The sequence below is a fragment of the Streptomyces lydicus genome, from assembly GCF_000717345.1.
GTDB lineage: Bacteria > Actinomycetota > Actinomycetes > Streptomycetales > Streptomycetaceae > Streptomyces > Streptomyces lydicus.
The window spans coordinates 115,344-173,014 of record NZ_JNZA01000003.1; the positions used below are offsets into that span (position 1 = coordinate 115,344).

Genomic DNA, 57,671 nt, shown 5'->3' on the forward strand with positions numbered 1-57,671 from the left:
GGCGCCCGGGGTGGCCTTGCCCGCGTGCCGGGCCGACGCGTCCTGCGAGGCGCCGGGGGCGGGCCGTACGGCGTAGACGAAGGTGTAGTCGGCGGTGACGTCGAGGGCGTCCGGGCTCAGCTCGGAGGCGGCCAGCACGCCGTCGACGCGGACGTTGCGGTCGGCGAGCTGCGTCAGCCGGGGGTCGAAGCGGACCAGCCAACCCGTTGCCGCGTACCGTCCGTTGTCGTCGGGGTGCGCCAGGCTGCGGTCGAACTGGTCGAGTTGGCCGGTGTCGAGCAGCAGCCGTACCGGCCGGACGGAACCGCCGGTGAGGGTGGCCGGGTCCACCGACGAGTGGACGAGGTACTCCTTGGCGATGGTCAGCGCGGAGTACACCTGGTCGTCCGAGAAGTGCTCGGTGCGGGTGACGGCGGGCAGGTTGACCCCCGCCGCGCCGACCCGGTAGTCGGCCGCGGGGCTGTGCGCGAAGAGGTCCTCGGGCGTCGCGCCCGGCACGGCACCGCTCGGCGCGAGCGGCACGACGGCGGACCGCAGCGGCTGCGCCCGGACCGGCTCCGGGGCCTTGTACGGGTGCCGTACGCCCATGTACACGGCGGTGCCGAAGGCGAGCACGATCAGCAGCACCAGCAGCACGGCCTGACGGGAACCGCCCAGCCGCCTCCAGGCGTGCCGGGCCCTCACGGCCGGTGTGTGATGCTCACCGAGCCGTTCGTCCGCGGAGAATTCCTGAAGGCGGGCAGCGCGCACGAACGATTCGTCGAACACGACGGATCGGTACTCGTCCTCACCGCCTCCCTGGGCGCCGTGGGGCGTCCCTTCGGGAGGGTCACCAGGCCCGGTCATACAACAAGAGTAGGTCTGACAGGGCAAACGTAAACGCGGGGACGCGGGGCAACTTCAGCGGAGAATTCCGTTTCGGGAGGCCCCATCGCGGGCAGTGCGGCACGCCGTCACTGGGGTCTGGGCACCGCGGTGAACGACGGGCGGACGGATTGCCCCGAGGGCACCGCCGGCAGCTCCGGACGGGCCGTGCGCACGCTGTCCGCGCCTCCCGTGGTCGGGGCGTCCACCCCGCTGGAGGTGGGCGCCGGCCCCGGGCTCTGGTTGCGCCCCGAGGCGCCCCGGTAAACGGCGCTGAAGGCCAGCGCGACCAGCCCGATGCCCATCACCACGGCCAGCACCCAGGCGACCGGGCGGTGCCAGCGGGTGCTGCTCCGGTAGGGCCGCAGCGACCCGCCGTAGGGCCCGTACGGACCGTACGGGCGGTACTCGCCGTACTCGTCGTCGTAGCCGTCGTCCTCGCCGTACGCGTCGTAGTCGTCGTCTCCCGACCCCGCGCGGCCACGGCGGTGGTGGGGCGCCATCTCGTCGGGATCGTCGCCGTCGGGGCCGAAGCCGGGCCCGGAGCGGGCCGCCTCGGCCTCGGCGCGCGCCTCGGCGGCGGCCAGCATCCGCTCGACCGCCGACGGCTCGTGGATCCGCGCGGCCCGGACGAATTCCTCGTCGAAGACCACGGAGGCGAATTCTTCGTCCGCTTTTCCGTGGCTCCCGTGGTGGTGCTCGTCGGGCTCTTCACCGTCCGGGAACGGCTTGCCCCCCACGTCGTCCGGCACCCGTCCAGGTTAGCCCCGACCGCTCGTTTTGGGCAGGGATCCGGCCTGAGAGAAGCACCCACCGCACCCCTCGACGCCTCCTGCCCCGGGGCCGCCACAACGGCTCCTGCCCCGGGCCGCGATGACGGAGGGTGTCAGCGGATGTGCCCGTCCCCGGTGACGATGTACTTCGTCGACGTGAGCTCCGGCAGACCCATGGGGCCGCGGGCGTGCAGCTTCTGCGTCGAAATGCCGATCTCCGCGCCGAAACCGAACTGCCCGCCGTCGGTGAAGCGCGTCGAGGCATTGACCGCGACGGTGGTGGAATCGACCAACTGGGTGAATCGGCGGGCCGCGGCCTGCGAAGTCGTGACGATGGCCTCGGTGTGACCGGAGGTCCAGCGCCGGATGTGCGCCACCGCCGCGTCCAGGTCGGGCACCACGGCGGCCGCGATGTCGTACGAGAGGTACTCCGTCGCCCAGTCCTCGTCGGTGGCGGGCGCCACCAGGCCGGGGCCGGCCTGCTGCCAGGCGGCGTCGCCGTGCACGACCACCCCGGCCTTGGTCAGCGCCTCCAGGGCACGCGGCAGGAACTTCTGCGCGATCCCGGCGTGCACCAGCACCGTCTCCGCGGCGTTGCAGACGCTGGGCCGCTGCGCCTTGGAGTTGATCAGGATGTCGATCGCCATGTCGAGGTCGGCGGCCTCGTCGACGTAGACGTGGCAGTTGCCGGTGCCGGTCTCGATCACCGGGACGGTGGACTCCTCGACGACCGTACGGATCAGCGAGGCGCCGCCGCGCGGGATCAGCACGTCGACCAGGCCGCGGGCGCGCATCAATTCGCGCACCGAGTCGCGGCTCTCACCGGGCACCAGCTGCACCGCGTCGGCGGGCAGCCCGGCACCCTCGACCGCGTCGCGCAGTACGTCCACCAGCGCGCTGTTGGACGCGTACGCGGAGGACGAGCCGCGCAGCAGCACGGCGTTGCCGGACTTCAGGCACAGGGCGGCGGCGTCCACCGTCACATTGGGCCGGGCCTCGTAGATGATCCCGATCACGCCGAGCGGGACCCGGACCTGCCGCAGGTCGAGACCGTTGGGCAGGGTCGAGCCGCGGACCACCTCGCCCACCGGGTCGGGCAGCGCCACGACCTGCCGGACGTCCGCGGCGATCGCCGCGATCCGCTCCGGGGTGAGGGTGAGCCGGTCCACGATCGACGCGGCGGTGCCGGCCTCCCGGGCCTTGGCGACGTCCCGGCCGTTGGCGGCCACGATCTCGTCGGTCCGCTCCACGAGGGCGTCGGCGATGGCGAGCAGCGCGGCGTCGCGGGCCGTCCGCGGCAGTGGCGCCAGGACGGCGGCCGCCTCCCGCGCGCGGCGGGCGGTGTCGAGGACGGGCGAGGACTGCGATGCGCTGCTGGTCATGGCCGCAGCCTAACGGGCGGGCGGGCCACAACCAGCGGGTATCTCACAGCGCGGGACGCCGCGCCCGACAGGCAGAACGGCGGTCAGTAGGGATGCACGCCGACCGGTGAGGCCGGTGGCGGGCCGTAGCCCTCGGCCACCCGCTGGTGGTAGGTCTCCCGGTCGATGACCTCCAGGCCGACGATCTCCCACGGCGGCAGCTTGGCCGTCGAGCGGTGCTCGCCCCACAGCCGCAGCGCGACCGCCGCGGCGTCGTGCAGGTCCCGCGCCTCCTCCCAGTAGCGGATCTCGGCGTGGTCGTTGGCGTAGCGGCTGGTCAGCAGGAAGGGATGGTCGTGGGCGAGCTGTTCCAGCGCGCGCCGGACCTCCTTCAGCGGCGCTTCGCGGCCCGAGACGCTGAGCGTGATGTGCCACAGCCGGGACACCTCGCGGCGCTCGCCCTGGGGTGCGGGCCGGGCCGCCCCGTTCCGCTCCGCGCCTTCCTCGTCGGCCGGCAGGCCGGCGTCCCGGCCGATTCCGACGCTGGTCAGTGTCCGCTCCGCCGTCCCTCGGGGCAGGGCCCCTGGGCGCCCTCGTCTCACCGGCGGCCTCCTGTGATGCGAATCGCTCCGCCTCGGGGTGCGGAGCCGATGGGTGCGGTCGTACTTCGGCGGGTGCGCTCGCGCGCTGCGGGCGCCGCTCCCCTGCGGCGCCCCCGCAACAAAGTTGACCAGCCCGCGGCCCGTCGCGGGGGCGTTTTTGCGAAGGTCTCGCGGGAAAGGCCGGTTGGCGCGCGGTTCCGCGGGCGGTGTGCGGGGCCGTTGACGGCCGTCGGCCGGACCGGGAGGCGTCAGGGGTGCAGCAGCACCAGATCGTCGCGGTGCACGACCTCACGCTCGTACGCCGGACCCAGCTCGCGGGCAAGCTCCCGGGTCGAACGCCCCATCAAACGAGGGATTTCCCGGGCGTCGAAATTGACGAGTCCGCGGGCGACCGCGCGGCCGGTGCCGTCCCGCAGCTCCACCGGGTCGCCGGCGGAGAACTCGCCCTCCACGGACGCGATGCCGGCCGGCAGCAGCGAGGAGTGCCGCTCGACGACCGCCCGCACCGCCCCGTCGTCCAGGACGAGCGCGCCCTGCGGCGTGGAGGCGTGCGCGAGCCACAGCAGCCGGTCGGCGGAGCGGCGGCCGGTGCGCAGGAAGTGGGTGCCGGTCGGGCCGCCGGCCAGCGCGTCCGCGGCGTGCACCGCGGACGTCAGCACGACCGGGATGCCGGCCGCGGCGGCGATCCGGGCCGCCTCGACCTTGGTGACCATGCCGCCGGTGCCGACGCCGGCCTTCCCGGCGCTGCCGATGGAGACGCCCGCCAGGTCGGCGGGCCCGCGGACCTCGGCTATCCGGGAGGTGCCGGGGGTGGCGGGGTCGCCGTCGTAGAGGCCGTCCACGTCGGAGAGCAGGATCAGCAGGTCGGCGCGCACGAGGTGGGCGACCAGGGCGGCCAGCCGGTCGTTGTCGCCGAAGCGGATCTCGTCGGTGGCGACCGTGTCGTTCTCGTTGACGATCGGTACGGCGCCCATGGCCAGCAGCTGGTCCAGGGTCCGGTAGGCGTTGCGGTAGTGGGCCCGGCGGCTGGTGTCGTCGGAGGTCAGCAGGACCTGGCCGACGCGGCGGCCGTAGCGCGCGAAGGACGCGGTGTAACGGGCGACCAGCAGCCCCTGGCCGACGCTGGCGGCGGCCTGCTGGCGGGCCAGGTCGCGCGGCCGCCGCTCCAGGCCGAGGGGCGCCAGGCCGGCCGCGATGGCACCGGAGGAGACCAGCACGATCTCCTTGTCCTGGTGCTTGGCCAGCACGTCCACCAGCGCGTCCACCCGGTCCGCGTCCAGTCCGCCGGCGGCCGTGGTCAACGACGACGAGCCGACCTTCACCACGATCCGGCGGGCGTCCGCCACTTCCTGCCGTGCGCCTGCCATGTGCCTGTACCCCTGTGTTCCTGTTCCCGCCGCCGTACGGGTATTCCTTGTCACTGTCACCCCGTACCACGTCCCTACGGGCGCAATCTACGGCAGTACGGGCCACGGCCGCGTGGCGATATCGCCTGGCGGACGCCCCGGCCGGGCCGGCGGACGGCTCGCTTCCCCGGTACTCCAGGGCCGGCGGCGGGTCCCCGGGCCCTCCGTGTGGCCCTTACCACTAGGGCCCACTCGGAATTCTTTAAGACGGAAGCCGAGGCCAAGAGGTTGCGTTCGATTGATCCGCTTTCGCGGTGATGAGAGCCACAGCAGATTGTCACCAAGGCCAACAAGGTCATACGGTCGGGTGTCCATCGGTCCCGTTTCGCCGCTCCGGCGGCGTCGCAGCGCGGGACCCGGCCGCCCCCCACGGCCTCCCCCCTGACCTTCTTGCTGCCAGGAGCCCTCCCCCGTGCCTTCCGCCGGAATCGTTCCCCGCCGAGCCGTACAGCTCGCGGCACTCCTCGCGATGATGATCGCGTTCACCGCCCAGCTCGTCGGTGCGTTGCTGCCCGTCATTCCGCTGTTCATCGCCGCATCCGTGGTCAACCTGGGTCTCGACCTGGTCCTCCAGCACAAGCAGCCCGGCCTGCTCGCGGTGCTGGGCCGGATCCGCTTCGACGTCACGGTGCGCCAGCTGCTGCGCGACATGCTGATACTGGTCGGCCTGCTGCACATCGACGGCATCAACCCGCTCGAGGAACAGGCGCCGCTGACCATCACGCTGCTCCTCTTCTACGGCACCCACTTCGTGTGCCAGGCGGTCGCGGTGCTGGTCCGCCGGACCCGCAGCCTGCCGTTCGTGACCCGCAACATCGACGCGAGCGCGCTGCGGCTGTGCGACGCCCCGCCGCGGATCCTCTCCCGTCAGACGGGCCGGCGGCTGCTGCGCTTCTCGGTGCCCACCACGACGGGCATGATGATCACCGCGATCACCACGGACGCGTTCTGGGGCGGCGTCGGCCTGGCCGTCTCGCTGGCCCTCTCCGCCGGCGGCACGCTCTACCTGGGCACCTGGCTGCTGCCGAAGAAGCGGGTGGCCGGCGAGAAGCAGGCACTGGAGTGGCTGGACAACTGGCTGGCCGCGTACCGGCCGACGGTCGGCATGTACTTCTCCGGCGGCTCCTCCTCCGCCTACCAGGCCAACATGTGGCTGAGCACCCTGGCCGCCCTGGACGGCAACCCGATCATCGTGCTGCGCGAGCGCTTCATGGTGCAGAAGATCGAGGCCACTGACGTCCCGATCGTCTGCATCCCGAAGGTCGCCAACCTGATGCGCCTGGAGCACTCCACGCTCAAGGTGCTGCTGCACCCGGCGAACTCCGGCAAGACCTCGCAGATCCTGCGCATCCCGTCGATCAAGCACGCCTTCACCAACCACGGCGAGAGCGACAAGCTGTCCTCCTGCAACCCCTACGCCAAGGCGTACGACGAGGTCTGGGTGGCGGGCCCGGCGGCCCGTGACCGCTACCAGCTCGCCGACATCGGCATCGAGGACAAGGACGTCATCGAGGTCGGCCGTCCCCAGCTGGCGCCGATCCGGCCGTACGCGGGCCCCCCGGCGGGCCGGCTGACCACCGTGCTGTACGCCCCGACCTGGGAGGGCTGGGACGGCAACCCGGGCAACACCTCGGTGATCCTGGCCGGCGAGAACATCGTCCGCGAGCTGCTCGCCGACGAGAACGTGCGGCTGCTGTACAAGCCGCACCCGATGACCGGCTCCGTCGACCCCCGCGCGGGCGCCGCCAACGCCCGCATCCAGGCGATGATCACGGAGGCCAACGGCCGCCGCAGCGGTGCGCGGCCCGGCCCCGAGGCCGCCGCCGAGCTGGCCCGCCGCGACGAGGAGCTGGCCGCGCTGACCACCACCGCCTTCCGCAAGAGCGCGGACGAGCTGGAGCGGATGCGGCTGCAGGGCACCCCGGAGGAGGGCCGCGCGGCCGCCGTCGTGGCCGCCATCACCGCCTGGGAGAAGGCGTACTGGAACTCCTTCCCCGAGTGGGAGCACCAGATCATCACCGCCGCCCGCCCCGGCATCTTCAGCTGCTTCAACCAGGCGGACGTGCTGATCAGCGACGTCTCCAGCGTGGTCTCGGACTACCTGACCAGCGAGAAGCCGTACGCGGTCGCCAACACCTCGGGCATGAGCGAGGACGACTTCCGGGCGAACTTCCCGACCGTACGGGCGGCGACGATCCTCACGCCCGCGGCGGACGAGGTGGCCGGTCTGCTCGACGCGGTCCGCAACCCCGAGAAGGACACCCTCGCCGCGGAGCGCGCCGAGCTCAAGGAGCACCTGCTGGGCCCGTCGGACCCGCCGTCGTCGGTGCGCTTCAACCAGGCCGCGCTGGACCTGTGCGCCAAGGCCGACGAGCGCCGCGTCCGCATGGAGAGCCGGCTGTCCGGCATTCCCGGGCAGCGCTCGCAGGAGGACGTGGACGCCTCCGAGACGGCCGAACACACCGGCAACGACGCCTCGGACGCCACGGCCGCCGTCTAGCCCGCAGCGAGCCGCTCACGGCTTCGCCGGACCGCGGGGCAGCACAAGGCGGCGGCAGCCGCAACGGGGAAGGCCCCCGGGAGGAGAACTCCCGGGGGCCTTCCCCGTTGGCGTGCGTGCCCGGACCGCCGGGCGGGCGAACCGTCAGAAGGGCCGGAAGCCGTCGTACTCCTGGTCGGCCTCGTCCCGTGCCACGTCCCGGTCCCTGCGGCGCTGCGCGGCCGGCCGGGGCGCCTCCAGGCGGTGGTCCTCGCCACGCCGTCCCAGCATCTCCGCACCGGCTGCCATCATTGGCTCCCAGTCGAAGACGACCGCGTTGTCCTCGGGGCCGATGGCGATGCCGTCGCCGGCGTGCGCGCCCGCCTTGCGCAGCCCGTCCTCGACGCCGAGACGGTTGAGGCGGTCGGCGAGGTAGCCGACGGCCTCATCGTTGTTGAAGTCGGTCTGGCGGACCCAGCGTTCGGGCTTCTCGCCGCGCACGCGGAAGAAGTTCTCGCCCTCTTCCGTGATCGTGAAGCCGGTGTCGTCGACGGCCTTGGGCCGGATGACGATCCGGGTGGCTTCCTGCACCGGCTTGGCGGCGCGGGCCTTGGAGACGACGTCGGCGAGCGCGAAGGACAGCTCCTTCAGGCCCATGTGGGCGACCGCGGAGACCTCGAACACGCGGTAGCCGCGCTCCTCCAGGTCCGGGCGGATCATGTCGGCGAGGTCCTTGCCGTCCGGGACGTCGACCTTGTTGAGGACGACCATGCGGGGCCGGTTCTCGAGGCCGCCGTACTGCTTGAGCTCCTCCTCGATGGTGTCGAGGTCGGACACCGGGTCACGGTCGGCTTCCAGGGTCGCGGTGTCCAGGACGTGCACGAGCACCTCGCAGCGCTCGACGTGGCGCAGGAACTCCAGGCCCAGGCCCTTGCCCTGGCTCGCGCCCGGGATCAGACCCGGTACGTCCGCGATGGTGTAGACCGTCGAACCGGCCGTCACCACACCGAGGTTGGGCACCAGCGTCGTGAACGGATAGTCGGCGATCTTGGGCTTGGCGGCGGAGAGCACCGAGATCAGCGAGGACTTGCCGGCGCTCGGGTAGCCGACCAGCGCGACGTCCGCGACGGTCTTGAGCTCCAGCACGATGTCGCGGGCCTCACCGGGCTCCCCGAGCAGCGCGAAACCGGGGGCCTTGCGTCGGGCGGAGGCCAGCGCCGCGTTGCCGAGGCCACCGCGGCCGCCCTGGCCGGCGACGAACGTGGTGCCCTGGCCGACGAGGTCGGCGAGCACATTGCCCGCCCGGTCCAGGACGACGGTGCCGTCGGGGACCGGCAGGACCAGGTCCTGGCCGTTCTTGCCGGAACGGTTGTCGCCCGCGCCCGGCTGGCCGTTGGTGGCCTTGCGGTGCGGGTGGTGGTGATAGTCGAGAAGGGTGGTGACGTCCTGGTCGACGACCAGGATCACGTCGCCGCCACGGCCGCCGTTGCCGCCGTCCGGGCCGCCCAGCGGCTTGAACTTCTCCCGCATCACGGAGGCCACGCCGTGGCCTCCGTTACCCGCGGCGACGTGCAGCTCGACGCGGTCCACGAAGGTGGTCATGGTGGGGGTGCCTCCAGATAAACGGGGTGTTTTGGTACTGCGGTATGTCTCTGTCGTAACACGCCAAGGGCGGACCAGCCTTCCCGCTTCCGCGAGAAAAGGCGGTCCGCCCCTGATGACTGCGCCGACTCCGGGGGATGCCCCCGGAATCCCAGCCGAGTTACTACGTCCGGGCCCGTATTACTGGGCGGCCGGGACGATGTTCACGACCTTGCGGCCACGGTGGGTGCCGAACTGCACCGCACCGGCCTCAAGGGCGAACAGGGTGTCGTCGCCGCCGCGGCCGACGCCCGTGCCCGGGTGGAAGTGGGTGCCGCGCTGGCGGACCAGGATCTCACCGGCGAGGACGGCCTGACCGCCGAAGCGCTTCACGCCGAGCCGCTGAGCATTGGAGTCGCGACCGTTCCGAGTGGACGATGCGCCCTTCTTGTGTGCCATGTCTCCTCAGTCCCTTACTTCGCCGGAGCGTCGATGCCGGTGATCTTCAGCGCCGTGTGGAGCTGGCGGTGGCCGATCCGCTTCTTGTAACCGGTCTTGTTCTTGTACTTCTGGATCCGGATCTTGTTGCCCTTGTGGTGGTCCACGACCTCACCCTGGACCTTCACGCCGGCCAGGACCCACGGGTCGCTGGTGACTGCGTCACCATCGACGACCAGCAGCGTGGAGAGCTCGACGGTGTCGCCGACCTTGCTGGTGGAGATGCGGTCAATCTCGATGACGTCGCCGACAGCAACCTTCTGCTGGCGCCCGCCGGTGCGCACGATCGCGTACACGCGGAACTCTCTTTCGCTAGAAACGGATCCTCTGATGCCAGCCGCTCACACGGGCTCGGGATAGGGCCCGTGGAATCCGAGTGGACGAGCGGCCTCTCCCGGGCGGACCGGGAGGTAGTTGCTCAGGGGTTGCGGTGTCTCAGATGTTCTCAGACACCGACGGTCAAGGTTACGGGGCCTTGACCAGGGGGTCAAACCGGCCCCGGACACTGACGGTCCGGGGCACGGCCTGGTGACTCACACGACCTAGGACTGCTCGGCGGCCGCGGTCTTCTTGGCCGCCGCCTTCTTGGTCGTCGTCTTCTTCGTGGCGGTCTTCTTCGCGGTGGCCTTCTTGGCGGTGGTGGTCTTCTTCGCCGCCGCCTTCTTGGCCGGTGCCTTCTTCGCCGTGGCCTTCTTGGCGGTGGCCTTCTTCGCCGCCGCCTTCTTCGCGGTCTTCTTGGCAGCAGGCGCCGCCTCGGCCTCCGCCGCCTCGGCACCGACAGGCTCCGCGGCCTCGCCGGACACCGGCTCGGCGACGGGCTCCGCCGCGGGCGCCGAGATGACGACCGTCGCCGCCTCGTCGGCCTCCGGCGAACCCGCCGGGGCGGTCACCTTACGGGTCACCCGACGGCGCGGACGGGCCGGCGCGGGCTCCGCGACCGGCGCCTCGGGGGCCGCCTCGGCCACCGGCTGCGGCTCGGCAGCCGGCGCCGGCTCGGCCGGCACCACGATCGCGGCGGGCTCCTCGGCGGCCTTGGGGGCCCCCGCCGGAGCGGACACCTTCCGGCTCACCCGGCGGCGGCCACGGCTGCGCCCGGCGGCCGCCTCGGCCTCCGCGGGGCTGCTGAACCACTCGTCGGCCTCGGCCACCGCGGGCTGCAGCTCGGCCTCGGTCACCGGGGCGGGCTCCAGCTCGGGAGCGGCGCCGTCCGGCAGCGACGGGGCCGCCTCGACCTCGTGGACGTGCGGCTCGGCCTGCGCGGCCTTGCCCTTCTTCTTGCGCTTGCCGCCACCGCCGACCGTCGTCGGCTGTTCCATGTGGACGATCACGCCGCGGCCGTTGCAGTGCACGCACTGCTCCGAGAACGACTCCAGCAGACCCTGGCCGACCCGCTTGCGGGTCATCTGGACCAGGCCCAGCGAGGTGACCTCGGCCACCTGGTGCTTCGTACGGTCCCGGCCCAGGCACTCCAGCAGACGCCGCAGCACCAGGTCCCGGTTGGACTCCAGCACCATGTCGATGAAGTCGATCACGATGATGCCGCCGAGGTCGCGCAGCCGCAGCTGGCGCACGATCTCCTCGGCCGCCTCCAGGTTGTTCCTGGTGACCGTCTCCTCCAGGTTGCCGCCCTGGCCGGTGAACTTGCCGGTGTTGACGTCGACCACGACCATCGCCTCGGTCCGGTCGATCACCAGCGAGCCGCCGCTGGGCAGCCAGACCTTGCGGTCCAGCGCCTTCATCAGCTGCTCGTCGATCCGGTACGTCGCGAAGACATCGACGTCCGACGTCCACTTCTGCAGCCGGTCGACGAGGTCCGGGGCGACGTGGTTGACGTAGCCGTGGATGGTCTCCCACGCCTCGTCACCGCTGACGATGACCTTGGAGAAGTCCTCGTTGAAGATGTCGCGGACAACCCGGACGGTCATGTCCGGCTCGCCGTAGAGCAGCGTCGGGGCGTTCGCGGAGGACCCCTTCGCCTTCTTCTGGATCTCCTCCCACTGCGCCTGCAGACGCTGGACGTCGCGCGCCAGCTCCTCCTCGCTCGCGCCCTCCGCGGCCGTACGGACGATGACGCCCGCGTCCTCGGGGACGATCTTCTTGAGGATCTGCTTCAGGCGCGACCGCTCGGTGTCCGGGAGCTTGCGGCTGATACCCGTCATCGAGCCCTCGGGCACGTAGACCAGGTACCGGCCGGGCAGCGACACCTGGCTGGTCAGCCGGGCGCCCTTGTGACCGATCGGGTCCTTGGTGACCTGCACCAGCACCGACTGGCCGGACTTCAGCGCGGTCTCGATGCGGCGCGGCCCGTTGGCCATGCCCAGTGCCTCGAAGTTGACCTCACCGGCGTACAGCACGGCGTTGCGGCCCTTGCCGATGTCGACGAAGGCGGCCTCCATCGACGGCAGGACGTTCTGCACCTTGCCGAGGTAGACGTTGCCGACGTACGAGGTCGCCTGCTCCTTGTTGACGAAGTGCTCCACGAGCACGTTGTCCTCGAGGACGCCGATCTGGGTGCGCTCGCCGCTCTGGCGGACGACCATCACCCGCTCGACGGCCTCGCGACGGGCCAGGAACTCGGCCTCGGTGATGATCGGCACCCGGCGGCGGCCCTGCTCGCGGCCCTCGCGGCGCCGCTGCTTCTTGGCCTCCAGGCGCGTCGCCCCCTTGATCGACTGCACCTCGTCCGCGCTGGTGCCCTCTTCCTTCTTACGGGGCTCACGGACCTTGACGACCGTGCGCTCCGGGTCGTCGGCGTGGCCGGGCTCGGCATCCGCACCGTCCCCGCTGCGACGGCGGCGGCGACGGCGACGACGGCTGCTGCTGGAGCCGCCGCCCGCCTCCTCGGCCTCCTCGTGGGCCTCCGCCTCGTCGGCGGCGTGCTCCTCGTCCTCCTCGGACTCGGCCTCGTCCGCGGCTTCCTCGGCGGACTGCTCGTCGGCACCGTCGGCGGACTCACCGCGGCGACGGCGACGGCCACCACGGCGGCGGCGGCGCGAGGGACGCTCGGCGGACTCGTCCTCGGCCTGGCCGGACTCCTCCGGCTCGGTCTCCGGCTCGGCCTCCTCGGCGGCGGCCGGTGCGGCCTGGCCGGTCTCCGGCTCGACGACGGGCGTGACCTGCTCGGGCTCGGCCGGGGCGCCGCGACGGCGGCGACGGCGCGAGGCGGCGGGCTGCTCCTCGACGGCCTCGGTCGCCGCCTCTTCCTGGCGGGCCGCGGCGTGCGCGGCGGCCGCGGATTCCGGGGTCTGGAACATCGGCTCGGTGAAGACCGGCGCCTGGAAGACGGCGGTCGGCGGACGCTGCGCCCGGCGGCGGCCGCGGGCCGGCGCCTCCTGCGCGGGCTCCTCCGCGGCACGGGGCTCCTCGGCCCGCGGTGCCTCGGCGGCCGGCTCAGCGGCACGGCGGCGCGAACGGCGGCGGGGCGCCTCGGCGGGCTCAGCGGGCTCGCTCGCCGCGACGGCCTCGGCGGCCGGCGCCTCTTCGGCGGCCTCGGGCGCACCGGCGGGTGCGGTGGCCTTACGAGTGGCGCGGCGGCGCGCACGGGCCGGCCTGGCGTCCTCGGCGGGCGCGGGCGCCTCCTCCTCGGCGGCCGGGGCAGCCGGGGCGGCGCTCTCCACCGCTTCAGGTGCGGCCTCCTCGGCGGCGCTCACCTGAGGTGCGCCGGCCGGAGCGGTGGCCTTACGGGTGGCCCGGCGGCGCGCACGGGCGGGCTTGGCCTCCTCGGCGGCGGCCGGTGCGGCCTCCTCGGCGACGGGGGCGGCCTCTGTGGTGACCGCGGCGGGCGCGGGCGCCTCGGCGGCCGGCTCCACGGCGGTCTCGGTCTGCGGGGACCCGGCGGGCGCGGACACCTTGCGGGTGGCCCGGCGGCGGGTACGGCGCGGCGCGGCGTCCTCGGCCTGCGGCGCCTCGGCGGGCGCCTCCTCTGCGGCAGCGGGCTCCTCGACGGCGGCCGGAGCCTCGGCGGGCTCCTCGGCGGCCGGCTGCGGCGGCCCCGCCGGAGAGGTGGCCTTACGGGTCGCGCGGCGGCGCGTACGGGCGGGCTTGGCGTCGTCCCCGGTGGTGACCGACGCGGCGGCGGGCTCCCCGGCGGGGGCCGGGTCGTCCACGGGTGCCGCGGCGGTCTCGGTGCTCACCACGGCCGCCTCCGGTGCCTCTCCGGCCACCGGCGGACCGGCCGGCCGGGACGCCGCACGGCGCCTACGGCGCGGCGGAAGCGTGTCGCTGGGTGAGTGGTTGTCGTCGATTCCACGGTCCTTGGACGGCGTGGAGTCAGTGGGCTCAATGGGCTCGAGCATGCGGGCGGTTCTCCCGTCACGCTCCCGGGCGCCGGGCCTTGTTCCGGCCGCGGTCCGCGTGATGAGCGCGGGCCCGCTGTCCGGGGCGTGGGCGCCGCACGGGAGCTGTCGTCTCGCTCGCCGGGCCCCGTAGGGCGGGGACCGGCGAAAGTCTCCTGGTCAGTGCGTCTGCCGGACCGGGGTGGCTCCCTGGCTGATCGGCGACGCGACGACGGCAGTCCTACGCAGTACCTTCCCCGACTGACGGGGAGGTCCCACTCGGCGCCTTCGCGGCACTCAGCCCGGCGGCCGTGGGTGGGGCGGCCGTGGCAGCGTCGCGGTCGGGCGCTAGCGGGTCAGTCACCGCGCCGGTCTCCTCATCGAGCAGCCCCTGCGCCAGCCTGGTCACCGCAGCGGGGACCGGCGGCGCCAGGTCGGCCGTAGCTCGGAGGCCGGACAGGACGTCGTCGGGTCGAACGGCGGGTGTCACATGCCGAACAACCAGCCGCAGTATCGCACAGGCTTTGCCGTCGGGCCTATCGCCCTCGCGGCCGGAGGTCTCCAGACGCGCCACTGCGGCCCGCGCGTCGAAGCTCCGCATGCCGTTTTTCGTCCGGCGCTCGACCAGCACCTCGTCGGCGGCGAGGAACGCCTCGACGGCCCGCTGGGCCGTCTCTGCCTCGACGCCGTCGAGCCGGATCTCCCACACCGAAGCCTGCAGCCGGTCGGCCAGTCCGCTCGTGTGCGCCTGTACGGAGTCGATCACGTCGAGTCCGTCCGGCAGCGACTCGTTGAGCAGTTCGCGAAGCTTGTCCGGATCGCGGTGCTCGGCGAGCTGGATCTCCAGATACTCGGCCTCACTGCCCGTACCCGTCGGGGCGGCGTTGGCGTACGACACCTTGGGGTGCGGGGTGAACCCCGCTGAATAGGCCATGGGGACCTCGGCGCGGCGCAGCGCCCGCTCGAAAGCGCGCTGGAAGTCGCGGTGGCTGGTGAACCGGAGGCGGCCGCGCTTGGTGTAGCGCAGTCGGATGCGCTGCACCGCCGGTGCGGGCGGCGGGCCTTCGGGCTGTCGCTTGCCCAGTGTCGTTCAGTCCTTCGTGAGTGCGGTCGTACTGCTACCTAGAGTACGTGTCCCGCGGCCCCCAGGTTCCCGGTGGGGCGGTACCGCCGCGGAACGCCGCTCCGGAGCGGGCGTTCCGAACAGGGCTCGGCGGATCTCCCCGCGGGTCTGCCGCACCGTCTCGCGCACCCCGCGCAGCGCCCGCCGCACCGGCCGCCAGACACCGTCCCGGACGGCGTGACCGAGCGGGGTGAGCACGTGGCGGTACGCCCGGCGCAGCGGCTCGGCGACGAGCCGGCGCAGCACCGCCCCCAGGAACCGGCCCACCGCCCGCGAGATCGCCCCGGCGACCCGCCAGCAGTGCCCGAGCGCGTCCGCGACCTCACGGACGACCACCGTCAGCACGGTCGCCAGCGCCCCGAGGACCGGCCCGAGAACGTACCGCCACAGGGCGACGGCCGGGACCAGCACAATCCACCGGACGAGTGCGGCCAGTACCGTGACGACCCCCGTCAGCACCCAGCCGACCGCCCGCCCCACCGGCGCCAGCACCCACGTGTACAGCCACCGGGCCGGCACCACGACGAGCCGGTGCCCCAGCCGGCCGAGCGCCGCGCCCAGCCGCCGCGCCAGCCACCACAACCCGGCACCGATGCCCCGCACCACCCGGGCCAGCCCCCGGCCGAGGGGCGTCAGGACATGGCGCCACACCAGGGCCAGCGGCGCGACCACCAGCGTCCGCCAGACCCAGGCGAGCGGGAGCACCACGAGGGTGCGCCAGGTCCAGGCCACCGGTCGCAGGACGAGGGTGCGCCACAGCAGGGCCAGGCCACGCCCCAGGGGGCGGAGCACGGTGCGGTCGACGGCCCGGGCGGCGGTGGTCAGGGCGTCCCAGAGCAGACACACCGGCACCACGAGAATCAGCACCACCACCCGCACCGGGAAGCGGACCGCGGTGGTCAGACATCCCTCGCCGGGCTCACGGTGTGCGTACCGGGCCGGTTCCATACGGCTCCCCCTGTCGGTCGGTCCCTCAGACGTGCGCGTCGGCCTGCTGCCGCCGGGCGTGGATCCAGTAGCGCAGCTTCTCGCCCCGCTGGTCCTCGAAGACCCCGCCGCACGCCTCGATGACCCTGCGCGAACCGGCATTGGTGTCGTCGCAGGTCACCAACACCCGGTCGAGGCCCAGTTCCTGATGGGCATACGGGAGCGCGGCGCGCAGCATCGCGGTGGCGTGGCCGCGGCGGCGCGCGGAGGGGCGGACCGCGTAGCCGACGTGGCCGCCGTAGGCGAGGAGCGTGCCGGTCAGCCGGTGCCGGAGGGCGATCCGCCCCAGGTAGGTGTCGCCCTCGACCCACCACAGCGTGGTCGAGGGCACCACGCCGTCGGCCCGCTCGTCGTACGACGTGCCGCCGACCGTGCCGACGTACGCGGCGAACCCCTCGGCGGACGGCCAGCGGTCACGCCAAGTCCTCAGCTCACGGGCCAGGTTGGAGTGCGGGGACCGGTCCGCCCCCTCGGCGCGGAATTCCTCCATGGCGGCGAGGAACGAGGCGTGCACGTCGACGGTGGGGGCGATCAACTGCGGTGGCATCGCCCCATTGTCCGCGGACACGCCACGGCCCGGCGCCGCGGGGTGCGGGCGCCGGGCCGGAAACGCTGATGCGGAGCGCTACTTGACGACGGTCAGCGGCAGCAGCTTCTTGCCCGTCGGTCCGATCTGGATCTCGGTGTCCATCTGCGGGCACACGCCGCAGTCGAAGCACGGGGTCCAGCGGCAGTCCTCGACCTCGGTCTCGTCGAGGGCGTCCTGCCAGTCCTCCCAGAGCCAGTCCTTGTCCAGGCCGGAGTCCAGGTGGTCCCACGGGAGGACCTCCTCGTACTCACGCTCACGGGTGGTGTACCAGGCGACGTCCACGCCGAAGTCCGGCAGCGTCTTCTCCGCGGCGCGCATCCAGCGGTCGTAGGAGAAGTGCTCGCGCCAGCCGTCGAAGCGGCCGCCGTCGTCGTAGACCGCGCGGATCACCGCGCCCACCCGGCGGTCACCGCGCGAGAGCAGGCCCTCGACGATGCCGGGCTTGCCGTCGTGGTAACGGAAGCCGATGGAGCGGCCGTACTTCTTGTCGCCGCGGATCTTGTCGCGGAGCTTTTCGAGACGGGCGTCCGTCTCCTCCGCGGACAGCTGCGGCGCCCACTGGAACGGGGTGTGCGGCTTGGGGACGAAGCCGCCGATGGAGACCGTGCAGCGGATGTCGTTCTGCCCGGAGACCTTGCGGCCCTCGGCGATGACCTTGACCGCCATGTCGCCGATCTGGAGGACGTCCTCGTCGGTCTCGGTCGGCAGGCCGCACATGAAGTACAGCTTCACCTGCCGCCAGCCGTTGCCGTAGGCCGTGGAGACGGTCCTGATCAGGTCCTCTTCGGAGACCATCTTGTTGATGACCTTGCGGATCCGCTCCGAGCCGCCCTCGGGCGCGAAGGTCAGACCCGAGCGGCGGCCGTTGCGGGTCAGCTCGTTGGCGAGGTCGATGTTGAAGGCGTCGACGCGGGTCGACGGCAGCGACAGGCCGATCTTGTCTTCCTCGTACCGGTCGGCGAGCCCCTTGGCGATGTCACCGATCTCGGTGTGGTCCGCGGAGGACAGCGACAGCAGGCCGACCTCCTCGAATCCCGTGGCCTTCAGACCCTTGTCCACCATGTCGCCGATGCCGGTGATGCTTCGCTCCCGCACGGGGCGCGTGATCATGCCGGCCTGGCAGAAGCGGCAGCCGCGGGTGCAGCCACGGAAGATCTCGACGGACATCCGCTCGTGGACGGTCTCGGCCAGCGGGACGAGCGGCTGCTTGGGGTAGGGCCACTCGTCGAGGTCCATGACCGTGTGCTTGGAGACCCGCCACGGGACGCCGGAGCGGTTGGGCACGACGCGGGAGATCCGGCCGTCGGCCAGGTACTCGACGTCGTAGAACTTGGGGACGTAGACGCTGCCCGTCTTGGCGAGCCGGAACAGCAGTTCGTCGCGCCCGCGGGGCCGGCCCTCGTTCTTCCAGGCCCGGATGATCTCGGTGATCTCCAGCACCGCCTGCTCGCCGTCACCGACCACCGCGCAGTCCAGGAAGTCCGCGATCGGCTCGGGGTTGAAGGCGGCGTGGCCGCCGGCGAGGATCAGCGGGTGCTCCTCGGTGCGGTCCTTGGCCTCCAGCGGGATGCCGGCGAGGTCCAGGGCGGTGAGCAGGTTGGTGTAGCCGAGCTCGGTGGAGAACGAGACGCCGAGCACGTCGAAGGCCCGCACCGGGCGGTGGGCGTCGACGGTGAACTGCGGGACGCCGTGCTCGCGCATCAGCGCTTCGAGGTCCGGCCAGACGCTGTAGGTGCGCTCGGCGAGCACGCCCTCCTGCTCGTTGAGGACCTCGTAGAGGATCATGACGCCCTGGTTGGGCAGGCCGACCTCGTACGCGTCCGGGTACATGAGCGACCAGCGCACGTCGCAGCTCTCCCACGGCTTCACCGTGGAATTGAGCTCTCCACCGACGTACTGGATGGGCTTCTGCACATGCGGGAGCAGGGCCTCGAGCTGTGGGAAGACCGACTCGGCAGACATCTCGAACCTTCGTGAGCTGGCATGGGGCGACTATCAAGCGTAACCCGCTCGGAGTCGCCCCTCGCACGGCGCGGGAGAGCCCCCGCCCGGGGGCGCCCTCACGGCCGGAGCGCCGCCCGGTACTTGCGCCGCGAAGCCTTCTTCCACACCCGCGGCAGCTCCCGCTCCCGGTCCGCCGCCCGGGCCTCCTCGCGGCCGTACAGGAGACCGAAGGTGAAACCGCCCTCGCCCGCCTGCTGCGCCTGGGTCGCCAGCTCGCGCAGGGCGCCGCGGGCCACCACGCTGTCCTGGTGGTCGCCGAGCAGCTGCTGCACCCGCTTGACGCGCTTGGCGAACTTCTTCGCGGGGCGGCCGAGCGCCGGGCGGGCCGCCTCTGCCGCGTACCGCGTCCGCTTGGCGGCCTTCCGGGCGCGGTGCAGCGCCACGTCCCGGTCCTGTCCCGCGGGGGCGTCCAGCGCGGTCCGCACGCGGCGGGCGAGTCGCCGGTAGTCCTTCAGCACGGCCCGGGCCGCGATCTCGGGTGCCGGCCGGCCGGCCCCCGGGCGCAACGGCGGGTCCTCCAGGAGGGCGTGCAGGGTCTTCAGGAGCGCGAGGTAGCGGTCGCCGTCCAGGGTGGCGAGCACCCGGTCCCGGGACTCCGCCCGGTGCCGCTCCGACCAGATGCGCAGCCGGGCGTCGACCGGGCCCAGCCGCAGGGTCCGGGGCACGTCGGCCACCGCGGTCACCAGCCGGTCGGTCAGCACCTCGCGGTCCCGCTCCACGCCCAGCTCCGCCGCCAGCCACTTCAGTTCGCCGCCGACCGGTGCGGTGACACCCCGGTCGAGGACCTTGGTGTACGAGCGGAACGCGCTGCGCAGCCGGCGGGTGGCGACGCGCATGCGGTGCACCGAGTCGGGGACGTCGCGGCGCACCGCGGGGTCGAGTTCGACGATCACCCGCAGCTGCTCGCGGACGTACTCCAGGACGAGATCACCGGCGGTGCCCCTCCGGCCGGCCCCCTTCTTGCCGGAGCCTTTCCTGCCGGATCCCTTCTTGCCCGACTCTTTCTCGCCAAAGTTCTTCCGGCTGGCGGCTGCGGCGCCCTTGCCGGAGGCCACGGCGGCGGTGCGGTCCTCGGGGCGGGCCGGTCGCAGACCGGTCTCCTCCAGCGCCCTGGCCAGCTTCGACGGGGCGGACGCCGGGTGGACACCGACCGCGGCCAGCGCCCGCTCAGCCTCGTCCAGCAGACCGGGATCGCGCTCTCCCCCGCCGGTCAGCTCCACCTCGATCTCGCGCCAGCGCGCCTCGGTACGGCCGGCCACCCCGGCCGCACCCGGCTTCTCCGCCTCTCCCGCCGGCCACGCCCACACCTCGTCCACCGCGACCTCGGCGAGCGGCGCGCCCGCGGCGTCCCGCAGCTCCCGCACCGTGCGGCGGGTCCGCAGCCGTACGACAGGGACCAGGTCCCGGTCGAGCACCCGTGCGCGCACGAGCGACGTCAGCTCCGGGGGCGGGACGTCGGACAGCGGCGCCCGGATCTCCTCGCGCTCCCCGGGCCCGGCCGGCAGCTTCAGATGCCAGCCGGCGTCCCTGCCCCCGGTGCGCCGCCGCAGGGTGATGCCGGCCGCGGTCAGGCGCTGGTCGGGGGTGTCGTAGTAGAGGGCGTCCAGATCCTCCACGCCCTGTTCCACCACGGTGGCGACCCGGTCGATGCCTGCCAGGTCGGGCAGCCGGGTGGTGCTGTCGGCTTCGTATTTCCGCTCGATCTCCCGCACGGTGTCCGCCATGCATCGAATTTAGCCACCACGCGGGGCGAGGACCACCCGCCCTGTCAGGATCCGGAAGAGCGGGTGGCATTTGCCAGGGAAGGTGTCTTACGGTGTGTCACAGAACGCCCACTCAGAGTGGCGAACCGGCCGCGCTGCGTGGCCGTCGGCGCTGACTCGACCCTTCGGGGAGGGAGACATCCGTGCACCCGCAGACCGCATCCGTCGCCCGTAAGCCCATCTGTTTCGCGGCGGGCGCCCGCCCGTTCCTGCTGGCGGCGCCGAGCAGACCGAGCGCCCCCAAAGCCGCCCGCGACTTCGTCCGGGCGGTGTTGCTCCGTACCCCGCTCGCCCCGCTGCTGGACACCGCGGTGCTGCTGACCTCGGAGGCGGTCACCAGCTCCCATCTGCGTACGCCGCGGTCGGCGGAGATCCTGCTGCGGATCCTGACGGCCGGGCACGGCGTGCGGATCAGCGTGCACGACGAGGCGCCCCTGCGACTGCCCGCGCAGCTCCTCCCGTCGCCGGCGGGGGGCCCGTACGCGGCGGTGGCCGGTGAGCCGGAGACCGATTACGGCCTGCTGCTCACCGGCCACCTCGCCGACGACTGGGGCACCACGTCCTTCGCGGGCCTCCCGCGCTCCACGTCGCTGTGGTTCGAGCTCCACACGCCTCGCTGACGGCTCGTCAGCGGGACGCCGACAGCGGGCGTCCGACGCGGATCGACTGGAGCAGCCCTATGGCGATCCAGACCGCGAACATGGACGTGCCGCCGTAGGAGACGAACGGCAGCGGCAGACCGGTCACCGGCATGATGCCGAGCGTCATGCCGATGTTCTCGAAGGACTGGAAGGCGAACCACGCGATGATGCCGGCGGCCACCACCGTGCCGTACAGCTCGGTGGACTCGCGGGCGATCCGGCAGGCGCGCCACAGGACGATGCCGAGCAGCAGGATGATCAGGCCCGCGCCCAGGAAACCCAGTTCCTCGCCGGCGACGGTGAAGATGAAGTCCGTCTGCTGCTCGGGCACGAACTGGCCGGTGGTCTGGCTGCCGTGGAAGAGGCCGGAGCCGGTCAGTCCGCCGCCGCCGATCGCGATCCGGGCCTGGTTGGTGTTGTAGCCGACGCCGGCCGGGTCGAGGCTCGGGTTGGCGAACGCGGCGAAGCGGGCGATCTGGTAGGCGTCGAGCAGGCCGAGCTGCCAGATGGCGACGCAGCCGACGACGCCGGTGCCCGCCAGGCCGAGGATCCAGCGGTTGGACGCGCCGGAGGCGAGCAGGACGCCGAGGATGACGGCGCCGAGCACCATGACCGAGCCGAGGTCCGGCATCAGCATGATGACGAGGACGGGGACGGCGGCCAGCCCGAGGGCCTGGACGACGGTGCGGTGGTCGGGGTGCGGGCGGTCGCCCGCGTCGACCCGGGACGCCAGGATCATCGCCATGCCGAGCGCGATGGAGATCTTGGCGAACTCGGCTGGCTGCAGCGAGAAGCCGCCGGGGATCGCCAGCCAGGACCGGGAGCCGTTGATGGTGGCGCCCAGCGGGGTCAGCACCAGCAGCGCGAGGACGACCGACAGGGCGTACAGGACCGGGACGGCACCGCGCAGGGTGCGGTGGCCGAGCCAGATGGTGGCCCCGGCGAGCGCCAGGCCGATGCCGAGGTTCAGCAGGTGGTGCAGGAAGAAGTAGTACTCGTCGCCCTTGTTCAGCTCGGTGCGGTTGCGGGTGGCGGAGAAGACCAGCAGGGAGCCGAGCAGCGACAGCAGCAGGCAGGACAGCAGCAGTATCCAGTCCAGCCTGCGCAGCACCGAGCCGCGGGCGGTCAGTTTGCCCCAGGTGCCGAGCTCGGGGGTGTAGCGCCGGATGGAGAACGCCCGGGAGGTGGGGCTGGTCGTCACTGTGGGCTCCCCGAGGGTGACGGCGACGGGAGGACGTACGGCTTGATGGGCTGGGCCTGGATCGTGCCGTCCCCCTCGATCTTGGGGAGCGACGCCTGCGGCTTGGGCAGCAGGGCGGCCTTCGGGTTGATCTCGCCCTTCGGGTCGACGCCGTACAGGGCGTTGTAGATGTTGCGCACGGCCGGACCGGAGGCGCCGGAGCCCGTACCACCCTGGGAGATCGTCATGACGATCGTGAAGTCCTTGGTGTACGTCGCGAACCACGAGGTCGTCTGCTTGCCGTAGACCTCCGCGGTACCCGTCTTGGCGTGCATCGGGATCTTGTCCTGCGGCCAGCCCTGGAAGCGCCAGGCCGCGGTGCCCCGGGTGGCCACGCCGGCCAGCGCGGAGTCGATCTGCTTGAGCGTGGTGGGGGTGTCCGGCAGCTTGCCGTGCGCCTTCGGCTTGATCATCTGGATGTGCTTGCCGTCGGGGCTGACGACCGCCTTGCCGACCGTCGGGTCGTGGAGCGTGCCGCCGTTGGCGAGCGCCGCGTAGATCGTCGCCATCTGGATCGGGGTGACGAGCGTGTCGCCCTGCCCGATGGCGTAGTTGATCGAGTCGTAGGCGTGCAGCTTCATGCCTTCGAGGCAGCCCTCGCGGGCGAGCTTGGTGCCGAAGTCCTTCTTCTTGGGCCACGCCTTGGCCTGTTCGCACCAGCCGGCCTTGTTGGCCCTCCAGAAGTCGTGCTTCCACTTGCGGTCGGGGACCCGGCCCTTGACCTCGTTGGGGAGGTCGATGCCGGTCTCCTTGCCGAGACCGAACTGGTGGGCGGTCTTGTAGAACCAGTCGTTGGCGTTCTTCTTGGGCTTGTCGCCGCCGTCCTTCTTCCACTCGTCGTGCGAGAGCCGGTAGAAGACGGTGTCGCAGGAGACCTCCAGCGCCCGGCCCAGGCTGATGTCGCCGTGGCCCTCGCCCTCGAAGTTCTTGAAGACCTGGCCACCGATGCTGTACGAGCTGGTGCAGGGGTAGTGGCCGTCGAAGTCGTAGCCGGCGTTGATCGCGGCCGAGGTGGAGATGACCTTGAAGATCGAGCCGGGGGCGGCCTGTCCCTGGATGGCGCGGTTCAGCAGCGGGTAGTTGGAGTCCTTGCCGGTGAGGCGGGCGTAGTCCTTGCCGGAGATCCCGCCGACCCAGGCATTGGGGTCGTAGGTCGGGTTGGAGGCCATCGCCACCACCCGGCCGGTCTTGGCCTCCATGACGACCACGGCGCCGGAGTCGGCCTTGTAGTTGGTGCCGGTGTTGCGGTCGTGGACCTTACGGGCGTCCTTCATGGCCTGGTCCAGCTGCTTCTCCGCTATGGCCTGGACGCGGGCGTCGATGCTGGTGACCACGCTCGAACCGGCCTGGCCCTTGTCGCTCTTGGCCTGCCCGATGACCCGGCCGAGGTTGTCGACCTCGTAGCGGGTGACGGCCGCCTTGCCGCGCAGGTAGTCGTCGTACTGCCGCTCCAGACCGGACCGGCCGATCTGGTCCGAGCGCAGCAGCGGCGAGCGGGTGTTCTTGGCCTTGTTGATCTCCTCGTCGGTGACCGGGGAGAGGTAGCCGAGGACCTGGGCGGTGTTGGCGTCGCCGGGGGCGGCGTAGCGGCGTACCGCGGTGGGCTCGGCGCTGATGCCGGGGAAGTCCTCGGAGCGCTCGCGGATCTGCAGCGCCTGCTGGGTGGTGGCCTTGTCGGTGATCGGGATCGGCTGGTACGGCGAGCCGTTCCAGCAGGGCTGCGGGGTCTTGGAGTCGCAGAGCCGGACCTTGTTGCGGATGTCCTTCTCGGGCATGCCGAGGACCTTGGCGAGCCGGCCGAGCACGGCCTTGCCGTCGTCCTTCATCTTCAGCAGGGCGGTGCGGCTGGCGGAGACGACCAGGCGGGTCTGGTTGTCGGCCAGCGGCACTCCGCGGGCGTCGAGGATGGAGCCGCGGGTGGCGGGGTCGACGACCTGCTGGACGTGGTTGTTCCGGGCCTCGTTGGCGTACTCCTGGCCGTTGCGGATCTGCAGGTACCAGAGCCGGCCGCCGAGGGTGAGCAGCAGCGAGAAGACCAGGATCTGGAGCGCGATGAGCCGGACCGTGACACGGGACGTCCGGGTTTCGGAGCGGTTACTCATGGCCCGCAGCGCCTCCATGAGGTGTGGTGGTCGGGACTGGGGTCCCCCCGGTCGGATTCCGGGGGAGGGCGGACGTCACAGGCGCTTGACCCCCTTGATGCGGCCCACCTTGTCGCGGGCCGACTTGCCGAGCAGTCCGCCGCGCTGGCTGCCGATGCGCGCACCGGTGCGGACGGACTTCATGGCGCCGCGGCTGGCCTTGAGGCCGGTGCCGGTGGTGAGCCAGCCGTAGCCGGCGTCGCGGCTGCCGGAGGTGCCGCTCGGGCTGCCGGAGCCGTCACCGACCAGCGCCTCGTGCTCCGTTCTGCGGGCCAGCGCCATCACCAGCGGTACGACGAAGGGGGCCAGCAGCAGGTCGTAGAGGGTGGCGCTGAGCAGCAGTCCGACCAGGCCGACGTGGCGGGCGGCGGTGTCGCCGACGAGCGAGCCGACGCCGGCGTACATCAGCGTCGAGCCGATGGCGGCACCGATGACGACCATCAGGGGCACGGTCGCCGAGCGGTGCTGGCCGGAGTCCGGCTTGGTCAGGCCGGCGACGTAGCCGATGACGCAGAGCACCAGGGCGTAGCGGCCGATGGCGTGGTCGGAGGGCGGGGCGACGTCGGCCAGCAGTCCGGCGAAGAAGCCGATGAGCGCGCCGGCGACGTGCCCGTAGACCAGTGCGAGTCCGAGGACGACGAGCAGCAGCAGGTCCGGTACGGCGCCGGGGAGTTGGAGGCGCGCGAGGACGGTGACCTGGATGACGAGGGCGACGACCACCAGCGGGGCCGAGAGCAGGATCCGGTTGATGCGCATCGGTCAGCTCCTGGGGGAGGCGCTCGCGGAGGGGGTGGCCGTGACGGTGACCGTCGGTGTCGGCTTGGGCTTCGCGGGCGCGGGCGGCAGGACGGTGTCACGCGGGTCCTGGCGGGGCGGCTGGACGACGACGCCGACGATGTCGAGCTGGGAGAAGGAGACGAACGGGCGGACCTGGAGGGTGCGGGTCAGATCGCCGTTGGAGGGCTCGACCTTGACGACCCGGCCGACCGGGACGCCGGGCACGAACGGCTTGTCCCTGCTGGAGCCGAAGGTGACCAGCCGGTCGCCCTTCTTGACGGTGGCCCGGCCGTTGAGCAGTTGGACGCGCAGCGAGCGGACGCCCTGCCCGTTTGCGAAGCCGATCTCGTTGGTCTTCTCCATGCGGGTGCCGACGGTGAAGTCGGGGTCGGCGGCCAGCAGCACCGTGGAGGTCTCGGCGCCGACGGTGGTGACCCGGCCGACCAGGCCGTCGCCGTTGAGCACGGTCATGTCGCGGGCGATGCCGTCGCGGCTGCCGGCGTCGATGGTGATGGTCCAGGAGAAGCCCTGGGCCGAGCCGATGGCGATGACCTGGGCGCCCTTGATGGCGTACTGGCCGGTGCCCGCGGTTTTGAGGATCTTGTCGAGCTCGGCGGCGCGGCTGCGGTTGCGGTCGGAGGAGCCGAGCTTGGCCTTGAGCGCCTCGTTCTGGTGCTCCAGCTCGGCGATCCGGCTGTGCCGCCGGCCGGAGTCCCGTACGGCGCCCACGGCGTTGCCGACCGGGTCGACGACGCGGGCGACACCGCGCTCCACGGGGCCGAAGGCGGAGGCGGCGGCCTGCCGGACGCCGTCGAGCGGGGACTGTTCGCCGCCGCGGATATCGACCGTGATCAGCGCGAACGCGATCGCGACCAACAGCACCAGCAGCAGCCGGCTCTCTCGTGTGTCCCTCACGTGCGGCGGCCGTGTCCTTCCTCGTAGGACCGGCCGGCTGCGGGCCCCGCCGGTCTCGTTCGGGAGTTGAGCTTTGTGCCTTGCTGTGACGGTGCCGAGGGGTGAAACGTCAGCGCACCGTATCTGTCGGGATGTTGTGCCTGTATATCAACGATCCGCGTCAGCGATCCGTATCGGAGGGCGCGGGATCCGGCTCGGCGGCCCGCCGGGCGGGCCGGCTGCTTCCGCCATGGTGCCCGAACGCCGCGGTCGTCGCATGACGGCCGCGGCGGTCGGGCCGGTGCTTCGTTACCTGCGGGGCTGGGAGTCGAGGACCTGCTGGAGGGCCTCGAACTCCTCGACGCACTTGCCGGAACCGAGCGCGACGGAGTCGAGCGGGTCCTCGGCGATGTGGATGGGCATGCCGGTCTCGCGGCGCAGCCGCTCGTCGAGGCCGCGGAGCAGGGCGCCGCCTCCGGTGAGCACGATGCCGCGGTCCATGACGTCGCCGGACAGCTCCGGCGGGCACTTGTCGAGGGTCGTCTTGACCGCGTCGACGATGGAGTTGACCGGCTCCTCGATGGCCTTGCGGACCTCGGCGGCCGAAATGACGACGGTCTTCGGCAGACCGGAGACCAGGTCGCGGCCGCGGATCTCGGTGTGCTCGTCCTGTTCGAGGTCGTACGCCGAACCGATGGTGATCTTGATGCTCTCGGCGGTGCGCTCGCCCAGCAGAAGGCTGTACTCCTTCTTGATGTGCTGGATGATCGCGTTGTCCAGCTCGTCGCCGGCCACCCGGATGGACTGGGCGGTGACGATGCCGCCGAGCGAGATGACCGCGACCTCGGTCGTGCCGCCGCCGATGTCCACGACCATGTTGCCGGTGGCCTCGTGGACCGGCAGGCCGGAGCCGATCGCCGCGGCCATCGGCTCCTCGATGATGTGCACCTGGCGCGCACCGGCCTGGGTCGACGCCTCGATGACCGCGCGGCGCTCAACTCCGGTGATGCCGGAGGGCACGCACACCACGACCCGCGGCCGCGCCAGATAGCGCCGCTTGTGGATCTTGAGGATGAAGTAGCGGAGCATCCGCTCGGTGATCTCGAAGTCGGCGATCACGCCGTCCTTCAGGGGTCGCACCGCGACGATGTTGCCGGGCGTGCGCCCGATCATCTTCTTCGCCTCGGCGCCCACCGCGAGAATGCCGCCGGTGTTGGTGTTGATGGCCACGACCGACGGCTCGTTGAGGACGATGCCGCGGCCCCTGACGTACACCAGCGTGTTGGCGGTCCCGAGGTCGACAGCCATGTCACGGCCGATGAACGACATGTTGTTCCCCATGAGGATACGTCTGGCCTTCCCAACTGGAGCGAATGCTTACTGGAGGTCGGCAGGAGGTGATGCGCTGTGAGGCGCGGAAGCCTCCATCGTAGTTCGTAGTGCACCCACTCGAACACGTCGGGAGGCTGTTCCGCCATTGTCAGCCGTACACGCACCCGCCCCCCTCAATGGTGACGTCGTGTCGCGGTGATGCGTTCCCCCGATCGTGTTTCATACACCAAAGGGCGACCGGTGATTTTGTCGGTCGCCCCTGGTCACGAGGGGTGTACAGCTGATGAAGAGTCAGGAAATGCCGGGAAAGAAAATCTTGATCTCGCGCTCGGCGGACTCTTCGGAATCCGACGCATGGATCAGATTCTCCCGGGTGATCGTTCCGAAGTCCCCACGAATGGACCCACTCGATGCGGCAATCGGGTCAGTCGGACCGGCCAGCGTCCGCACCCCTTCGATCACCCGTTCGCCCTCGACGACCATGGCGACGACCGGGCCGGAGGACATGAAGGCGACCAGGGGCTCGTAGAAGGGCCGGCCGACGTGCTCGGCGTAGTGCTGCTCCAGGAGGGCCCGGTCCAGGGTGCGCAGCTCCAGCGCGCTGATCGTCCAGCCGGCCTTGCGCTCCAGGCGGCCGATGATCTCGCCGATCAGGCCGCGCTGGACGGCGTCGGGCTTGAGGAGGACGAGGGTGCGCTGGCTCACGAAAGAACTCCCTGGATGTGAACGAGGGTCAGGCGGGTGCACTGAGGCTACAGGGGCGCTCCCACCAGCCCTTAACCCGCCCACCCCGGCGCCCGGCGGCCTCCGCGCGGCGGATCGGGCCCGCCACGGGCGCCGGGCGCCGGGCCCGGCGCGGCGGCTCAGCCCGCGGTGGACGCCTCGGCCGCCCAACGGGCCTTCGCCGCGTCGACCTTGCGGCCGTAGTGGACCGACGCCCACCACAGCGCGGCGAACACCGCTCCCAGGAAGAACATCGTCGGAAGGACGAAGCCGCTGGCGATGAGCGCGATCTGCAGCGCCCAGCCGAGCTGGACGCCGCCGGGGCGGGTGAGCATGCCGCACAGCACGATGCTCAGCAGCATCGCGATCCCGCTGACCGTCCAGATCGTGACCGTCGACAGGTCGGTCAGCTGCATCGCGACCAGGCCGGCGAAACCGATCACGAAGAATTCGCCTATCAGGGTGCTGGCGCACAGCATGCGCATGGTCAGCTCCTTCCCATGAGCAGCCGGGCCTCGCCGACCGTGATCACCGAACCGGTCACCAGCACACCCGCTCCGGAGAACTCGCCCTCTTCCTCCGCGAGGGTGATCGCCGCCTCCAGCGCGTCGTCGAGCCGCGGCTCGACCTGCACCCGCTCGGCACCGAAGACCTCCACCGCGACCGCCGCCAGCTCGTCCGGGTCCATCGCACGATGGCTGGAATTACGCGTCACCACGACCTCGGCGAAGATCGGCTCGAACGCCTCCAGGAAGCCCCGGACATCCTTGTCGGCGCTGGCCCCGACCACGCCCACCAGCCGGCTGAATCCGAACGCCTCGGTGACCGCCTCGGCCGCCGCCCGCGCGCCCGCGGGGTTGTGCGCCGCGTCCAGGACCACCGTCGGGCTGCGCCGGACGACCTCCATCCGGCCCGGGGAGGCGACCGCGGCGAACGCGGAGCGCAGGGTGTCGATGTCGAGGGTCCGCGCCTGGTCGGAGCCGACGCCGAAGAACGCCTCGACCGCGGCGAGCGCCACCGCGGCGTTGTGCGCCTGGTGGGCGCCGTACAGCGGCAGGAAGATCTCCGGGTACTCGCCGCCCAGGCCGCGCAGCGTCAGCATCTGCCCGCCGACCGCGACCTCACGGGAGAGCACCCCGAATTCCATGCCTTCACGGGCGACCGTGGCGTCCACCTCGACCGCGCGCTTGAGCATCACCGACGCCGCGTCCACCGGCTGCTGGGCCAGCACGACCGTGGCGTCCTTCTTGATGATCCCGGACTTCTCGCCGGCGATCTCCTCGGGCGTCTCGCCGAGGCGGTCGGTGTGGTCCAGCGAGATCGGGGTGATCACGGCGACGTCACCGTCGATGACGTTCGTGGCGTCCCAGGTGCCGCCCATGCCGACCTCGACGACCGCGACGTCCACCGGGGCGTCCGCGAAGGCGGCGTACGCCATCGCCGTCAGCACCTCGAAGAACGACAGGCGGTACTCCTGCTGGGAGTCGACCATCTCCACGTACGGGGCGATGTCCCGGTAGGTCTCGATGAAGCGCTCGGCGGAGATCGGGCTGCCGTCCAGGCTGATGCGCTCGGTGATGGACTGGACGTGCGGGCTGGTGTACCGGCCGGTGCGCAGGTCGAAGGCGCCCAGCAGGGCCTCGATCATGCGGGCGGTGCTGGTCTTGCCGTTCGTGCCGGTGATGTGGATGGACGGGTACGCCCGCTGGGGCGAGCCGAGGATGTCCAGCAGCGCCACGATGCGCTTGACCGACGGGTCGAGCTTGGTCTCGCCCCAGCGGCCGGCCAGCTCCTCCTCGACGGCGCGCAGCGCGCGGTCGACCTCGGGGTCGGCCGGCCGGGCGGGCACCGGGTCCCCCTGCGGCGGTCCTGCCTGGGCGCGCAGCGTCCGGCTGCCCGCCTCGATCACCGCGAGGTCCGGGTTTGGGGTCTCCCCTGCTTGAGCGGATTCGAGAGCTTGGGGAAGGCCGGTCTCGGCCTCGACCATGTCGTCGAAGGCGTCGGTCGGGTCGGGGTCGTCGTTTCGGGGGCGCTCGCTCACGACGACAAGTCTACGAGGCACCACTGACAGCGGTGCGTTGCGTTGCCCGCCGGTGCCCGCCGCGCCGCGCCGGCCCGGAAACGGCCCCCGCTAACCCAGCGCCGCCCGCATCATCGCCCGGGCCACCGGGGCCGCCAGCCCGCCGCCGGAGATCTCGCTGCGGGCCGCGTGGCCGTCCTCGACCATGACGGCCACCGCGACCTGGTGCCCGCTCGCGTCCTGCGCGTAGGAGACGAACCAGGCGTAGGGCGTACCGCTGTTGTCGACGCCGTGCTGGGCGGTACCGGTCTTGCCGCCGACGGTCAGTCCGTCGATCTTCGCGTTGGAGCCGGTGCCCTTGTCCACCACAGTCTGCATCGCGGAGCGCAGCTGCGCGGCGCTGCGGCCCGACATGGTCCGTCCGTACGTCGACGGGCCGTTCTGCTGGACGGTGTTGCCGCCCCCGTCTGTCAGCTTGTCGACCAGCTGCGGGTTCTTCAGCTCGCCGCCGTTCGCGATGGCCGCGGCGACCATCGCCATCTGCAGCGGGGTCGCCTGGTCGTTGAACTGGCCGATCCCGGACAGCGCGGTCTGCGCCTGGTCCATGTCCGAGGGGTAGAGGCTCTTGCCGGCCCGTACCGGGGTGTCCACCTTGCCGTCGTTGAAGCCGAACTTCTCGGCCTGCGCCTTCACCTTGTCCTTGCCCAGATCGACGGCCATCTTCGCGAAGACGGTGTTGCAGGAGTACTGGAGCGCGGTGCGGATGGTGGCGTTCTTGCAGGGCGCGGAGGCGCTCTCGTTCTTCAGCGTGGTGCGGGTGTGCGGCAGCGTGTACGGGTCGGGGCTGTCGGTGTGCTCGTCCACCGAGGAGTACAGGCCGTTCTCCAGCGCGGCCGCGGCGACCACCAGCTTGAAGGTCGACCCGGGCGGCAGCGGCTGCCGCAGCGCCCGGTTGACCTCGGGGCTGTCCGGGTCGTCGGACATCTTCTTCCACGCCTTCTGGTCGGCCGTGGAGGACCCGGCGAACTTCCCGGGGTCGTACGACGGGGTGCTGACCATGCCCAGGATCCGCCCGGTGGCCGGGTCCATGGCGACGGCCGCGCCCTTCTTGCCGCCCAGCGCCCGGTAGCCGGCCTGCTGCACCTTGCCGTCGAGGGTGGTGGACACGTCGCCGCCCTTGGCCCGGGTGCGGGTCAGGGCGTCGGCGGGGCTCTGCAGCCGGCTGTCGGAGCCGTCCAGGAGGGGGCCGTAGAGGCTCTCCAGCTGGTTGCTGCCGAAGATCTGCGAGGTGAAACCCGTCACCGGCGCGTAGAGCGGCCCGTCCTTGTACGTCCGCTTGTACTTGAGCGTGGAGGAGGTGGCCGCGGAGCCGGTCACCGGCTCCCCGTCGACGAGGATGTTGCCCAGCGGAGCCGCGTACTTGCCGATCGTCACCCGCGGGTTGTGCGAGTCCTCCTTGAAGTCAGTAGCCTTTGCGCCCTGAATCCAGGTGGCCCAGCCCATGAGCGCCATTATCAGGGCGAGGCAGAAGACCGAGACCCGTCGCAGTGGCTTGTTCATGGGACGCGGCTCCTCGGTGCTGGACGTGCGGGACTGCCGGAAGTCCGGCATTCCGGTCCAACGGTGCCCCGGCCAGATGAGAGCGCCATGAGAACGGCCTTAATCGGCCGATCAGGCCGACCCGGACAACTTTCTGCCGCCCTTTCTCCTCTTTCACGGCGGGCTGTGCGCACCCGGAGGTCACCGGCGGACGGTGCACCCCGGCGCCGCCAGCGGAGCGCGAAAGGGAAGGCAGGAGCTGAAGAACGGTGCCGGCAATAAGTCAGCGGATGCATTTGGTGCTGCTCAGCGCCTGGACCGTGCTGTGGTTCGTCGTCGTCGAACCGCACGGCGGGTTCTCCTGGCACTATCTGCGCACCGGCGGCGAGCTGATCTACCAGGGCCCCGCCGGTGACGGCACCGGCGGCCTGAACCTCTACGCGCACCACCCCGAGCTCCAGATGGGCCCGCTCAGCTTCCTGACCGCCGGCCTGTTCAACCCCTTCCCCGAGGCCACCGGGCAGTTCCTCGCCGCGGCCCTGATGTCGCTGCTCGGCCTGGTCATCCTGGTGCTGGCGGGCCGCAGCGCCGCCCACTACTTCCTGGGCACCGGCACCAACCACCAGCGGCTGCGGCAGCGCGTGCTGATCGCCGGGCTGGCCTTCATCCCCATGTGGATCGAGGTCGCGGTCCGCTTCGGGCACCTCGACGACGTCCTCGCCCTGTTCTTCACCGCCCTCGCGGTGCGCGCCGTCACCCGCGGCAACGCCGCCCACACCGGTGTCTTCCTGGCCCTCGCCATGGACTCCAAGCCCACCGCGCTGGCCTTCCTCCCCCTGCTGCTCGCGCTCCCCAGGGAGAAGTGGCTGCGGGCCGGACTCTGGTGCGCGGGCCTGGTGACCGTCGCCTGGCTGCCGTTCTTCCTCGGCGACCCGCAGTCCTTCGCCGCCGCCAAGTTCGCCATCCCGAACCATCCGGCGTCCGCGCTGCGCTGGCTCGGCGTCGGCGACCCGGAGACGCCCGGCTGGGACCGTCCGGCCCAGGCCGCGCTGGGCCTCGCGCTGGGCTCCGTAGCCGTCTGGCGCGGCCGCTGGGCGGCGGTGGTGCTGCTCGGCGCCAACGCCCGGATCGTGCTCGACCCCAGCGTCTACACGTACTACACGGCCTCGGTGCTGCTGGGCACCCTGCTCTGGGACGTCATCGGCCAGCGCCGCCTGGTGCCCTGGTGGAGCTGGCTGGCGGTGCTCATCCTCTACGGCAGCGTCTTCGCCGTCCCCGACGACTCCGCCCGCGGTCTGATCAGGCTGGCGTTCGTCGCCGTCTCGACGGCCTACGTCCTGCTCTGGCCGGTCCGCGAACGGGGCGAGCGGGGGCGGGGACGCCGCAGGCCCCCCGCCCGGACGGACGAGGGGCCTGCGGTGGACAGCGGTGCTACGCCGTGGGCAGGGCCGCCAGCTGCGCGGTGATCCGGACGATGTCCGCCTCCGCGGTCTCCAGCCGGCCGCGGATCTTGTCCTTGACCTGCTCCGGTGCCTTGGCGAGGAACGCCTCGTTGCCGAGCTTGGCGGTGGCCTGCGCCTTCTCCTTCTCGGCGGCCGCCAGGTCCTTCGCCAGCCGCTTGCGCTCCGCCGCCACGTCGATCGCGCCGGACAGGTCCAGGGCGACCGTGGCGCCCGCGACCGGCAGCGAAGCGGTGGCGCTGAAGTTGTCACCGGCCGGCTGGAGCCGGAGCAGCGAGCGCATCGCGGCCTCGTGCGCCGCCAGCGCCGTACCGGACAGCTCCAGCCGCGCCGGAACCTTCTGGCCGGGCTGCAGCCCCTGGTCGGAGCGGAAGCGGCGGACCTCGGTGACGACCTGCTGGACGGTCTCGATCTCCCGCTCCGCGGCCGCGTCCCGGAAGCCGCCCGGGGCGTCGGCCCCGGCGACGAGGACGGCCTTCGGCCACTCGGCAACGACGACCGACTCACGGCCGGTCAGCGTCGTCCACAGGGTCTCCGTCACGAACGGCATGACCGGGTGCAGCAGCCGCAGCGTGACGTCCAGGACCTCGCCCAGGACCCGGCGGGAGGCGTCGGCGGCCGGGCCGCCCGCCATGAACGTGGTCTTGGACAGCTCCACGTACCAGTCGAAGACCTCGTCCCAGGCGAAGTGGAAGAGGGTGTCCGACAGCTTCGCGAACTGGTAGTCGTCGTAGTACCCGTCGACCTCGGCGACGACCGCGTTCAGCCGGGACAGGATCCACCGGTCGGTGGCCGACAGCTGCTCGGCGGACGGCAGGTCGCCCTCCACCGTCGCGCCGTTCATCAGCGCGAAGCGCGTGGCGTTCCAGATCTTGTTGGCGAAGTTGCGGGACCCCTGGACCCAGTCCTCGCCGATCGGGACGTCGACGCCCGGGTTGGCGCCGCGGGCGAGCGTGAAGCGGACGGCGTCCGAGCCGTAGGAGTCCATCCAGTCGAGCGGATTGACCGCGTTCCCGAAGGACTTGGACATCTTCTTGCCGAACTGGTCACGGACCATGCCGTGCAGCGCGATGGTGTGGAACGGCGGGGTGCCGTCCATCGCGTACAGCCCGAACATCATCATCCGCGCGACCCAGAAGAACAGGATGTCGTAGCCGGTGACCAGGACGGAGTTCGGATAGAACTTCTCGACGCTCGGGGTCTGCTCGGGCCAGCCCAGCGTGGAGAACGGCCACAGCCCGGACGAGAACCAGGTGTCGAGGACGTCGGTGTCCTGGTGCCAGCCCTCGCCGGCCGGCGGCTCCTCGTCCGGTCCGACGCAGACGACCTCGCCGTTCGGCCCGTACCAGACCGGAATGCGGTGGCCCCACCACAACTGCCGGGAAATGCACCAGTCGTGGAGGTTGTCGACCCAGCCGAAGTACCGGGACTCCATCTCCTTGGGGTGGATCTTGACCTTGCCCTCGCGGACCGCGTCACCGGCGTTCTTCGCCAGCGGGCCGACCTTGACCCACCACTGCATCGACAGCCGCGGCTCGATGGTGGTCTTGCAGCGGGAGCAGTGCCCGACGGAGTGGGTGTACGGGCGCTTCTCGGCGACGATCCGGCCGTCGGCGCGCAGCGCGCCGACGATCGCGGAACGGGCCTCGAAGCGGTCCAGCCCCTGGAACGGGCCGTGCGCGGTGATCACGCCGCGCTCGTCGAGGACGGCGAGGCTGGGCAGGTCGTGGCGCCGCCCGATCTCGAAGTCGTTGGGGTCGTGCGCGGGCGTGACCTTGACGGCGCCGGTGCCGAACTCGGGGTCGACGTGCTCGTCCGCGACGACCGGGATGCGGCGGCCGGTCAGCGGCAACTCGATCTCGGTGCCGATGAGATGGGCGTACCGCTCGTCGTCGGGGTGGACGGCGACCGCGGTGTCGCCGAGCATCGTCTCGGCGCGGGTCGTCGCGACGACGATGGACGCGTCACCCTCCCCGTACCGGATCGAGACCAGCTCGCCGTCGTCGTCCTGGTACTCGACCTCGATGTCCGAGATGGCGGTCAGACAGCGCGGGCACCAGTTGATGATGCGCTCGGCGCGGTAGATCAGCTCGTCGTCGTAGAGCCGCTTGAAGATCGTCTGGACGGCCTTGGACAGCCCCTCGTCCATCGTGAAGCGCTCACGGGACCAGGCGACGCCGTCGCCCAGGCGCCGCATCTGGCCGGAGATCTGCCCGCCGGACTCGTTCTTCCACTGCCAGACGCGCTCGACGAACGCCTCGCGCCCCAGGTCGTGCCGGGAGACGCCCTCCTTGGCGAGCTCGCGCTCGACGACGTTCTGGGTGGCGATGCCGGCGTGGTCCATGCCCGGCTGCCACAGCGTCTCGTAGCCCTGCATCCGCTTGCGGCGGGTGAGCGCGTCGATCAGCGTGTGCTCGAAGGCGTGGCCCAGGTGGAGGCTGCCGGTGACGTTCGGCGGCGGAATGACGACGGTGTACGGCGGCTTGTCGCTCTTCTCGTCCGCCTCGAAGTAACCCCGCTCTACCCAGCGCTCGTACAGCGGCCCCTCTACATCGGCCGGCGTGTACTGAGTCGGCAGTTCGGGGGCGCTGTGGTTGCTCTGCTGAGTGTTCTCGGTCACGACGGACAGTGTACGGGCGCACATGTAGCAGCTTCGAATCGGTTTCGCCCCCGGAGCACCGGCTGTCAGCGACGTCATACAGGATGTCGGCAGCGCATCACCATCACGCAGAACTTCACACGCAGAACTTCAACTGTTCTCAGTTGTCACGAGGGGAACGCTCCATGAGCTTCAACCAGCCGCCTCCCGGCCCGTACGGGCAGCAGCCGCAGCAGCCCGGCCCGTACGGCCAGCCGCAGCCGCCGGCTCCCCAGCCCGGTTACGGCTACCCGCAGCAGGGCGGCCAGGTGCCTCCGCAGCAGGGCTACGGCTACCCCCAGGGCGCCCCGCAGGCCCCCCAGGGCTACGGCTACCCGCAGCAGCCCGGCTACGGCCAGCAGGCCCCTTACGGCGGCCAGCAGACCCCTTACGGCGTCATCCCCCAGGCCCCCCCGGAGAGCGGCGGCAACGGCAAGAAGATCGGCCTGATCATCGGCGCGGTGGCGGTCGTCGCCGCGATCGGCGTCGGCGCGTACTTCGTCTTCGGCTCGGGCGGCGACGTGAAGCCCTACACGATCTCGCTGCCGGACAAGCTGCTGAGCAACGAGTACACCAAGGCCCCGGGCAAGGCCGCCGGCAAGGCGCCGGAGGACTTCTCCAGCGACAAGGAACTCCGCGCCATGGGCATCACGGACGGCAAGTTCGTGCAGGCCGGGTACACCAACGACAGCAAGCTGATCCTCGGTGTGGCGGGCATCTACGGCAAGGTGAACGACCCGGACACCGCCGTGGACCAGCTGTTCGCGAAGCTCGACGAGAACCAGCAGAAGTCCGCGTCGGGCGCGAAGATCGAGACCGTCACGCCCGAGACCAAGTTCTCGCCGAGCGACTTCGACGGCTCCGTGATGAAGTGCAAGACGCAGAAGGCCACCGTCTCGATGGGCGGCGTCAGCGCTTCCCAGCAGGTCTCCGTCTGTGTCTGGGGCGACAGCAGCGCGATCGGCATCGTGCAGTCGATGCCGTCCCCGCCGTCGGCCTCCGGTGGCATCCCGAGCGAGCCGCTCACCGCCGAGCAGCTCTCGGAGAAGACCGCCAAGATCCGCAACGAGGTCCGCAAGGAGAAGTAGCGGACCCCTCGTACGCCGTTTGTGGGGGACGGCGGCACGGGCCCGGGCGGGGCACCGCCCGGCAGACAGACGAGAGCCGCCCGGCAGCAGCTGCTGCCGGGCGGCTCTCGTCTGTCTGGCGGGCGCGGGCTACGCGCTCTTCTCCTGGGGTTCGCCCGAGTCGCCGCGGGTGCGGGGCACCAGGGTCGGGTTCACGTTGGAGTGGACGACGTCCTCGGTGATGACGACGCGGGCGACGTCCTTGCGGGACGGGATCTCGTACATCACCGCCTGGAGGACCTCCTCCATGATCGCGCGCAGACCACGGGCGCCGGTGCCGCGCAGGATCGCCTGGTCGGCGATGGCCTCCAGGGCCGGGCGGTCGAAGTCCAGCTCCACGCCGTCGAGTTCGAAGAGGCGCTTGTACTGCTTGACGAGCGCGTTGCGCGGCTCGACGAGGATCTGGAGCAGCGCCTCGCGGTCGAGGTTGTGGACCGAGGTCAGGACGGGGAGGCGGCCGATGAACTCCGGGATCATCCCGAACTTCACCAGGTCCTCGGGCATGACGTCCTGGAGCTGGTCCTTGGACTCGATCTCGCGCTTGGAGCGGATCGTGGCGCCGAAGCCGATGCCCTTGGCGCCCGAGCGGGATTCGATGATCTTCTCCAGGCCGGCGAAGGCACCGCCGACGATGAACAGCACGTTCGTGGTGTCGATCTGGATGAATTCCTGGTGGGGGTGCTTCCGGCCGCCCTGCGGCGGAACGGAGGCGGTGGTGCCCTCCAGGATCTTCAGCAGCGCCTGCTGGACGCCCTCGCCGGAGACATCGCGGGTGATCGACGGGTTTTCGCTCTTCCGGGCGACCTTGTCGATCTCGTCGATGTAGATGATGCCGGTCTCGGCCTTCTTGATGTCGAAGTCCGCGGCCTGGATCAGCTTGAGGAGGATGTTCTCGACGTCCTCGCCGACGTAGCCGGCCTCCGTCAGCGCCGTGGCGTCGGCGAAGGCGAAGGGGACGTTGAGCATCCGGGCGAGGGTCTGCGCGAGCAGGGTCTTGCCGGAGCCGGTGGGGCCGAGCAGCAGGATGTTGGACTTGGCGAGCTCGATGCCGTCATCGCCGCGGCCGGGGCCGTTCTCGCCCGCCTGCACCCGCTTGTAGTGGTTGTAGACGGCGACCGACAGCGCCTTCTTGGCGGGGTCCTGGCCGACGACGTAGCCGTTCAGGAACTCGTAGATCTCCCGCGGCTTGGGGAGCTCCTCCCACCGCACCTCGGAGGTCTCGGCGAGCTCCTCCTCGATGATTTCGTTGCAGAGGTCGATGCACTCGTCGCAGATGTACACACCAGGTCCCGCGATGAGCTTCTTCACCTGCTTCTGGCTCTTTCCGCAGAATGAGCACTTGAGCAGGTCGCCGCCGTCACCGATGCGTGCCACGAGGTGCTTCCCCTTCGCCTGGGATCCGCATTGCTCCGCGGACCCGGGTGCTTGCCTATCGACGGTACCTTGCCGGGCCCCCCGTACGGGCCCCCCTTGGACCGACTCGGTTCACTCGATCCCGAACCGGTCCAAGGAGGCAACGCTCCGGCTCATTTTGCGAAGACCGCTATCCGATCGAGACGGACGACTTGCGCGTCGAGACGATCTGGTCGACCAGACCGTACGCCAGAGACTCCTCGGCGGTCAGAATCTTGTCACGCTCGATGTCATCACGGATCTTCTCGATCGGCGTGGAGGAGTGCTTGGCCAGCAGGTCCTCCAGCTGCGTCCGCATCCGCAGGATCTCGTTGGCGGCGATCTCCAGGTCGGAGACCTGACCACGACCGGTCTCGCTGTACGGCTGGTGGATCAGCACCCGCGCGTTCGGCAGCGCCATCCGCTTGCCGGGGGTGCCGGCCGCGAGCAGCACGGCCGCGGCGGAGGCCGCCTGGCCCATGCAGACCGTCTGGATGTCCGGCTTCACGAACTGCATCGTGTCGTAGATGGCCGTCAGCGCGGTGAAGGAGCCGCCGGGGCTGTTGATGTAGATCGAGATGTCGCGGTCCGGGTCCATCGACTCCAGGCACAGCAGCTGCGCCATGACGTCGTTGGCCGAGGCGTCGTCGATCTGCACGCCGAGGAAGATCACGCGCTCCTCGAAGAGCTTCGCGTACGGGTCGTACTCACGCACGCCCTGCGAGGTGCGCTCGACGAAGCGGGGCACGATGTAGCGAGCCTCGGCCCGCGGGCCGGAAAACTCGGATTCGGCGCCCTGGTAGAGGCCGCTGCCGGGGAAGTTGTTCATCGTGGTGTTCACCGTCCTGGTGGCGATCAAGTGGGCTGGGGTGGCTGGGGCGAGTGCTGCGGGGCTCAGGCCCCGGTGCCGCCCCCGCCCGGAACGCCGGCGGCGGAGGTCATCACATCGTCGATGAGGCCGTACTCCTTGGCCTCATCCGCCGAGAACCAGCGGTCGCGGTCCGAGTCCTGGGTGATCCGCTCGACGGTCTGGCCGGTGTGGAAGGCCGTCAGCTCCGCCATCCGCTTCTTGGTGTGCAGCAGCCGCTCGGCGTGGATCTTGATGTCCGACGCGGAACCGGCCAGGCCCGCGGAGGGCTGGTGGATGAGGATCTCGGCGTTCGGCAGCGCGAAGCGCTTGCCCGGGGTACCGGCGCTCAGCAGGAACTGACCCATCGAGGCGGCGAGGCCCATCGCGATCGTCACCACGTCGTTCTTGATGTACTGCATGGTGTCGTAGATCGCCAAGCCGGCCGAGATCGAGCCGCCCGGGGAGTTGATGTAGAGGAAGATGTCCTTGTCCGGGTCCGCGGCGAGGAGAAGCAGCTGCGCGGTGATCTTGTTGGCGATGTCGTCGTCGACCGGCTGGCCGAGGAAGATGATCCGCTCGCCGAGCAGCCGGTTGTAGACCTGGTCGCCGAGGCCACCGAAGGTCGGCTCAGCGGCGGCGGAAGGCATCGGGATCGTCACGTGTCCACCTGCTCGTTGTCGGACGGCCCAGGGCCGTCTCAGCGTCGTCTTCTGGGGCGCGGGGATCGGGCGCCGTATGTCGCCCCGGCGCGGTTTCAGGGACTCCCCTGCCCTCGTATCTACGGACCCTAACGCGCAGGTCGGACAACGCCATCCCGCATTGTCAACTGTTCGCTGTGAGCGCAGGCTCACCGGTCCGGTACGACACACGGGCCCGAACACGCGGACGTGCGTGTTCGGGCCCGTGTTCAGTCGTGCTGCGCGGGGCGCGAGGCGGCCGGGGCCTTACGCCTCGGGCGTCTCCTCGCCCTCGGCCTCGGCGACGACGGTCTCGGCGACCTCGGCCTCGTCCTCGTCGTCGAGGTCGACGACCTCGCCCTTGGTGTCCTTGACCGTGGCGGCCTCGACGACGACCGCGAGGGCCTTGCCGCGGGCGACCTCACCGACGAGCATCGGCACCTGGCCACCCTCGACGACGGCCTGGGCGAACTGGTCGGGGGACATGCCGGAGGACTGCGCGCGGCGCATGAGGTGCTCGGTGAGCTCCTCCTGGCTGACGTTCAGCTTCTCCTTGTTGACCAGCTCGTCGAGGATGAACTGGGTCTTGATGCCCTTCTCGGCCTGCTCCTTGGTCTCGGCGTCGAACTCTTCCTCGGTCTTGCCCTGGATCTCCAGGTACTTCGCGAGGTCGAGACCCATCTGGCCGAGCTGGTGGTGCTCCAGGTTGTGCTTGCGGGTCTGGATCTCGTCCGCGAGCAGCTTCTCCGGCATCGGCACCTCGACGAGCTTGAGCAGCTCGTCCAGGACCTTCTCCTGCGCCTGGGTGGCCTGGTCGTACTTCTTCATCTGCTCGAGGCGCTTGCGGCTGTCCGCACGGAGCTCCTCAAGGGTGTCGAACTCACTGGCCAGCTGCGCGAAGTCGTCGTCCAGCTCGGGCAGTTCGCGGGACTTGACCTCGGTGACCTCGACCTTGACCTCGGCCTCCTTGCCCTGGGCGGAGCCGCCCTTGAGCTCGGAGGTGAAGGTGGCGCTGCCGCCGGCCTCCAGGCCCGTGACCGCCTCGTCGATGCCGTCGAGCAGCTCGCCGGAGCCGACGGTGTACGTGACGCCCTCGGCGACACCGTCCTCCAGGACCTCGCCGTCGACCTTGGCCTCGAGGTTCACCGTCAGCACGTCGCCGTCCTGCACGGCGCGCTCGACCGGGGAGGTCGTGGCGAAGCGCTCCCGCAGCTGCTCGACGGACTTGTCGATGTCCTCGTCCGACACCTCGACGGCGTCGACCTCGACCTCGATACCGGAGTAGTCCGGGATCTCCAGGGCGGGACGGATGTCGACCTCGGCGCTGAAGGCGAGCAGCTCGCCGTCCTTCAGCTCGGTGATGTCGACGTCGGGCTGGCCGAGGACGTTCAGCTCAGCCTCGTTGACCGCCTCGGTGTAGAACTTCGGGAGCGCGTCGTTGACGGCCTCCTCCAGCACGGCACCGCGGCCGAACCGCTGGTCGATGACGCGGGCCGGGATCTTGCCCTGGCGGAAGCCCTTCACCGTGACCTGCTGGTTGATCTTCTTGTACGCCGCGTCGAGGCTGGCCTTGAGCTCCTCGAAGGGCACCTCGACAGTGAGCCGAACCCGAGTCGGGTTCAGGGTCTCCACGGCGCTCTTCACGGTTCGGTCTCCTTGGGGCTGACTTCTGGGGTTCTGCTTGAGATCTGCCAGGTACCCGGCTGATCCGGGCCCGGCCGATCGCGCCCGGTACACAGACACACGGACACGCAGCTTGCATAGTAACCGCAAGGAGGATGACGCCCACAACGTGATCTTGCACGCCCGCCGCGCGGGCGGGTGACCCGAAGGGCCCGGGGCTGCGCCCGGCCGCTGTCGCCGGGCTGACCTGCTGGTCGGGGTGGCCGGATTCGAACCGACGACCTTCCGCTCCCAAAGCGGACGCGCTACCAAGCTGCGCCACACCCCGTCGGTGCGACACGTAGGGTACATGGCCGCGGACAGAAGGGCCGCCAGTTATCGGGGACGCACCGGCGGCGACGCCGGCAGCGGCACCGCACGCGCGCCGCGTCGGGGAACGGGGTGTGCGGCGCACGGCTGCGACCCGCTAGGATGCACTGCGTGCCGAGGTCTCGCGACCTGTGGCGCTCGCGGGCGTAGCTCAATGGTAGAGCCCTAGTCTTCCAAACTAGCTACGCGGGTTCGATTCCCGTCGCCCGCTCAGAGGGAAAGCCCCGGGCCGGACGGTCCGGGGCTTTCCGCGTTCCGGGACGCGGTCGTCGCGCGCGCGGACGCGGCGGTGGCGCGCACGCCTCTTCGCCTCGCGCGCGCGGTTGAATAGGGTGGCCGGCATGGAGATCTGGCTCAATCCCGCGTGTTCCAAGTGCCGTTCCGCCGTCGAGATCCTCGACGGGGCGGGCGCCGAGTACACGGTCCGCACCTACCTGGAGGACCCGCCGAGCGCCGACGAGCTGCGCGACGTGCTGGCGCGGCTGGGTCTGGAGCCGTGGGACATCACCCGGACCCAGGAGGCCGAGGCCGGGGAGCTGGGGCTCGGGGAGTGGGAGCGCACCGACGCCGCGCGTGAGCGGTGGATCGCGGCGCTGGCGGCGCACCCGAAGCTGATCCAGCGGCCGATCATCACCGCGGACGACGGCTCGGCACTGGTGGGACGCACCGAGGAGGCCGTACGCGAGGTGCTGGCGCGGACCGGGGGCGAGTGACCTCGTACGGCGGTGCCGGGTACGGCCGACCCTCGGGCGGCACCCGGCCGAGGGCCCGGCGGACCAGCTAGAACGAGATGTGGTTGATGGTCTCCGCCAGGGAGTTCAGGAACCGGTTGATCGACGGCGCCATGCCCGTGGAGGCGAGGAAGAAGCCGAACAGTATGGCGACGATCGCCGGGCCGGCCTTGATCGACTTACCTCTGATCAACACGATCAGGATGATCCCCAACAGCAGCACAACTGACAGCGAAAGAGCCACACTGATCACACCCTTGGTCGGAACGCCTCACCGGCCCGGGAGCATGCTGCGCACACCCCCCGACACTCATCGTGCCACCAACTCCATGCCCACTGCAGGCCGGTGACGAATCATCGGCCAACGCTTTGCCCGATTCCGGCCCCTGATGACCGTGGGGCGAGGGTGGACGGCGGTGCGGCGCGGCGGGAGTTCGTGGGGTGTCGGCGGGGTGTGCGGCCGGGCCCGGGGCGCCGCCGAGGCGGTTCCCGGGTGCCGGAATTCACCTGCCGGGCGGCGCACCCGCAATGCGGGCGATCATTCCGATCATTTCTCTCCCCTCCTGCCCCGGAGTAATTCACTTATTCGTGGCGTCCGTCACGGCTTTGCGGAGCCGCACGAAAGTGACCGTTACCACGGGCACAGAACACCCGAGAAGCGGACATTCCGTCCGCGTCGTTCGCTGGGGATATCATCCGTTTTGGGGGTATGAAGTCCCGCAAATGGGACAGGTGATGGCGGAGTGAGCGCTGTCTATTGGCGGTTTTATGGAGGCGCTATCCGGTGTGCCGCACAGGGAAATGGCGAATGACCCGGATGCGGTTTTACGGCTTCGCCGACCGCCGCTATCGTGCCTCCAATGTTTCCCGCTGCCCCCACACCTGGACGCGAGCTTCCCCCTGCCCGGGAGGTGGCGGGGACGGACCGGACGGAGTCCCCGGCGCAGCCCCCCGGTGTGCCGCAGCAGGCGTCGGGGCCCGCACCGAAGGCCGAGGGCCGCAACGCGTTCTTCGACAACGCGAAGTACCTGGCCATCGTGCTGGTGGCGATGGGCCACTCGTGGGAACCGCTGACCGACGGCAGCCGGGCGGCCGAAGCGCTCTACATGACCGTCTACACCTTCCACATGCCGGCCTTCATCATCATTTCCGGCTACTTCTCGCGCAGCTTCGACATGCGCAAGGACCGGCTGCAGCGGCTGATCACGGGCGTGGTGGTGCCCTATGTGCTCTTCGAGACCGCGTACGCGTTCTTCAAGCGCTGGGCGGACGACGATCCCGGCCACCCCATCAGCCTGCTCGATCCGTGGTTCCTGACGTGGTTCCTGGTGGCGCTGTTCATCTGGCGGCTGACCACCCCGCTGTGGAAGATCGTCCGCTGGCCCCTTCCGCTCGCCGTGCTCATCGCCGTCCTCGCCTCCGTCTCCCCCGACATCGGCGACGACCTCGACCTCCAGCGGGTGCTGCAGTTCCTGCCGTTCTTCGTGCTGGGGCTGTCGCTGCGGCCGGAGCACTTCCGGCTGGTGCAGCGCCGGGCGGTGCGGATCGCGTCGGTGCCGATCTTCGCCTGCGCGCTGGTGATGGCCTACTGGGCGGCGCCCCGGATGAGCTCGGCGTGGTTCTACCACCGGGACAGCGCACAGGAGTTGGGCACCACCTGGTGGGCCGGCGCGGTGATGACGCTCGCCCTCTTCGGCTGCTCGCTCGTGCTCGTGGCGTGCTTCTACTCCTGGGTGCCGACGCGGCGCACGTGGTTCACGGTGCTGGGCGCCGGCACGCTGTACGGCTACCTGCTGCACGGCTTCCTGGCGAAGGGCTCGCGCTTCTGGGGCTGGTTCGACGACTACGCCTGGCTGCACACCCCGCTCGGCGAGATCGCGGTCACGCTGATCGCGGCGGTCGTCGTCACGGCGCTGTGCACCCCGCCGGTCCGCAGGGTCTTCCGCTTCGCGATGGAGCCCACGATGGCGTGGGCCTTCCGCAAGGACCCGGCCGAGGTGCCCCGGTCCCGTGAGGGCGCCGCCGCCTGAGAGCGCCCGGCCGGCCGTGGCGCAAGGCCGTGCGGGGGTTCTCACCCGTCCGGATGATCTTTGGTCGGCGGGCACGGGAGGACGGAGTGGGGCGCGCCCGGGCGGCGGACGTGGTGCGGGCGTGGTGCGGACGGACTCCGCGCGCCCGCCAGGGGGTCAGGCGTCCCGGCAGATCAGCAGCAGGGCCCGGTCGTCGTTGACGTCCTTGGCGACCGCTTCGATGAGGTGCCAGGCCGCGCCGGCGAAGCCGCTGGCGACATAGCGGTCGGCCTCGCCGGTCAGCCGGTCGATGCCCTCGGCGATGTCCCGGTCGGCGGCCTCCACCAGGCCGTCGGTGAAGAGCATCAGCACGTCGCCGGGGCGCAGCGTGCCCTTCACAGGGTCGAACTGGGCGCCGTCGTAGACGCCGAGCAGCGGGCCCTCCCCCGACTTCTCCTCCCAGCGGCCGCTGCCCGCGGAGAGCTGGAGGGCCGGCAGATGGCCCGCGGAGAGCAGTTCGTAGTCGCCGGACTCCAGGTCCAGGACGAGGTGGATGGAGGTGGCGAAGCCCTCGTCCCAGTCCTGGCGCAGGAGGTAGCCGTTGGCGGCGGGCAGGAAGCCGTGCGGCGGGAGGGAGCCGAGGAGGCCGCCGAAGGCGCCGGAGAGGAGCAGGGAGCGGGAGGCCGCGTCCATGCCTTTTCCGGAGACGTCGGTGAGGACGACCTCCAGGATGGTGCCGCCGTGGGTGCGGGAGGCCACCACGAAGTCGCCGGAGAAGGACTGCCCGCCGGCCGGGCGCAGCGCCATCTCGTGGTGCCATCCCTCGGGCAGCCGCGGCAGCTTGCTCTGGACGCGGATGCGTTCGCGCAGGTCGAAGAGCATGGTGCCGCCGCGGCGCCAGGGCACGCCGACCCGGCTGCGGAACTGCGCGATGAGCAGGCCGAAGAACCCGACGGCGGCCACGACCAGGACGGTGCCCGGGGTGATCCGGTCCGGGCCGCTGTCGTACGGGCCGAAGAGGGCTGCCTCGACGACCAGGGCGGCGGCCGAGGCGCCGTACAGGACGAGGAGATTGGCCGGGCGCAGCAGCAGTCCGCCGGCGATCACCGGGAGGACCAGGGCGGTGGCGGCGAACCATTCGGGGCGCCACAGGGTGCCCGCGGCGATGGCGGGGATGGCGATCAGCAGCGCGGCGAGCGCGAGCCGGTCGGAGCCCTCGCCGCGGAAGTAGTCGACCCCGGCTTTGCGCACGCCGACGCGGGCCCGGTGCAGACCCTTGTGCACCCGGGCCGTCATGGGTTCGGTACCCGGGCCGCTTGTCATTGCTCTGGGACCTTATCCACCCGTTCGGCGGCGCGTCGATTCGCCGTACGGGTCCTCGGCCGATTGCCGGGAAACCCCGTTCGAAATGCGGTCGCGCGGCCGGAGAGCGTCCTGCTAGGGATGGTTCATGACGACGGAATTGCGGGTGCTGCGGGACGAGGAGTGGGACGTCTGGTCCGATCGGCTGGACCTGGCGTTCGGCGGGCTGGTGCAGTCCGCGGAGAAGCTCGCGATCCGGCGCGACCTGACCGAGTTCGACCGCTCGCTCGGCGTCTGGGACGGGGCGGAGTGCGTCGGTACCGCGGGGGCGTTCTCGTTCGGGCTCACCGTGCCGGGCGGGGCTGAGGTGCCGGTGGCCGGGGTCACGATGGTCAGTGTGCAGCCGACGCACCGCCGGCGCGGGGTGCTGCGCGCGATGATGCGCCACCAGCTGGCGGATGTCCGCGAGCGCGGTGAGCCGCTGGCGGTGCTCACCGCCTCGGAGCCGGCGATCTACGGGCGGTTCGGCTACGGCGTGGCGGCGCTGGACATGCGGATGACGGTGGACACGGTGCGGCTGGCGGCGCCGGAGCTGCCGGGTGTGGACGGCGTACGGCTGCGGGCGGCGGATCCGGTGGCCGCGCTGGCGGCGTGCGAGGCGGTGTACGCGCGGCTGGTGCCGACCCGGCCGGGGAGGCTGGCCCGGCGGCCCGGCTGGGAGCGGATCGGGGTGCTCGACGTCCCGGCCGACCGGGACGGGGCCGGGGTGCTCCAGTGCGTGCTGGCCGAGGTGGACGGTGAGGTGCGGGGGTATGCGCGCTATGCCGTCGAACCGGAGTGGGACGCGGCGGGGCCGCGCGGGACGGTGCGGGTCCGGCAGGTGGAGGCGCTCGATCCGGTGGTGTACGCGGCGCTGTGGCGCTTCCTGTTCGGGATCGATCTGACGTCGTCGGTGGCGGTGGCCAGCCGGCCGGTGGACGACGCGCTGCCGCATCTGGTGGCGGACATGCGGCGGTGCGGGATCGGGCTGCGGGAGTCGCTGTTCGTGCGGCCGGTGGAGGTCGGCGCGGCGCTGGCGGCGCGGACGTACCGGACGCCGGTGGACGTGGTGTTCCAGGTCGCGGACGGGTTCTGTCCGTGGAACGAGGGCCGGTGGCGGCTGTCCGGCGACGCCGCGGGCGCGACCTGCGTGCGGACCTCGGATCCGGCCGAACTGGCGCTGTCCGTGCGGGAGGTGGGGTCGGCCCTTCTGGGCGGGTTCTCCCTCACGTCACTGGCGGCGGCCGGCCGGGTGCGGGAGCTGCGGCCGGGGGCGCTGGCGGCCGCGTCGGTGGCGTTCGGGTCGGACGCGGCGCCCTGGCTGCCGCACGGGTTCTGACGGAGCGCGCGGGTCAGCGGACCGCCGTGGCCGGCTGGCAGCCCGGGCACCAGAAGAGGTTGCGGGCGGCGAGGCCGGCGGTGCGGACCTCGGCGCCGCAGATGTGGCAGCCCTGCCGGTCGCGGCGGTAGACGTAGACCTCGCCGCCGTGGTCGTCGACGCGCGGCGGGCGGCCCATGGCCTCGGGCAGGTGCTCGGGCCGCACGGTGTCGATGCGGTTGTGACGGACGCCCTCGCCCATCAGGAACACCAGGTCGGCCCAGAGGGCGTCCCACTGGTCGCGGGTGAGGTCGCGGCCGGGCAGGTACGGGTCGACGGAGTGCCGGAAGAGGACCTCGGCGCGGTAGACGTTGCCGACGCCGGCGATGATCTTCTGGTCGAGGAGCAGCGCCGCGATGGTCGTCCGGCTGCGGGAGATCCGCTGCCAGGCGCGGCCGGGGTCGTCCCCGGGGCGCAGCGGGTCGGGACCGAGGCGGTCGTGTATCGCCTGCTTCTCGGCGTCGGTGATCAGTGCGCAGGTGGTGGGGCCGCGGAGGTCGGCGTAGGCGTCCGGGGTGGCCAGGCGCAGCCGTACGGTCTCGGTGGGCGGCGGGGCGGTGCCGGCGCCGAAGTCGAGCTTGCCGAAGAGGCCGAGGTGGACGTGGATCCAGCGGTCCGCGCCGAAGCCGAGGAAGAGGTGCTTGCCGTGGGCCTCGGCGGTCGTCATGACCTGGCCGTCGACGAGCGCCGCGCCGGCGGAGAACTTGCCCTGCGGGCTGCTCGCGCGGACCCGTTGGCCCTCGAAGCGGGAGCGGTGGTCCAGGGCGAGCCGGTGGATCGTGTGGCCCTCGGGCACGGGCGTCCTCCAGTGGGCGCGCCCGCCCTCCCCGGCGTCCGGGGCGGGCGGGCGACGGCGGTGTGCGGTGGTCAGCCCTGGGGGTGGTGGGCAGGGACGGCCGGGAGTTCGCCGGTGGTCTCGTACTCGGCGAGCATCTCGATGCGGCGGGTGTGCCGGTCCTCGCCCGAGTAGGGGGTGCGCAGGAAGACCTCGACGAAGGTGGTCGCCTCGTCCTGGGTGTGCATCCGGGCGCCGACGGAGACGACGTTGGCGTTGTTGTGCTCGCGGCCGAGCTTGGCGGTCTCCACGCTCCAGGCCAGCGCGGCGCGGACGCCCTTGACCTTGTTGGCGGCGATCTGCTCGCCGTTGCCGGAGCCACCGATCACGATGCCGAGGCTCTCGGGGTCGGCTGCGGTCTTCTCCGCGGCGCGGAGGCAGAACGGCGGGTAGTCGTCCTGGGCGTCGTAGATGTGGGGGCCGCAGTCGACGGGCTCGTGGCCGTGGGCCTTGAGCCACTCGACGAGGTGGTTCTTGAGGTCGAACCCTGCATGGTCGGAGCCGAGATACACGCGCATGCGACGAGTGTGACACGCGCGGTGCGGGGTAGGCGCCGCCGGGTCTTCCTGTGGACCTCCGCATGAAAGGGCGCTGCGGCCTTGCGTACGTATGTGAGGCACGTAACTGGCCAGTGTTCCAGACAACAATCCGGCGCCAGACCTTCCAATCCACGGGTTAACGAAGATCTAATGCGGGGGTTCCAATCCGCGAACCACGAAGGACGGTGCCTATGGGCGCGCACCCTTCCCCTCGCTCTCCTGGAGCAGGGGGCACCCCCACAGGGGTACCCACCGCCGGCGATCCCGGCAGCGGACCCGCCGGAGGGCAGTCTCAGGACGGGCTGCAGGCGGGGCTGAAGAACCGCCATCTGTCGATGATCGCCATCGGCGGGGTGATCGGCGCCGGCCTGTTCGTCGGCTCCGGCGCGGGCATCTCGGCGGCCGGCCCGGGCATCCTGCTCTCGTACGCGCTGACCGGTCTGCTGGTCGTGCTGGTGATGCGGATGCTGGGCGAGATGGCCGCGGCCTCCCCCGCCTCGGGATCCTTCTCCGCGTACGCCGACCGGGCGCTGGGGCGCTGGGCGGGCTTCACGATCGGCTGGCTGTACTGGTTCTTCTGGTCGGTGGTGCTGGCCGTCGAGGCGACCGCGGCCGGCGCGATCCTCACCGGCTGGGTCCCGGCCGTCCCGCAGTGGGCCTGGGCGCTGCTGGTCATGATCGTGCTGACCGGCACGAACCTGGTCTCGGTGGGGTCGTTCGGCGAGTTCGAGTTCTGGTTCGCCGGGATCAAGGTCGTGGCGATCGTGGTCTTCATCGTGGTCGGCGCGCTGGCGATCTTCGGGCTGCCGCCGGGCGACCACGCGGCGGGGATGAGCAATCTGACCGGGCACGGCGGATTCCTGCCGCACGGTCCGGGCGCGATCCTCTCCGGCATGCTGCTGGTGGTCTTCTCCTTCATGGGCAGCGAGATCGTCACGCTGGCCGCGGGTGAGTCGCCCAACCCCGTGCAGGCCGTGCGCAAGGCCGTCAACAGCGTCATCTGGCGGATCGCGCTGTTCTACATCGGCTCGATCGCGGTGATCGTGACGCTGCTGCCGTGGAACGACCGGGCGGTGGCCAAGAGCCCGTACGTGGCGGTGCTGCAGTCGCTGGACATTCCGTACGCGGGCACCGTGATGGACGTCGTGGTGCTGACGGCGGTGCTGTCCTGTCTGAACTCCGGGCTGTACACCGCCTCGCGGATGGCGTTCTCGCTCGGCCAGCGGGGCGACGCGCCGAAGTCGTTCGCGACGGTCAACAAGGGCGGGGTGCCGGCGGTGGCGATCTGGGCCTCGGTCGCCTTCGGCTTCATCGCGACGATCTTCAGCTACACGTCGAAGGACACCATCTTCCAGTTCCTGCTGAACTCCTCGGGTGCGGTGGCGCTGTTCGTGTGGCTGGTCATCTGCTTCTCGCAGCTGCGGATGCGGCGGACCCTGGAGCGGGAGACGCCGGAGCGGCTGACGGTGCGGATGTGGCTGTACCCGTGGCTGACGTACGCGACGATCGGGCTGATCGTCTTCGTCGTCGGCTACATGTTCTACGACCCGGACGGGCGCGAGCAGATGGTGCTGTCGGTGGTCGCGGCCGTGGTGGTGCTGGCGGTCGGGCTGATCCTGGACCGGCGGCGGCCGCGGGAGCGGGCCGCGGACGAGAGCGCGGCCAAGGTCGCCGAGCGCGCGTAGCGGCGGTGCACGAGGGCGGGCCCGCACCGGAATGGTGCGGGCCCGCCCTCGTTGCGTTGCGGTGCGGGTGCGGTCAGCCGCGGCGGCCGGCCAGCTTCCAGGCGGTCGGCAGCGCGCCCATCGCCAGTGCGGCCTTGAGGGCGTCGCCGATCAGGAACGGCACGAGGCCCACGGCGGCGGCCTGACCGAGCGACATGTGCATGCTCAGCGCGAGGTAGGGGACGCCGACGCCGTAGATCACGGCGGTGCCGGCGGCCATGGTCGCGGCGGTGCGCAGCACGCCGCGGTCGCCGCCGCGGCGGGCCAGCGCGCCCACCAGGCCGGCGGCGAGCAGCATGCCGACGATGTAGCCGAAGGTGGCGCCGGCCCCGGAGGTGGCGCCGGCGAACCACGGCAGGCCGGCGAGGCCCGCCAGGGCGTACAGCGCGAGCGAGAGCAGACCGCGGCCCGCGCCGAGCGAGGCGCCGACCAGGAGCGCGGCGAAGGTCTGGCCGGTGACCGGGACCGGGGAGCCGGGGACCGGGACGGCGATCTGGGCCGCGAGGCCGGTGAGCGCGGCGCCGCCGACGACCAGCGCGGCGTCACGGACGCGGGCGCGGGAGGCGGTGGCGGCCGGCAGCAGGTCGGCCAGGACCTCCCCCATCCGCTCGGCTGCATCGGGACGGGGGAAAGCAGCGGTGCTCATCGGGACTCCGCGGGTGTGAGAGGGATCGGGACGGGTCGGGACGCGATGACGTTAGTCCAGAGGACCGGTGGCGATCATCGTGTGGCGGTGACAAAGCCGCACCGGCCCGCTTGGAGAGTTCCGAACAACCGCCGCCGGGGCCGCCCCTGTTGGCGCGGGCGGCGTCTTCGCAGGTCACGTGATGCTCATCACGGCCTGGCCGGCTCCAGGACGCCGGTTTTGTGCTAGCGCGCGTGGTGCGGCGACACTGGGTGCGCCCCGCGGTGACCTGTGGAGTTCCCCCAAACCTCCGGCGGCCCGGGACGTGTCCTGGACGCGGCCCGCCCGCCCCGCCCCTTGCGAGAGTTACGAGCCGATGCACGACACACCGACCACCGCCGGGCAGACCCCGCTCGGCGCGGGAGCCGGCCAGCAGGAACCGCTGTCAGGGGGGCTCAAGCAGCGCCATCTGACGATGCTGGGGCTGGGCGGGGTGATCGGCGCGGGCCTGTTCGTGGGGTCCGGCGCGGGGATCGCGGTGGCCGGGCCGGGGATCGTGCTGTCGTATCTGATCGCGGGTGCGCTGGCGACGCTGATCATGCGGATGCTCGGCGAGATGTCGGCGGCGATGCCGGCGTCCGGGGCGTTCTCGGTGCACGCGGAGCGGGCGCTGGGCCGCTGGGCCGGCTTCAGCGTGGGGTGGCTGTACTGGTTCCTGCTGGTCGTGGTGCTGGCCGTCGAGGCCACCGGCGCGGCGCAGATCGCCCACGGCTGGGCGCCGGCGGTGCCGCAGTGGGGCTGGGTGCTGATCTTCATGATCGTGTTCACCGTGGCCAACCTGGCGGCGGTGAAGAACTTCGGCGAGTTCGAGTTCTGGTTCGCGGCGCTGAAGGTCACCGCGATCGTGCTGTTCCTGGTGCTGAGCCTGCTGGCGGTCTTCGGGGTGCTGCCCGGTACGCAGCCGGTCGGGACGGCGAACCTCACCGGGCAGGGCGGGTTCCTGCCGCACGGCTGGGCCGGGGTGGTCTCCGGGGTACTGGCCGTGGTGTTCGCCTTCGGCGGGCTGGAGGTCGTCACCATCGCCGCGGCCGAGTCGGACGACCCGGCGCGCGCGGTGGGCCGGGCGGTGCGCAGCGCGGTGTGGCGGATCCTGTTCTTCTACGTCGGCTCGATGCTGGTCATCGTGGCGCTGCTGCCGTGGTCGTCGATGCGGCCGGGCCACAGCCCGTACGTGGCGGTGCTGGACGGCATCGGGGTGCCGGGCGCCGGCCAGATCATGAACATCGTGGTGTTCGTGGCGCTGCTCTCGGCGCTGAACGCCAACCTCTACGGCTCCTCGCGGATGGTGTTCTCGCTGGCCGAGCGCGGTGAGGCGCCGCGGGCGCTGCTGAAGGTGTCCGGGGGCGGGGTGCCGCGCCGGGCGGTGCTGGCCTCGGTGGCCTTCGGATTCGTCTCGGTGCTGCTGAATCTGAAGTGGCCGGATTCGGTCTTCCTTTACATGCTCAACTCGGTCGGCGCGGTGCTGCTGTTCGTCTGGGGCCTGATCGCGGTCTCCCAGCTGCGGCTGCGCCCGCGCATCGAACGCGAGGCGCCCGGGAAGCTCGCCCTGCGGATGTGGGCGTTCCCCTATCTGACCTGGGTGGCGCTGCTGGCGATGGCCGGGGTCGTGGTGCTGATGCTGACCGACGACACCGCCCGCCCCCAGCTGCTGTGGTCGGCGGGGGCGACCGGCGCGGTGCTGCTCGTGGCGGGCGTACGGGAGCTGCGGGCGCGCCGTACGCGGCGCTGACTCCGGACAAGCCAGCACCGGGCGGCACGAGACGTGCGTCACACCGCGTCGCATTCGACGACGATTCGGGTACGTACGGTCACGATCACGTCTGAATACCGAACATTCGCTGCACGACTGTTGCCCTGAGCGGACACCGGCACCCAGACTGAGCCAGCTTTGCCGAGGACCCCGGAGTTGCGCCGTCGGCAGCCCCTGCGCGACCCGCTGCCCCGGCAGGGGTCCGAGGGGCCTGGCAGCACCGTCGCACCGGTCGCCGCCCCGGGAGAACGCAGTATCGCCTTGCTCCGCTCTCACCTACTGGGACAGGTACGACATGAATCGGACACCCTCGTCCGCCGCACCCGCGCACGGGCAGACCGGCGCGGGGCACGGCGCCGGCCCCGATAGTGGCCCTTCGCTGTCCAACGGCCTCAAGCAGCGCCATCTGTCGATGATCGCGCTGGGCGGCGTGATCGGCGCGGGCCTGTTCGTCGGCTCGCGCGAGGGCATCGCGGCGGCCGGGCCCTCGATCGTGCTGGCCTACGCCGTCTCGGGCGCCCTGGTCATGCTGATCATGCGGATGCTGGGCGAGATGGCCGCGGCCAATCCGGCCTCCGGCTCCTTCTCGGTGCACGCCGAGCGCTCCATAGGCTCCTGGGCCGGCTTCACGGTGGGCTGGATGTTCACCGCGCTGCTGTGCGTGGCGGTGGCCGCCGAGGCGCTGGGCGCCGCGGACGTGATGCACCAATGGTTCCCGGGCACCGAGCCCTGGATGTGGGTCCTGCTGTTCATGGTGATCTTCACCGCCACGAACCTGACGGCGGTCTCCAACTTCGGTGAGTTCGAGTTCTGGTTCGCCGCCCTGAAGGTCGCGGCGATCGGCATCTTCCTGGTCCTGGGCCTGCTGGCGATCTTCGGCGTGCTCCCCGGCACCCACGCGCCGGGCACCTCGCACCTCACCGGTGACGGCGGCTTCCTGCCCAAGGGCGTCGACGGCCTGATGGTGGGTCTGCTGGCGTCGGTGTTCGCGTACGGCGGTCTGGAGACGGTGACCATCGCGGCCGCCGAGTCCAAGGACCCGGTGCGCGGGGTGGCGAGCGCGGTGCGCACCGCGATGTGGCGGATCGCCCTCTTCTACGTCGGCTCGATGGCGGTCATCGTCACGGTCATCCCGTGGAGCGCCCCCTCGATCGCCAAGTCCGGCCCCTACGTCGCGGTGCTGGACTACCTCAAGATCCCGGCGGCCGGCCAGATCATGAACGTGGTCATCCTGGTGGCGCTGCTCTCCGCGGTGAACGCCAACATCTACGGCGCCTCCCGGATGGCGTACTCGCTGATCTCCCGCGGCCAGGGCCCGGCGTTCTTCGGCAAGGTCAGCGGCGGGGTGCCGCGCCGCACGGTGCTGCTGTGCTCCGCCTTCGGCTTCCTCGCGGTGCTGTTCAGCTTCTGGTGGCCCACCACGGTCTTCCAGTGGCTGCTGAACATGGTCGGCGCGGCCGTCCTGGTGGTCTGGGGCTTCATCGCCGTCGCCCAGCTGAGGATGCGGCGCCAGATGGAGCGCGAGGCGCCCGAGAAGCTCGTGGTGAAGATGTGGGCCTTCCCGGTGCTGACGTGGGTGGCGCTGGCGGGCATCGTCGCCGTGCTGCTGCTGATGCTGCGGGACGAGAACCAGCGCATCCAGCTGCTGTTCACCGGCGGCTTCGGCGTGGTGCTGGCCGTGATCGGGCTGGCGCGGAAGCGGACGCTGGGCAAGGGCGCCGGGCCGGCCGGTCAGTAGCGCTCCTCCGGACATCCCCACAGGCGGGGCGGGACCTCCTTCCGAGGTCCCGCCCCGCCTCCGTCTTTCGGACCGGCCCGCTCCCCGTGCCCGGTCGAAGATCGCTGCTGCTGATAGCGTGCTTCTGCACATTGATTGCAACTACTGCACTTATGCAGCTTGGAGGCGGGATCGGCATGGCGACCTACACACTTCCGGAACTCCCCTACGACTACGCGGCGCTGGCTCCGGTCATCAGCCCCGAGATCATCGAGCTGCACCACGACAAGCACCACGCGGCCTACGTCAAGGGCGCGAACGACACCCTGGAGCAGCTCGCCGAGGCGCGCGACAAGGACCAGTGGGGCACCATCAACGGCCTGGAGAAGAACCTCGCGTTCCACCTCTCCGGCCACATCCTGCACAGCATCTACTGGCACAACATGACCGGCGACGGCGGCGGTGAGCCGCTGGAGAAGGACGGCGTGGGCGAGCTGGCCGACGCGATCGCCGAGTCCTTCGGCTCGTTCCGGAAGTTCAAGGCCCAGCTGACCAAGGCGTCGGCCACCACCCAGGGCTCCGGCTGGGGCGTACTGGCCTACGAGCCCGTCACGGGCCGGCTGATCGTCGAGCAGATCTACGACCACCAGGGCAACGTCGGCCAGGGCTCGGTGCCGATCCTGGTCTTCGACGCCTGGGAGCACGCCTTCTACCTCCAGTACAAGAACCAGAAGGTGGACTTCATCGAGGCCATGTGGCAGGTCGTGAACTGGCAGGACGTGGCCAAGCGGTACACCGCCGCCAAGGAGCGCGCGAACAACCTGCTGCTCGCGCCGTAACGGCGCGCCGCGCGTCCCGCCTCGTGATCGTCTTCTCACCCTTCGCGCGGCGGGCCGGAAGAACGGAGCGCCCCCGCACGTCCGATACGTGCGGGGGCGCTCCCACGGGGACCGCGCGACGACGGGTCAGTCGAAGAGCGGCGGCTGCGTGCGGGTCCGCTTGATCTCGTAGAAGCCGGGGATGGACGCCACCATCAGCGTGCCGTCCCAGAGCTTGGCGGCCTGCTCGCCCTTGGGGGCGGGGGTGACCACCGGGCCGAAGAAGGCAATCTGCTCGCCGTCCGCGCCGGGGACCGCGATGACCGGGGTGCCGACCTCCTGGCCGACCAGGTCGATGCCCTCCTTGTGGGAGGCGCGCAGCTGCGTGTCATAGGTGTCCTTGCCGGCGTACTCGATCAGCTCGGCGGGCAGGCCCGCGTCGTCGAGGGCGGCGGCGATGCTCTCCGGGGTCACGCCGAGGCCCTCGTTGTGGAAACGGGTGCCGAGCGCGGTGTAGAGCCGGCCGACGGCCTCGTCACCGTGCAGCTGCTGCGCGGCGATCACCACGCGGACCGGGCCCCACGCCTTGCCGCCGGGGCGCATGTTCTCGGCGTACTCCGCGGGCAGCGTGTCGAGCTTGTCCTCGTTGAGGACCGCCAGGCTCATCACGTGCCAGCGCACCTCGACCGGGCGGACCTTCTCCACCTCCAGCATCCAGCGGGAGGTCATCCAGGCCCAGGGGCACAGGGGGTCGAACCAGAAGTCTGCCGGGGTCTTCGCGGTTTCGGACACGGGGTCTCGTCTCCTCGTGAGAGCGGTGCTGCGTCGGTTCTCGGACGTGGTGCTGTGTGGACGGTTCAACCGCCGGCGGCCGTGCCATGATTCCCCGTGTTCGATATTCGAGACGAGGACGAGGGAGTCACGTCGTGCCAGGTGAGAATCTGTCCCGGGACGAGGCACGTCAGCGGGGCCGGCTGCTGGGCGTCGACGCCTATGACGTGGCGCTCGACGTCCGCTCAGCGGTCGCGCAGGGACCGGACGCGGACACCTTCCGGTCGCGTACGACGCTCCGCTTCCGGTGCGCCGAGCCCGGCGCCTCGACCTTCGCGGACCTGCTGGCACCCGAGGTCGTCTCCGTCACCCTCAACGGACGGGCGCTGGACCCCGCCACCGTCTTCGACGGCACCCGGATCGCGCTGGACGACCTGGCCGCCGAGAACACCCTCGTCGTCGATGCCCGGTGCGCCTACAGCCGGACCGGCGAGGGCCTGCACCGCTTCGTGGACCCCGAGGACGGCGAGGTCTACCTCTACACGCAGTACGAGCCGGCCGACGCCCGCCGGGTCTTCGCGAACTTCGAACAGCCCGACCTGAAGGCCCCGTTCACCTTCGAGGTGACGGCCCCCGAGGGGTGGGTGGTGCTGAGCAACGGCGCCCAGGAGGGCGAGGCCGAGGCCGGGCGGCACCGGTTCGCGACGACCGAGCCGATCTCGACCTACATCACGGCGGTCGTCGCGGGCCCGTACCACTACGTCTCCGACAGCTACCGGCGCACCTTCGCCGACGGCACCGAGCTGGAGATCCCGCTGGGCGCGCTGTGCCGCAAGGGGCTGGCCAAGCACTTCGACGCGGACGACGTCTTCACCGTCACCAAGCAGGGCCTGGACTTCTTCCACGACCACTTCGACTTCCCGTACCCCTTCGGGAAGTACGACACCGCCTTCGTGCCCGAGTACAACCTCGGCGCGATGGAGAACCCGGGCTGCGTCACCTTCCGCGAGGAGTTCATCTTCCGCGGCAAGGTCACCGAGGCGTCCTACGAGCGCCGGGCCAACGTCATCCTGCACGAGATGGCGCACATGTGGTTCGGCGACCTGGTGACCATGCAGTGGTGGGACGACCTGTGGCTCAAGGAGTCCTACGCGGACTTCATGGGTGCCTTCGCCCTGGTGGAGGCGACCCGCTTCACCGGCGGCTGGATCACCTTCGCCAACCGCCGCAAGTCCTGGGCCTACCGCGCCGACCAGCTGCCCTCCACCCACCCGGTCACCGCCGACATCCGGGACCTGGAGGACGCCAAGCTCAACTTCGACGGCATCACGTACGCCAAGGGCGCCGCGGTGCTCAAGCAACTGGTGGCGTACGTGGGGCAGGACGCGTTCCTGGAGGGCGCCCGGCGCTACTTCAAGCGGCACGCGTACGGCAACACCCGGCTCGCGGACCTGCTGGCGGTGCTGGAGGAGACGTCCGGTCGGGACATGGCGGCCTGGTCGCGGTCCTGGCTGGAGACGGCCGGGGTCAACTCCCTCACCCCGCAGGTCACTTACGACGCCCAGGACCGGATCACCGAGCTGAGCGTCCTCCAGGAGGCCGCGCCCGCGCACCCCGAGCTGCGGC

The 57,671-nt window shown here is 71.2% G+C and carries 46 protein-coding genes and 2 tRNA genes (2 of these 48 cut by a window edge); 13 read left to right on the top strand and 35 right to left on the bottom strand.

Annotated elements, in window-relative coordinates; translation table 11 throughout:
• From OO62_RS03435 to proB, 5 genes are all read right to left on the bottom strand, one after another.
• Positions 1–846, bottom strand: partial view of an SCO2583 family membrane protein gene (locus OO62_RS03435; RefSeq protein ID WP_033265657.1) — the 5' portion only. It extends 279 nt beyond the left edge of the window; only the first 846 of its 1,125 coding nucleotides appear in the window; its start codon is at positions 844–846; its stop codon lies off the left edge, out of view.
• A gap of 107 nt (positions 847–953) precedes the next feature.
• Complete coding sequence (locus tag OO62_RS03440; protein ID WP_033265658.1) at positions 954–1,616, bottom strand: SCO2584 family spore wall biosynthesis protein; 663 nt, start codon at positions 1,614–1,616, stop codon at positions 954–956.
• A 134-nt stretch (positions 1,617–1,750) separates the two neighbouring features.
• Positions 1,751–3,019 (bottom strand): glutamate-5-semialdehyde dehydrogenase, encoded by a 1,269-nt coding sequence (locus OO62_RS03445; RefSeq protein WP_033265659.1) that lies wholly within the window; start codon positions 3,017–3,019, stop codon positions 1,751–1,753.
• An 83-nt stretch (positions 3,020–3,102) separates the two neighbouring features.
• Complete coding sequence (locus OO62_RS03450) at positions 3,103–3,600, bottom strand: hypothetical protein (protein WP_033265660.1); 498 nt, start codon at positions 3,598–3,600, stop codon at positions 3,103–3,105.
• 248 nt (positions 3,601–3,848) lie between these two features.
• Positions 3,849–4,967 (bottom strand): glutamate 5-kinase, encoded by a 1,119-nt coding sequence (proB, locus tag OO62_RS03455; protein ID WP_033265661.1) that lies wholly within the window; start codon positions 4,965–4,967, stop codon positions 3,849–3,851.
• Between the two features lie 451 nt (positions 4,968–5,418).
• Here proB and OO62_RS03460 point away from each other — a divergent pair, with 451 nt between their 5' ends.
• The gene (locus OO62_RS03460) at positions 5,419–7,506 is read left to right on the top strand and encodes a hypothetical protein (RefSeq protein ID WP_033265662.1); all 2,088 of its coding nucleotides are present in this window, start codon (positions 5,419–5,421) and stop codon (positions 7,504–7,506) included.
• A gap of 144 nt (positions 7,507–7,650) precedes the next feature.
• Here the strand turns inward: OO62_RS03460 and obgE are convergent, their stop codons facing one another.
• The 9 genes from obgE to OO62_RS03505 all read right to left on the bottom strand — a co-directional run bounded on the left by obgE (position 7,651) and on the right by OO62_RS03505 (position 20,265).
• Positions 7,651–9,087, bottom strand: coding sequence for a GTPase ObgE (gene obgE, locus OO62_RS03465; RefSeq protein ID WP_033265663.1), 1,437 nt, complete (start codon positions 9,085–9,087; stop codon positions 7,651–7,653).
• A gap of 180 nt (positions 9,088–9,267) precedes the next feature.
• The gene (gene rpmA / locus OO62_RS03470; protein ID WP_033265664.1) at positions 9,268–9,525 is read right to left on the bottom strand and encodes a 50S ribosomal protein L27; all 258 of its coding nucleotides are present in this window, start codon (positions 9,523–9,525) and stop codon (positions 9,268–9,270) included.
• Positions 9,526–9,539: 14 nt separating this feature from the next.
• Positions 9,540–9,860, bottom strand: a complete 321-nt coding sequence (gene rplU, locus OO62_RS03475) for a 50S ribosomal protein L21 (protein ID WP_033265665.1) — start codon at positions 9,858–9,860, stop codon at positions 9,540–9,542.
• Between the two features lie 246 nt (positions 9,861–10,106).
• Positions 10,107–13,859, bottom strand: a complete 3,753-nt coding sequence (locus OO62_RS03480; RefSeq protein WP_033265666.1) for an Rne/Rng family ribonuclease — start codon at positions 13,857–13,859, stop codon at positions 10,107–10,109.
• Between the two features lie 220 nt (positions 13,860–14,079).
• Positions 14,080–14,880 carry a TIGR03936 family radical SAM-associated protein gene (locus OO62_RS03485; RefSeq protein WP_033265667.1) on the bottom strand — a complete coding sequence of 267 codons (801 nt, stop codon included), beginning with the start codon at positions 14,878–14,880 and terminating at the stop codon, positions 14,080–14,082.
• Between the two features lie 48 nt (positions 14,881–14,928).
• Positions 14,929–15,909: a hypothetical protein gene (locus tag OO62_RS03490; RefSeq protein ID WP_033265668.1), complete on the bottom strand. Its 981-nt coding sequence runs from the start codon at positions 15,907–15,909 to the stop codon at positions 14,929–14,931.
• Positions 15,910–15,934: 25 nt separating this feature from the next.
• Positions 15,935–16,495 carry a GNAT family N-acetyltransferase gene (locus tag OO62_RS03495; RefSeq protein WP_033265669.1) on the bottom strand — a complete coding sequence of 187 codons (561 nt, stop codon included), beginning with the start codon at positions 16,493–16,495 and terminating at the stop codon, positions 15,935–15,937.
• 78 nt (positions 16,496–16,573) lie between these two features.
• A complete protein-coding gene (locus OO62_RS03500) occupies positions 16,574–18,499 on the bottom strand; it encodes a TIGR03960 family B12-binding radical SAM protein (RefSeq protein ID WP_033265670.1) in 1,926 nt (641 codons plus the stop codon).
• A gap of 98 nt (positions 18,500–18,597) precedes the next feature.
• On the bottom strand, positions 18,598–20,265 hold the full coding sequence (locus tag OO62_RS03505) for a CYTH and CHAD domain-containing protein (protein ID WP_033265671.1): 1,668 nt from the start codon (positions 20,263–20,265) through the stop codon (positions 18,598–18,600).
• A gap of 182 nt (positions 20,266–20,447) precedes the next feature.
• Here OO62_RS03505 and OO62_RS03510 point away from each other — a divergent pair, with 182 nt between their 5' ends.
• On the top strand, positions 20,448–20,924 hold the full coding sequence (locus tag OO62_RS03510; protein ID WP_033265672.1) for an ATP-binding protein: 477 nt from the start codon (positions 20,448–20,450) through the stop codon (positions 20,922–20,924).
• 7 nt (positions 20,925–20,931) lie between these two features.
• On the opposite strand, the gene rodA is transcribed toward OO62_RS03510, so the two are convergent.
• The 9 genes from rodA to OO62_RS03555 form a co-directional block, all read right to left on the bottom strand.
• Entirely contained in the window at positions 20,932–22,113 is a 1,182-nt protein-coding gene (gene rodA, locus OO62_RS03515; protein WP_228332639.1) for a rod shape-determining protein RodA, read from the bottom strand.
• Positions 22,114–22,142: 29 nt separating this feature from the next.
• Positions 22,143–24,287: a penicillin-binding protein 2 gene (gene mrdA / locus OO62_RS03520; RefSeq protein ID WP_033265786.1), complete on the bottom strand. Its 2,145-nt coding sequence runs from the start codon at positions 24,285–24,287 to the stop codon at positions 22,143–22,145.
• Positions 24,288–24,362: 75 nt separating this feature from the next.
• Positions 24,363–25,082 carry a rod shape-determining protein MreD gene (gene mreD / locus OO62_RS03525; RefSeq protein WP_033265674.1) on the bottom strand — a complete coding sequence of 240 codons (720 nt, stop codon included), beginning with the start codon at positions 25,080–25,082 and terminating at the stop codon, positions 24,363–24,365.
• Positions 25,083–25,085: 3 nt separating this feature from the next.
• Positions 25,086–26,018, bottom strand: coding sequence for a rod shape-determining protein MreC (gene mreC / locus OO62_RS03530; RefSeq protein WP_033265675.1), 933 nt, complete (start codon positions 26,016–26,018; stop codon positions 25,086–25,088).
• 288 nt (positions 26,019–26,306) lie between these two features.
• Positions 26,307–27,326 carry a rod shape-determining protein gene (locus OO62_RS03535; protein WP_003985182.1) on the bottom strand — a complete coding sequence of 340 codons (1,020 nt, stop codon included), beginning with the start codon at positions 27,324–27,326 and terminating at the stop codon, positions 26,307–26,309.
• A 294-nt stretch (positions 27,327–27,620) separates the two neighbouring features.
• Positions 27,621–28,034 (bottom strand): nucleoside-diphosphate kinase, encoded by a 414-nt coding sequence (gene ndk, locus OO62_RS03540; RefSeq protein WP_033265676.1) that lies wholly within the window; start codon positions 28,032–28,034, stop codon positions 27,621–27,623.
• Between the two features lie 158 nt (positions 28,035–28,192).
• Entirely contained in the window at positions 28,193–28,537 is a 345-nt protein-coding gene (locus tag OO62_RS03545) for a DUF4233 domain-containing protein (protein WP_033265677.1), read from the bottom strand.
• A 2-nt stretch (positions 28,538–28,539) separates the two neighbouring features.
• The gene (gene folC / locus OO62_RS03550) at positions 28,540–30,039 is read right to left on the bottom strand and encodes a bifunctional tetrahydrofolate synthase/dihydrofolate synthase (protein WP_381571004.1); all 1,500 of its coding nucleotides are present in this window, start codon (positions 30,037–30,039) and stop codon (positions 28,540–28,542) included.
• Positions 30,040–30,183: 144 nt separating this feature from the next.
• Positions 30,184–31,632 carry a peptidoglycan D,D-transpeptidase FtsI family protein gene (locus OO62_RS03555; RefSeq protein WP_033265679.1) on the bottom strand — a complete coding sequence of 483 codons (1,449 nt, stop codon included), beginning with the start codon at positions 31,630–31,632 and terminating at the stop codon, positions 30,184–30,186.
• A gap of 269 nt (positions 31,633–31,901) precedes the next feature.
• Here OO62_RS03555 and OO62_RS03560 point away from each other — a divergent pair, with 269 nt between their 5' ends.
• The gene (locus OO62_RS03560) at positions 31,902–33,077 is read left to right on the top strand and encodes a hypothetical protein (protein ID WP_033265680.1); all 1,176 of its coding nucleotides are present in this window, start codon (positions 31,902–31,904) and stop codon (positions 33,075–33,077) included.
• On the opposite strand, the gene OO62_RS03565 is transcribed toward OO62_RS03560, so the two are convergent.
• Positions 33,043–35,691: a valine--tRNA ligase gene (locus tag OO62_RS03565; protein WP_033265787.1), complete on the bottom strand. Its 2,649-nt coding sequence runs from the start codon at positions 35,689–35,691 to the stop codon at positions 33,043–33,045. The genes OO62_RS03560 and OO62_RS03565 overlap by 35 nt on opposite strands.
• 164 nt (positions 35,692–35,855) lie before the next feature.
• Between OO62_RS03565 and OO62_RS03570 the strand changes: the two genes are divergently transcribed.
• Positions 35,856–36,797 carry a hypothetical protein gene (locus OO62_RS03570; RefSeq protein WP_033265681.1) on the top strand — a complete coding sequence of 314 codons (942 nt, stop codon included), beginning with the start codon at positions 35,856–35,858 and terminating at the stop codon, positions 36,795–36,797.
• Between the two features lie 129 nt (positions 36,798–36,926).
• Here OO62_RS03570 and clpX read toward each other — a convergent pair whose 3' ends face one another.
• The 5 genes from clpX to OO62_RS03595 all read right to left on the bottom strand — a co-directional run bounded on the left by clpX (position 36,927) and on the right by OO62_RS03595 (position 41,706).
• Positions 36,927–38,210, bottom strand: a complete 1,284-nt coding sequence (gene clpX / locus OO62_RS03575; RefSeq protein ID WP_033265682.1) for an ATP-dependent Clp protease ATP-binding subunit ClpX — start codon at positions 38,208–38,210, stop codon at positions 36,927–36,929.
• A gap of 169 nt (positions 38,211–38,379) precedes the next feature.
• Positions 38,380–39,057: an ATP-dependent Clp protease proteolytic subunit gene (locus OO62_RS03580; protein ID WP_033265788.1), complete on the bottom strand. Its 678-nt coding sequence runs from the start codon at positions 39,055–39,057 to the stop codon at positions 38,380–38,382.
• Between the two features lie 65 nt (positions 39,058–39,122).
• Positions 39,123–39,725 (bottom strand): ATP-dependent Clp protease proteolytic subunit, encoded by a 603-nt coding sequence (locus OO62_RS03585; protein ID WP_030283915.1) that lies wholly within the window; start codon positions 39,723–39,725, stop codon positions 39,123–39,125.
• 297 nt (positions 39,726–40,022) lie between these two features.
• Positions 40,023–41,399: a trigger factor gene (gene tig / locus OO62_RS03590; RefSeq protein ID WP_033265683.1), complete on the bottom strand. Its 1,377-nt coding sequence runs from the start codon at positions 41,397–41,399 to the stop codon at positions 40,023–40,025.
• A 230-nt stretch (positions 41,400–41,629) separates the two neighbouring features.
• Positions 41,630–41,706: transfer RNA gene (locus OO62_RS03595), tRNA-Pro, on the bottom strand.
• Positions 41,707–41,887: 181 nt separating this feature from the next.
• Between OO62_RS03595 and OO62_RS03600 the strand changes: the two genes are divergently transcribed.
• A tRNA-Gly gene (locus OO62_RS03600) sits at positions 41,888–41,958 on the top strand.
• A 130-nt stretch (positions 41,959–42,088) separates the two neighbouring features.
• Positions 42,089–42,460, top strand: a complete 372-nt coding sequence (locus OO62_RS03605; RefSeq protein WP_033265684.1) for an arsenate reductase family protein — start codon at positions 42,089–42,091, stop codon at positions 42,458–42,460.
• A gap of 67 nt (positions 42,461–42,527) precedes the next feature.
• On the opposite strand, the gene OO62_RS03610 is transcribed toward OO62_RS03605, so the two are convergent.
• On the bottom strand, positions 42,528–42,722 hold the full coding sequence (locus OO62_RS03610) for a hypothetical protein (protein ID WP_033265789.1): 195 nt from the start codon (positions 42,720–42,722) through the stop codon (positions 42,528–42,530).
• A gap of 616 nt (positions 42,723–43,338) precedes the next feature.
• Here OO62_RS03610 and OO62_RS03615 point away from each other — a divergent pair.
• Complete coding sequence (locus tag OO62_RS03615; protein WP_106974804.1) at positions 43,339–44,508, top strand: acyltransferase family protein; 1,170 nt, start codon at positions 43,339–43,341, stop codon at positions 44,506–44,508.
• A gap of 156 nt (positions 44,509–44,664) precedes the next feature.
• On the opposite strand, the gene OO62_RS03620 is transcribed toward OO62_RS03615, so the two are convergent.
• On the bottom strand, positions 44,665–45,810 hold the full coding sequence (locus OO62_RS03620; protein ID WP_033265686.1) for a PP2C family protein-serine/threonine phosphatase: 1,146 nt from the start codon (positions 45,808–45,810) through the stop codon (positions 44,665–44,667).
• A 127-nt stretch (positions 45,811–45,937) separates the two neighbouring features.
• Between OO62_RS03620 and OO62_RS03625 the strand changes: the two genes are divergently transcribed.
• Positions 45,938–47,167 carry a GNAT family N-acetyltransferase gene (locus OO62_RS03625; RefSeq protein WP_033265687.1) on the top strand — a complete coding sequence of 410 codons (1,230 nt, stop codon included), beginning with the start codon at positions 45,938–45,940 and terminating at the stop codon, positions 47,165–47,167.
• A gap of 13 nt (positions 47,168–47,180) precedes the next feature.
• Here OO62_RS03625 and OO62_RS03630 read toward each other — a convergent pair whose 3' ends face one another.
• Positions 47,181–48,002 (bottom strand): Fpg/Nei family DNA glycosylase, encoded by an 822-nt coding sequence (locus OO62_RS03630; protein ID WP_033265688.1) that lies wholly within the window; start codon positions 48,000–48,002, stop codon positions 47,181–47,183.
• Positions 48,003–48,073: 71 nt separating this feature from the next.
• Positions 48,074–48,559: a ribose-5-phosphate isomerase gene (locus tag OO62_RS03635; protein ID WP_033265689.1), complete on the bottom strand. Its 486-nt coding sequence runs from the start codon at positions 48,557–48,559 to the stop codon at positions 48,074–48,076.
• 212 nt (positions 48,560–48,771) lie between these two features.
• Here OO62_RS03635 and OO62_RS03640 point away from each other — a divergent pair, with 212 nt between their 5' ends.
• A complete protein-coding gene (locus tag OO62_RS03640) occupies positions 48,772–50,265 on the top strand; it encodes an amino acid permease (RefSeq protein WP_033265690.1) in 1,494 nt (497 codons plus the stop codon).
• A 73-nt stretch (positions 50,266–50,338) separates the two neighbouring features.
• On the opposite strand, the gene OO62_RS03645 is transcribed toward OO62_RS03640, so the two are convergent.
• A complete protein-coding gene (locus tag OO62_RS03645) occupies positions 50,339–50,950 on the bottom strand; it encodes a biotin transporter BioY (protein WP_033265691.1) in 612 nt (203 codons plus the stop codon).
• 355 nt (positions 50,951–51,305) lie between these two features.
• On the opposite strand from OO62_RS03645, the gene OO62_RS03650 reads away from it, so the two are divergent.
• The 3 genes from OO62_RS03650 (at position 51,306) to OO62_RS03660 (ending at position 55,295) form a co-directional block, all read left to right on the top strand.
• Positions 51,306–52,718, top strand: coding sequence for an amino acid permease (locus OO62_RS03650; RefSeq protein WP_033265692.1), 1,413 nt, complete (start codon positions 51,306–51,308; stop codon positions 52,716–52,718).
• 316 nt (positions 52,719–53,034) lie between these two features.
• Positions 53,035–54,477, top strand: a complete 1,443-nt coding sequence (locus tag OO62_RS03655) for an amino acid permease (protein WP_051732621.1) — start codon at positions 53,035–53,037, stop codon at positions 54,475–54,477.
• Positions 54,478–54,653: 176 nt separating this feature from the next.
• Entirely contained in the window at positions 54,654–55,295 is a 642-nt protein-coding gene (locus OO62_RS03660) for a superoxide dismutase (RefSeq protein WP_033265693.1), read from the top strand.
• Positions 55,296–55,421: 126 nt separating this feature from the next.
• Here the strand turns inward: OO62_RS03660 and OO62_RS03665 are convergent, their stop codons facing one another.
• Positions 55,422–56,066: a mycothiol-dependent nitroreductase Rv2466c family protein gene (locus OO62_RS03665; RefSeq protein ID WP_033265694.1), complete on the bottom strand. Its 645-nt coding sequence runs from the start codon at positions 56,064–56,066 to the stop codon at positions 55,422–55,424.
• A gap of 134 nt (positions 56,067–56,200) precedes the next feature.
• Between OO62_RS03665 and pepN the strand changes: the two genes are divergently transcribed.
• Positions 56,201–57,671: the 5' portion of an aminopeptidase N gene (gene pepN, locus OO62_RS03670; RefSeq protein WP_033265695.1), read on the top strand. Its footprint extends 1,133 nt past the window's final position; only the first 1,471 of its 2,604 coding nucleotides appear in the window; the start codon lies at positions 56,201–56,203; its stop codon lies off the right edge, out of view.

Excerpts from the sequence above, each read along its gene's own strand:
- OO62_RS03480 (WP_033265666.1), bottom strand. The coding sequence starts at position 13,859 with ATGCTCGAGCCCATTGAGCCCACTGACTCCACGCCGTCCAAGGACCGT.
- OO62_RS03505 (WP_033265671.1), bottom strand. The coding sequence starts at position 20,265 with ATGGCGGACACCGTGCGGGAGATCGAGCGGAAATACGAAGCCGACAGC.
- OO62_RS03580 (WP_033265788.1), bottom strand. The coding sequence starts at position 39,057 with ATGAACAACTTCCCCGGCAGCGGCCTCTACCAGGGCGCCGAATCCGAG.
- OO62_RS03490 (WP_033265668.1), bottom strand. The coding sequence starts at position 15,909 with ATGGAACCGGCCCGGTACGCACACCGTGAGCCCGGCGAGGGATGTCTG.
- OO62_RS03625 (WP_033265687.1), top strand. The coding sequence starts at position 45,938 with ATGACGACGGAATTGCGGGTGCTGCGGGACGAGGAGTGGGACGTCTGG.
- OO62_RS03445 (WP_033265659.1), bottom strand. The coding sequence starts at position 3,019 with ATGACCAGCAGCGCATCGCAGTCCTCGCCCGTCCTCGACACCGCCCGC.
- OO62_RS03615 (WP_106974804.1), top strand. The coding sequence starts at position 43,339 with ATGTTTCCCGCTGCCCCCACACCTGGACGCGAGCTTCCCCCTGCCCGG.
- OO62_RS03560 (WP_033265680.1), top strand. The coding sequence starts at position 31,902 with ATGCATTTGGTGCTGCTCAGCGCCTGGACCGTGCTGTGGTTCGTCGTC.
- OO62_RS03645 (WP_033265691.1), bottom strand. The coding sequence starts at position 50,950 with ATGAGCACCGCTGCTTTCCCCCGTCCCGATGCAGCCGAGCGGATGGGG.
- OO62_RS03570 (WP_033265681.1), top strand. The coding sequence starts at position 35,856 with ATGAGCTTCAACCAGCCGCCTCCCGGCCCGTACGGGCAGCAGCCGCAG.
- OO62_RS03635 (WP_033265689.1), bottom strand. The coding sequence starts at position 48,559 with ATGCGCGTGTATCTCGGCTCCGACCATGCAGGGTTCGACCTCAAGAAC.
- mrdA (WP_033265786.1), bottom strand. The coding sequence starts at position 24,287 with ATGAGTAACCGCTCCGAAACCCGGACGTCCCGTGTCACGGTCCGGCTC.
- rpmA (WP_033265664.1), bottom strand. The coding sequence starts at position 9,525 with ATGGCACACAAGAAGGGCGCATCGTCCACTCGGAACGGTCGCGACTCC.
- OO62_RS03620 (WP_033265686.1), bottom strand. The coding sequence starts at position 45,810 with ATGACAAGCGGCCCGGGTACCGAACCCATGACGGCCCGGGTGCACAAG.
- OO62_RS03655 (WP_051732621.1), top strand. The coding sequence starts at position 53,035 with ATGAATCGGACACCCTCGTCCGCCGCACCCGCGCACGGGCAGACCGGC.
- OO62_RS03585 (WP_030283915.1), bottom strand. The coding sequence starts at position 39,725 with ATGCCTTCCGCCGCCGCTGAGCCGACCTTCGGTGGCCTCGGCGACCAG.
- proB (WP_033265661.1), bottom strand. The coding sequence starts at position 4,967 with ATGGCAGGCGCACGGCAGGAAGTGGCGGACGCCCGCCGGATCGTGGTG.
- OO62_RS03535 (WP_003985182.1), bottom strand. The coding sequence starts at position 27,326 with ATGTCGTTCATCGGCCGTGACATGGCTGTCGACCTCGGGACCGCCAAC.
- OO62_RS03555 (WP_033265679.1), bottom strand. The coding sequence starts at position 31,632 with ATGAACAAGCCACTGCGACGGGTCTCGGTCTTCTGCCTCGCCCTGATA.
- OO62_RS03605 (WP_033265684.1), top strand. The coding sequence starts at position 42,089 with ATGGAGATCTGGCTCAATCCCGCGTGTTCCAAGTGCCGTTCCGCCGTC.
- folC (WP_381571004.1), bottom strand. The coding sequence starts at position 30,039 with ATGGTCGAGGCCGAGACCGGCCTTCCCCAAGCTCTCGAATCCGCTCAA.
- OO62_RS03545 (WP_033265677.1), bottom strand. The coding sequence starts at position 28,537 with ATGCGCATGCTGTGCGCCAGCACCCTGATAGGCGAATTCTTCGTGATC.
- OO62_RS03640 (WP_033265690.1), top strand. The coding sequence starts at position 48,772 with ATGGGCGCGCACCCTTCCCCTCGCTCTCCTGGAGCAGGGGGCACCCCC.
- OO62_RS03500 (WP_033265670.1), bottom strand. The coding sequence starts at position 18,499 with ATGTCTGCCGAGTCGGTCTTCCCACAGCTCGAGGCCCTGCTCCCGCAT.
- OO62_RS03495 (WP_033265669.1), bottom strand. The coding sequence starts at position 16,495 with ATGCCACCGCAGTTGATCGCCCCCACCGTCGACGTGCACGCCTCGTTC.
- mreD (WP_033265674.1), bottom strand. The coding sequence starts at position 25,082 with ATGCGCATCAACCGGATCCTGCTCTCGGCCCCGCTGGTGGTCGTCGCC.
- OO62_RS03650 (WP_033265692.1), top strand. The coding sequence starts at position 51,306 with ATGCACGACACACCGACCACCGCCGGGCAGACCCCGCTCGGCGCGGGA.
- obgE (WP_033265663.1), bottom strand. The coding sequence starts at position 9,087 with ATGACCACCTTCGTGGACCGCGTCGAGCTGCACGTCGCCGCGGGTAAC.
- OO62_RS03660 (WP_033265693.1), top strand. The coding sequence starts at position 54,654 with ATGGCGACCTACACACTTCCGGAACTCCCCTACGACTACGCGGCGCTG.